Raw genomic sequence first — 57,012 nt, forward strand, 5'->3', positions numbered from 1 at the left:
GCGCGATCTGGCCCGGCTCAAACTGGCCGCCGTCATAGTCGGACAAGATCCGGCCGATGACGCTCGTCAGTCGCGCAATGCGATGACGGTCGCGGAGATGTGTGATTGGTATATCACGGAAGCCCGCGCCGGAAACATTCTCGGCCGGAAGAACCTTCCCATTAAGTCTTCATCGCTCGACATGGACGATAGTCGTATTCGGACCCACATCATTCCCTTGCTCGGAAAGCGCGTGGTCAAGCATCTGAAGATCGCAGATGTCGAGCAGATGCAGACAGACGTGAAGAACGGAAAGACCGCGAAGCCGCGAACCGGAGGACGTGGCGGCAAAGCGACCGGTGGCCCCGGTGTTGCCGGGCGGTGCGTTGGCACTCTTCAGGCGATTATCGCGCATGCCAAGCACAAGGGCCTGCTGGAGGTTCACCCGACGCATGGCGCAAGAAAGCTTGCCGGGAAAAAGAAGACGCGGCGGCTTAGCGTCACGGAACTCGAATTGCTCGGGAAGGCGATTGCCTACGCCGAGATCAATGGCGAGAATCCGGTTGCGCTCGGCGTGTTGCGAACCTTGCTGCTGACTGGATATCGCCGACAGGAAGCGCAGGCTATGCATCACGACTGGCTACATGCAGATCGTGGATATGTGGCCTTTCCGGACACGAAAGGCGGCGCGCAAATTCGCGCCATCGGGCCTGCCGCGATCCGAGTACTCGTCGCGCAAGCCGGCATTGCCGGCAATCCCCACATGTTTCCATCGGCAGTGGGAAGCGGGCCCTTCACCGCCGTTAGCGAATGCCTCAAACGGGTTTGCGGTCTTGCGGGAATAAAGGGCGTCACTCCGCATACGCTTCGGCACACGTTCGGCAGCGTCGCCGGCGATCTTGGTTTTTCCGAACTTACGATCCGCGCCATGCTCGGCCATGCGTCGCAGAATGTCACGCAAGACTATGTCCACATCGACGAAGCTCTGAAGTTGGCTGTGCAGCGGACGTCGAACGAAATCGATCGCCTGCTCCGTCGCGGCGCAGCAATGCTTCGAACCACTGATCTGGCAGCGTAAACGCCACGCTGAAAAGGAGCAGGTCCGCCGCCGACTCCTCGAATGAGATAAATGCCCTTACTCATTGGTCACCCCTCTCGTTGTAAACGAGATGCGCCAGGATCACAGCCATTGGCCACTAGCCATCCGTCAGTGTTCAGACTGGAATCCGGCAAGATCGGTCAGCATTTGGAAGAACTTCGCGGATAGAGAACTGGCCCACCAGGACGCGACTCGCGGTGAAGAATGATCGCCGAAAGGGAACAGAGTTCGGTCGTCCGGCATTCATTCCATAACCCGCAATCGGAATTGCTTTGCCGCATCATACGAAAGGAGCAAGAGCCATGAACGGCGACATGAAAAAGCATGGATCGAGCTACGGCCGGTTTGCGGCGATGATCGCGACGTCGACCATTGTCATGTTCGGCCTGATGTATCTGAACAGCTACGCACTCGATCATATTTACTACAGCCAGACGAGAACCTGGATGGCGGTCTATATGGGCGCCGTGATGGCCATCATCATGCTTGGCTTCATGTGGTCGATGTACAATAACCGCCGAATGAATGCGATCATCGTGGCCGCCAGCCTGATCGTCTTCGCAACCTCGTTATGGCTCGTTCGCAGCCAGCAAACCGTCGACGATGTTTCCTACATGAAGGCGATGATCCCGCATCATTCGATCGCCATCATGACCAGCGAACGGGCGAAGATTCGCGATCCCAGGGTCCGCAAGCTCGCCGATGGCATCATCGAGGCGCAGGTTCGGGAAATTGATAAGATGAAGGCATTGATAGTGGATCTCGAGCGGCATCCGATTGCCGCAGACGCGCCGTTGCTGCCCGATTACAGGGAGCGATAGATCCAGCGCAAAATCATCTGGTCCGGCGGCAAATCTCGCATCTTTTGCGAGACCGGATGATGCCGGCACAGCTGGGTAAAATGCCGAGCAGCCATCAACCGCCATTCGTACCGCAGGGATGCGCCATCCCCATTATTTCATCTCCGAGCTTGTTCGCGCCAGATTCGCGTCCGAGATTATGTATCGCAACTATATGACTGCAAGTGCCAGCGCGGCTCCAACGTTCCCAGCAACGAGCGCGAGCGGAGGGCAGCGAAATCGCAGCACAATCAGCAATCCGACGCCCACTATTAGAGCATCGGCGAAAGATTTTACGCCGGACGTCCAGAGCGGGTCATAAAGCGCGGCCGCCAGAATGCCGACGACGACCGCATTGACCCCCATGATCGCGGCCTGCGCGCGAGCATTTTTTGCGATCGCCGCGCGAAACGGCAACGCGCCCGCGACGAGCAACAGCCCTGGCAGAAAAATTGCGACGATGGCGATCAGTCCGCCTGCGAGTGGCGCATCCGGTGAGCCGACGGCTCCGAGATAGGCCGACAGTGCGAACAATGGTCCTGGCAGAGCCTGCGCCGCGCCATAACCGGTCAGGAAAGCCGTATCGTCCACGAAACCCGGGACCAGTTCAGCGTGGAGCAACGGCAGAACGACGTGACCGCCCCCAAATACGAGCGCCCCGGCGCGATAGAAAATACCCGCAAGCTCGAAGAGCGAGCCGCCCCGCCCGGCAACCGGGAGAAGGAGAAGAATAGTGGCAGCCCCCGTCAGCATCAGGAAACTGGCTCTGCGCGTCGGAATCCACCCGCCATTCCCTATGCTGGACCGGACTTTCGGCGTGCAAACAAGCAGCCCGGAAAGAGCGCCAAGCGCAATGAATCCGATCTGCGTCACAGGCGACGCCAGAACCAGCATCCCCGCCGCCGCGGCCAAAGCGATGGTTCGGCGAGACCAATCGGGCACAAGGGTCCGCGCCATCCCGAAAAGCGCCTGAGCCACAATGGCAACTGCGGCAAGTTTCAGGCCGTGCAGCACTGCAGTCGCCATGTCGCCTTCGAGATGGCCGGCCATCGCGGCAAAGCCAAACATCAGCGCTGCCGAAGGAAATGTAAATGCCGTCCATGCGGCAAGCCCGCCCAACGGACCTGCGCGCATCAGGCCGAGCGCAAACCCCGCCTGGCTCGAAGCGGGGCCAGGAAGGAACTGACAGAGCGCCAGCAACTCGGCAAAACCGCTGTCGTCGATCCAGCGACGACGGATGACAAGCTCGTCACGAAAATAGCCCAGATGTGCAATCGGCCCACCAATCGACGTCACCCCGAGCTTCAGGAAGGCCGCAAATACTTCGCGGGCACTGCCAGCGCGAACAGATGGCCGCTCGTTGCCCGATATATCATCCATGCCTCCAACTAGTCTCACTGTCTTCTCAACTCAATTGGCCGGTACACAAACCGCTCCGCGGATTGGTGCTAGCGGCAATGTAAAGCGGCCCATCAAGCACCTCCATGCACCACAGGACGCGCAGCGTGCGATCCGCCTGGTCCGCTCGCGCGCCGACGAACTCAAGATCGGTCCCCATAAGATTGGTGTCATAGGCTTCTCAGCCGGCGGGTATGTGGTCGCCCAGACCAGCAATATATTAGAAGCAGCCTATGAGCCGGTCGACGAAACAGACACAGGGAGCAGCCGGCCTGATTTTGCCATCGCGATGTTCCCCGGCCACCTTTGCCGAGCCAGGTTTCTTTGAAAAAAGGAGCACGCCGCTGCGCTCGACGAGCGGACAAGGACGCTCGTCATTTCGTTGCGACATCGACGATTGGCAGCCTTCTCTTTTAACTAGCTGGGAAACCGTGAAGTTGTATAGACGACCTATGAGTCCTTCGCCCACTCGGAAGCCCAAAGTTTCAATGCCCAAGCCCCGAGAGGCAATGCCTTCCCTCGACCATGCCGGTGATGAATCGACACCACGCTACGTTGTTATCAAGCAGAGTATTTCCGACGCCGTTCGCGATGGTCGCCTCCAACCAGGCGACCGTGTTCCCTCGGAAGCAGAACTAGTTCAACAATTCGACGTTTCGCGCATGACGGCGAATCGTGCTCTCCGCGAGCTACAGGCTGCCGGAGTTGTCGTGCGGCGCGCTGGAAGTGGCTCGTTCATCGCGGAGCCGAGGCCGATCGGCCAGATGATCGAAATCCGCAACATCGCCGAGGAAATCCGCGAGCGAGGTCATGCCTATCGTGCCCGCGTGATCCAGAACCGGGAAGAGCGCGCCAATGTCGACACGGCGGCGCTGCTCGAAGTTTCGGTAGGGACCAAATTATTCCATTCGATCATCGTCCATCACGAGGCCGAATTCCCGATTCAGATCGAGGAGCGTTTCGTCCTCGCGTCGATCGCGCCCGATTATGGCACGCTCGACTTCACACGGATGACACCGAACGAATATCTGACGTGCATCGCGCCGCTCGAACGGGTCGAGCACCGTGTCTGTGCGACGATGCCCGACGAACGAATGCGCGGCATGTTAGGGCTGTCCGCGAGCGAACCGGTACTCCAGATGACGCGCCGGACATGGAGCCGGTCGCGTCTCGTGTCGCATGCCTGGCTGACACACCCCGGCACCCGGTTCGAACTGTCGGCCGCCTTCTCGATCGACGATTGACGCCGATCAGCTGGTTCGAGCGACAACCACAGGTTTGCGACGGCGTAGCCAGCGGAAATCGGCGCGACTGAAGCTTTTGAACAGCAGGTAGAAGCCGGTTCCGGAAAGCCAGAGTACGCCGAAGGCGACGAAGATGATCAGCGGATGATTGAAGCTCTTCCGGTTGATATAATCCATATTGTGGAGCATCCAGAAGAAGTCCCATGTCCGCCAGGTATCGCCACGCATCACCAGGAAACGGGCGGTGTCGAGCGAAACATAGGCACTGCTGTTTTCGGCGTCCGCGAAATCGACGCGCCACATCGCGCCTTCATGGTCGCGCGATTCAAGATTGGGTTTGGCGAGCACACTTACGTTGCGGATCGGCGCCTCGTTCATCATCGCCGCGACATCGCGGGCGACCTGCTCGTCGACCCGAATATCCTCGCCGCTCGTCGCATCGACAAGGCGTGTGCCCCCGGCGGCGCGGACCTCATAGACCGGCCGCGCACCGAGATCGCGCAGAACCACGCCAGTGACGGGTTCGCCGCGCGGTAGGGCGGCGACATCGAAATATTCGCCGGCGGGCAGCGCGTGCGCGTGCGACATGCCGCCGCCGTGCCCTCCGACCTTGTCCTTGTCGAGCAGCGCCATCACCGAACCGCTGAGCGCCCAGAGCAGGAACTGCAGACCGAGGATCAGCCCCACCCATTTATGGATACGCCGGAAAAAGAGCGGGGTCAGCCGGATGCGTTTCATGCCTGCTTCCTTTTGCGGCGTTTGAAAGACCAGATCAGCAGCCAAGCGCCGGAGAGCGCCATCGCAAAGGCGCTCCAGGTCGCGACGCGGAGCAGCGGATTGTTGACGTCGGTCCGCTCGTCATAGTCCATAATATGCAGCATCCACGCGAAGTCGAAAACGCGCCACAGCGCGTGGCGGCGCGAGATGAGCTCACCCGTCGCCGGCGACAGATAGAGCGTCGGCCGGTTCCAGCCTTCGAACTCGACCTGCCAATACGGTGGCTTGCGCGCCTGCATTTCCTGAGGTGCCTCGGTCAAAAGTCGCACCGAGACGATCTTGCCGTCACCCGTGTAGATGCGCCGTGCCTGTTCGCGGACCTGGGACTCGGTCAGGGCAGGCAGCGGCGCACCCGAACGCGCGTCGAACAGGCGCGCGCCTTCAGGGGTCTCGGCGCGCCAGACCGGTTGGCCGAAAAAGCGCTGGAGACGGATTTCGGACACCCCCGGCGCGGCCGCGACGACCTTCGACGGCGCTGCGAGGCCATCGAGGTCGAAGGGCTGGGCCACCGGGGAGCGCACCAGATGATCGCCGTGGATGGTGTCGATGTGAACGACCACCATGTAGAAGCCGGTCAACGTCCAGAGCAAAGCCTGGACACCCACGACCAGCGCCAGCCATTTATGCGTTCGCCGAACGAGCAGCGGCCAACGTATCGCCATCTCCTGGTTCCTCAGAAGGCGGTGCGGAAACCGACATAGAAGCGCCGTCCGAGCAGATCGTAGGTCATCGTGTCGGTGTTCGCATCGGTGAAGCTCTGGATATAGGGCGCCTTGCGATCGAAGACATTGTCGACGCCGACCTGGAAGCGCGTCTTCTCGTCAATCTCGAAGGCGACCTGGAGATTGTGGTAGAAGACGTTCGGCGTGCTGTAGCCGATTTCGCCGGGCGCCGCATTGAAGTCGGTCGCCTTGCCGATCCATTGGGTCGACCAGGTGGCGCTGACGCCATCCTTCTCGGCGGTCAGCACGCCATAGCCGCGCCATTTGGGATAGCCGCCATTGCCGCCGCCGATGAAGCCGTCGAAATCGATCGGGTCGCCGCCGGGGAACGGCAGAACGACATATTTGTTGAGATAAGTCAGGTTGACGTCGAGCGAGATGTTCACGCTGCCGATGCCGCCCGCATAGACGAGCCCCAGATCGAGGCCATTCATCTCCTCGCGCCCTGTATTGATCGGCTGCGCGGATAGGAAGGTCACTTCGCCCGTCAGCGGGCTGCGCGTGAAATCGTCGCAGAAAGGGTGCGACAGATTCTGGCTCGCATAACATATCGACAGCTTGGTCGATCCGGGGATGGCGCGAATCGCATCCTTGATCTTGATGTCGAACCAGTCGGCCGTCAGCGACAGACCGGGAACCAGCCCTTTGGGCGAGATCACCGTGCCGACGGTCCAGGTCGTCGAGCTTTCGGGTTTCAGATTCTCGTTGCCGCCGACCGTGGTGAGGATCGTCGTGCCGAGCTGCACATAGTTGGCGGGAACACCCGACGCCTGGCAATTGGCGATCAGCGTCGCATTACCGCTCGTCGAATAGCGCGAACAGGGATCGGTGGTGGTCAGATTGCCTTCCGATACGCCGCCGTAAAGTTCGGGCACGTTGGGAATGCGGAAGCCGGTGCCATAGGTCCCGCGCAGGCGGAAGCTGTCGCTGATCATCCAGTCGAGGCTGGCCTTGTAATTCCAGTCGCTGCCGAACAGATTATAGTCCGAATAGCGCACCGCGCCGTCCAGCGTCAGCGCCTCGAAGAAAGGCTTGCCCGCGAGTATCGGCACGGACAGCTCGAGATAGGCTTCCTTCGCCGTGGTCGAACCCGAAATCGGATCCTGCTGGTTCGTGTTGGCAATACCGAGCACGGTCAGCGGATCGGGATCGCGCCAGCCCTTTTCCTTGCGATAGACGACCCCTGTCGCAAAGGAGACGGGGCCAGCTGGAAGGTTGAACAGGCTGCCGTTGAGATCGGCGGTGACCGTCGCCAGTTCGTTGCCGCCGCGATCGCGCGAGGTGAAAAGGATATAGTCGAGAACCTCGGGGGTCAGGTCGCCGGCGCCCAGATAGTCAGCGCAGGGGATCGCAGCTCCAACCGTCACGCTGCACTTGCTCGGGTCGATCGAGTTGCGAATGCGTTCGAGGTTGGCGATGTTGGTCGATCCGTCGATCGCCGTGTTGCGTCCGAATGCCCCCGCGACTTCCCACGCCCAATCGTTGGACAATTTTCCGCGCAGGCCGAACGTACCCTGCCAGGTATCAGTTTCCTGGAAGAATTGACGCGGCCCTGGTTCGGCAAGCCGGCGCTGGATGAGCACGATGTCCTGCCCGGTTGGGTTGGTCGGATTACTCGCCGAAATGGACAGGTTGCGGAGCGTGCCCGGCGTCGCAATCTGATTGGATTTGCGGAATGTATAGAGAAACTCGCCGAAAGCCTCGATGCTGTCGCTGAGGTCATAGTCGACGAAGAAGGCCGTGCTGATGCGTTCGACGGGGCTGACCGCGTTGAGGAAGGGCGCCGAATTGAAATTATGCTTCGCCGCGCTGTACGGCTCGAAGAAGTCGCCATCGCCGCCGGGAGTTTGATTGAAGTTGATTTGTTGCCCGTTGGGCAACACGGCGCGGCCGCCGATCGTCGAGGCACTGTTGACGCACGATAGCGAACCTGGCGTGACCTCAGCGAGCGAACAGGGCGCGCGCGTCGCCATATTGACCGCGCTGGTCTTCTGATACGTCGCGGCGATCATGACACCACCACGATCATTGCGGATGCCCCAGATCAGGTCGGCGGAAAAATCGGAACCGTCGCCCTCGCCCGTGATGCCATAGCGCGCGCTCAGGCCAAGACCTTCATAATCGGTCCGGGTGACCAGGTTGACAACACCCGCCATCGCGTCCGCGCCATAAATTGCCGACGCGCCGTCCTTCAGCACGTCGGTACGTGCCAGCGCTACGACCGGGATCATGTTCAGGTCCGGCGACGAGTTCGCGCCGGTGCCGCCTGCCACGAGACGGCGACCATTAAGCAGCACGAGCGTGCGCTTGATGCCAAGCCCGCGCAAGTTCACCTGCGCCGTGCCATAGCCGTTGCTTGTCCAATAGGCCGAGGTCTGGTTGCCCGCAAAGCCTGCATTGGCGGGAAGGCGCTGCAATACCGTTTCGATGTTGACGATCCCGGTATTCTCGATCTGCTCAGCCGAGACGACCGTGGCGGGTCCGACGCCCGCGAGGTCCTGGCGGCGGATGCGTGAACCCGTCACGACGATGTCCGAACCATTCGGCGCGTCGGTGGCCAGGGGCGGCTGCCCTGACGATTCGTCCTGCGCAAGTGCCGGCGTTGCCAAGACCGCGACTGCCGCGACGCTGGCGAGCAAAAATGTTCTGATCATCATAGCGAAACCCCCTGTTGGTTGGCCGATTTCCCTCAGAGAGCATTAAATGTATATACAGGTCAACAGGAATTTATCGAAATATATCAATTAGTTAAATGCCAAATTCGGCGCGCATCATACTTGTCTAATACGCATGCCGACGCCTCACCCCTCATCGATTTTGAAATTTTTTTGCAGGGTCCGGCCCATTCGCGCAAGGAGCCGACCGCCTTCCCCTTCGACTTGCTCATGAAATGACAGGGGACGCAGATCGAAGCCATTCGGGGCCGCTCACAAGCGACTGCTCAGTGCGAAAGTATCTGTTCAAGGAATGTCTGTGCGCGTTCGCTTTTGGGAGCCGCAAAAAAGTCGGACGGCCTCGCGTCCTCGACAATTTGCCCCTGGTCCATGAAAAGAATGCGATCGGCTGCCTCGCGCGCGAATCCCATCTCGTGCGTCACGCACACCATCGTCCGCCCCTCGCCGGCCAGCGCTGTCATCACATCGAGCACCTCCTTGATCATCTCGGGATCGAGCGCCGATGTCGGTTCGTCGAAGAGGAGAATCCGGGGCTCCATCGCCAGCGCACGCGCGATGGCTACTCGCTGCTGCTGCCCGCCCGAAAGCTGCCCGGGATATTTGCTCGCCTGATCTGCGATCCGGACCTTGTCCAGATAGGACATGGCCCGCGCCTCGGCATCCTCGACCGCGACGCCGCCGACGAGGACGGGCGCGAGGGTGCAATTTTCGAGCACCGTCTTGTGCGGAAACAGATTAAACTGCTGAAAAACCATGCCGACCGCACGGAGCGCCGCGGCAGCATCGCGGGACACCCGGTTTATCCTGACGCCCTCTATCAGCACCTCTCCGGCGTCCGGCGCTTCGAGCATGTTCATGCAGCGGATCAGGGTCGACTTACCGGAGCCCGAGGGACCGCAAATCACAACGCGTTGGCGCGGCGCGATATCGAGGTCGATCGAACGAAGCGCGTGATAGCCGCCGTAATATTTTTCGAGCTGCCGCAGACTGACAGCCGCCGGAATCGAAGCGTCCGTCATGACGCCCGCTTTCCGCTCCGCATCATCCGCACCCGCCCGAAGGCCGCATCGAGATCGGCGATTAGATCGTCGGGCGCCTCCAGCCCTGCATGAATACGAATCAGCGCACCTTCGGCCTCGCCATTCGGAAAGTCGCGGATCGGCGCCGGCCACGCGGGGACCGCAAGGCTTTCGAAACCGCCCCAGCTCGACCCAAGCTGGAATAGCGAGAACTTGTTGAAGAATGCGCTGGTCTCCGGCGGGGAGAGACGATCGAGCTGGACGCCGAACAATCCCGACGCCCCCGCAAAGTCCCGCTTCCAGATCGCGTGGCCCGGATCGGCGGGGTGAGCCGGATAGCGAACCGCGACCACCTCGGGCTGACACAGAAACCAGTCGATCAGGGTCGACGCGGTGCGCTGGTGGCGCTCGAGACGCGCGTCGAGCGTCCGGATGCCCCGGTGGACCAGATAGCAATTGTCGGGGCTCGCGCAATTGCCCCAGCGCGCCGCCGCATCCTTGAGGTGGCGATAGATGGCCTCGCTGCCCGCGGTCATCGTGCCGAGCAGGCAATCGGAGTGCCCCGAGAGATATTTGGTCGCCGACGCGAGCGAGACATCGACGCCATGAGCCAGCGGCTTGAAGAAGAGCGGCGTCGCCCAGGTGTTGTCGACCGCCGTCAAAATGCCACGGCCGCGCGCGACCGCCGCGATCGCCGGCACGTCGATCATGTCGAATGTCTGCGAGCCCGGGGTCTCCATATAGATGAGGCGGGTGTTGCTGCGGCACAGGTCAGCTATCTCCGCCCCGATATCGGGCCGGAAATATTCGACCTCGACCCCGAAACGCGCGAGCACATCGGTCAGGAATTTTCGGGTCGGCCCATAGACGCAGTCGGCGACGAGCAGATGATCGCCCGCGCCCGCAAACGCCGTGAGGGTGAGCGCGATCGCGCTTGTTCCCGAGGAGGTGATGACCGTCGCATAGCCGGCCTCGAGCTCGGCGACGGCCTCAGCGAGCGCAAAGGTCGTGCGCGTGCCATACAGGCCGTAGATGACCTCGTCATAAAGCCCCCGGTGGCGATCCATATAGGCTTCGACGCTGTCGTAGATGATCGTCGAGGCGCGATCGACGGGAGGATTGATGAGACCCCGCTGATCGCTCGCGCGCGGGCCGGCGTGAACGGCGCGGGTTGGATCCTGCCAGGCGCCCCCGGCGGGTTCAGCCCGCTCGCGGGGCGATGCTGGGTCTTGTTCATGCATAGGATAATTTCCGTTCGATCTTCATGCTGAGCCGGGACAGGGAGAAGCAGAGGAGGAAGAAGATGGTCCCGGTGAAAAGATAGGCTTCGGCGAAATAGGGTCGCCATTGCGCCTCGACGTAGGAAAGGCGCGTCGTCTGCAACACATCGAAGACGCCGACGATCAGGACGAGGGTGGTATTCTTCACCTCGCTGATCGAGGTGTTGACCAGACCCGGCACGCTGACCTTGAGCGCCTGCGGCAACAGGACGTGCCGCCGCGCCTGCCATTTGCTCAGGCCGAGCGCCTGCGCGGCCTCGCCCTGCCCGGCCGATACCGCGAGCAGGCCGCCCCGGATGACCTCGGCCATATAGGCGGCGGTGAAGAAGAGGAGCGCGATCTGGACACGCGGCAGGCTGTCGATCGAAAGATAGGCGGGAACGAACAGCGGGAACATCACCGCGGCGAGAAACAGCACGCCGATCAGCGGGGTTCCGCGAACGAGCTCGATGAAGGCGGTGCTCGCCCAGCGAAGCGTGCGCCGCGACGACCTGCGACCGAATGCGAGGACAATCGCCAGCGGAAATGCGCCGACCACCGCGATGCTGGCGAGCAGAAGCGTGACCGGAAGGCCGCTCCATTTTTCCATGGGCACATGCACGAGCCCCGCGAACCCGCCTCGCAACAAGAGCACAGCGACCAGAATAGCGCCGACCCAGACCAGCCCGAGGCGACGGCCCCAAAAGCGCGGGACGAAGGACAGCGCGAGGGACAGCAGCAGTACCGCCGCTGCTGCGGCGGCGCGCCACTGCTCGGCTTCGGGATAGGTGCCGAACAGGATGAGCCGCGCATTTTCCCGCAGGAAGGGCCAGCACGCGCCGCTGGCCAACCGGCATTCGATCGCCCCGCCGGCGAAGGTCGCATCGAGCAACAGCCACGACAGCCCCTTGCCGATGGCCAGAGCCGCCAGAACAAAAATGGCGAGCGTCAGGACAGACTGCCCTCCGCCCCCGAACAGATTGCGCCGCATCCATGCGGGCCAGTCGGCCATCCGGCGCAAGGGGAAGGGTTCAAGACGGGGTGCCTCGGCACTCCGGCCCGGCTGTCCGGCGACACTCCAGCCCAGACGGCGGGCATAGCGGCCGGTGACGAAGGACAAGGAAAGCGAAAGTAGGAGGAAGGTCGCCACAATCAGACCGACGCCCTCGATGGCCTGCCCCGTCTGGCTGATGACGGTATCGACGACCGAAACAAATTCGGGATATCCGATCGCGACCCCCAGGGAGCTGTTCTTGATCGTGTTGAGATGCCAGCTCGTCATCGGCGGTATGGCGATGCGCAGCGCTTGCGGCATCACGATCCGTCCCATTGTTTGCGCGGGCGACAGGCCGAGCGCTTTGGCGGCCTCGCTCTGCCCTGCGGGAACGGCGAGGATCGCGCCGCGGAATATCTCGGCCAGATAGGCCGAGGCATAGACCGAAAGGCTGGCGACCAGCGTCAGAAACTCCGTGGAGAGCGACAATCCGCCGACGGTTCCGAAGCGCCCCGCCCGCGGCAGATCGATCCCGCCCCACAGCAAGAGCGGCACCAGGGAGATGCCGGCGAAGGCCAGCGCAGTGCGCGTGCGAACGGCTCCTCGCCGCACGGCACCCAGCAGGATCGCACAGGCGACGATCGCGATGAGAAAGACCGGCCGTCCCGGATCGGCCAAGGAGAGCGCGGGGAGGTGCAATCCCCGATTATCGAGGTCGAACGGTCCGACGGCGCCCGGGCCGGGTCCGGGCAGACCGAACAGCAGCGCGGCGTACCAGACGAACATCTGGAGCAGCAGCGGAATATTGCGAACCAGCTCGATATAAAGGCCGGAGAGCCTCGCAAGCAGCCAGTTGGACGACAGGCGCGCCATGCAGACCGCGAGGCCGAGCAAGGTCGAGAAGATGATGCCGAGCGCCGATATCAGGAGCGTGTTGAGAAGACCCACCGCCAGCGCCGCGGCATAGGAATCGCCCGGCGCGTAAGCAATCAGCGTTTCGCCAATCGCGAAACCCGCCCGGTCGAACAGGAAACCGAACCCCGTCCGGATGTTTCGGTCCGCGAGATTGTCCGCCAATGTCGCAAACAGGCCGTAGGCGACCACAAGCCCGCCCGCGATCAGCAGCCAGGGTAACGCAGCGATGGCAAGCCGCCTGTGTTTATGAGTCATCGCATCGGCAACGGGTAGATCAGCCCGCCGTCCCGATAGAGCTTATTCTGTCCGCGTTCGACGCCGAGCGGCGTAATGTGCCGGTCGAAGATTTCGCCATAATTGCCGGTCGCCTCGATTGCCCGGTACGCCCAGTCATCGTCAAGGCCGAGCGACTTGCCGAATCCGGGCAAGCCGCCGAGCATCTTGCGCACTTCAGGGTCGCGCGAGGCCATCCGCATGCGCGCGGCATTCGCGCGGGTGACCCCCATTTCCTCGGCAGCGAAGAGCGCGTTCAGCACCCATTTGTTGATCTCGTACCATTGCTCGTCGTCGCTGCGCACGACTGGGCCGACCGGTTCTTTGGTGAGCCGCTCGGGCAGCACCACATAATCGTCGGGATGCGCGGTGTCGGCCAGGCGGATCACCGTCAGCGTGAAGGCATCGGTGGTCATTGCGTCGCACCGCCCGGCAAAGAAGGCGAGCTTGGCTTCCTCGGGATTCTCGAACACGACGGACTGGAAACGCAGCCCCTTGCGCTCGAAATATTCGGCGGTGTTGAGTTCGGAGGTCGTCCCCTTGGTGATGCAGATCGATGCGCCATCGAGATCCGTCGGAAGCCGCACACCCGATCGCCGGGGCACCAGGAAGCTCTGCCCGTCATAATACATGGTGCCGACGAAATTCACCCCGAGGTCGGTGTCGCGCGTCAGCGTCCATGTCGTCGTCCGCGACAGGACGTCGGCCTCGCCCGTCTGCACGATCGTGAAGCGCTTGTTCGAGGCGACCGGCATGAACCGGACCTTGCGGGCATCGCCGAGGACCGCAGCGGCGAGCGCCCGGCAGTAATCGACGAAGAAGCCCTGCCAGCGTCCGCGTTTGTCGAGATAGGACATGCCGAGCTGCCCCGTATGAATTGCGCAATTGAGCGTTCCGCGCGCGCGAATCCGCGCAAGCGTCGATCCCTTCGCCGCGGCGATTTCATGCCCACCGGTGCCGGCGGGCTCGCGGCCGCAGCCGCCGAGTAACAGGGCGCCTGCGGCGAGCAGCGCCGGTAACCAGCGGCGCGATGCGTGCGACCTATTCATAAACGAGGCTTTCAATGCTAGCGCCATAAGAAATAGCTATAGGGAGCGATGTCCGATGAACCTGCGTCACCTCGAAGCCTTCAGGGCCGTGATGCTCTCGGGATCGGTCACCCAGGCCGCGCAGTCGCTCAACCTGTCGCAACCCGCGGTGAGCAAGATGCTTGCCGAGCTCGAGCATCAGCTGGGCTTTCAGCTCTTCCTGCGTTCGCGCGGCAGCGCGCTCACCGTGACGCCCGAAGCCGACGCCTTTTTCTACGAAGTCGAGCGGAGCTTCTCGGGCATTGCGGCCCTGAAGCGGGTAGCGGAAGACATCCGCAACATGGCGACCGGCACGCTCCGGATCGCCGCCCTTCCGGCGCTCGCGGTCAGTTTCCTGCCGCGTGTGATCGCGGCCTTTCGCGAGACACATCCCGGCGTCACCGTTCAGCTCCAGACCCGCAGTTCCTCGACGGTGCGGCAATGGATGGCGAACCAGCAGTTCGACATCGGGCTCGCGACGCCGGCGCGCGAATTGCCCGGCATAAGGATGGAGCGCTTCCTGCGCTGCCCCGGCGCCTGCGTTCTCCCTGCCGGCCACCGCTTGGCCGTCAAGGACGTCATCCGGCCGGCCGATCTCGAGGGCGAGCCCTTCATTTCGCTCGCGCTCGAGGACGGCGTGCGTCACCGCATCGACCGCATTTTCGAGGACGCGGGCGTCCACCGCGAGATGGTCATCGAAACCCAATATGCGATGACCATCTGCGCGCTTGTCATGCAGGGGGTCGGATGTTCGATTCTCAACCCCGTGACCGCAGCGGATTATGCCGAGCGGGGCCTTACGGTCCGTGATTTCGCGCCGGAGGTCCATTTCGAATATATGCTCTTCACGCCGAAGTTGAAGCCGATGTCCCAAGTCGCTGCGGCCTTTATAGCGGTGCTCGAATCCCACCGCGACGCGATGTTCGGCTCCGACGCCAGCTGAAGACACAGGTCGCCGCACGGCCCTCACGGCCACCGATCAAAAGGAGGCGGTCGCGCGGACGTACCAGAAGCCCCCATTGAACCCGGTCGGCGCGAAGCGGAGATATCGGATCCCGTTGTTGATCTGGGATTGCCGCGCCTCGACGTCAGGATAATTGTCGAAGATATTCTCGCCGCCGACCGCAAGCTTGAGCATGTCGCTGACCTTGTAGGACAGCTCGAGATCGACCAATAGTTCGGCACCGCCCGTCTGGTCGGCAGCCGGGGCCGCGCCATAGTCGGTCCATTTGCCGTAATAATTTGCACGTGCGACGAAGCCGAAGCGCTCACCCGCGTAGGTGAAGGACGCATTGCCCTTCCACTTCGGAACGAAGCCCTCGAGCTCGAGCAGACGCTCGCGGTCCGCAGTGATCACCGGCGAGGCCTTGATGACATCGGTTTTGGTATAATTGCCGTTGAGACCGAGCGTGGCCTTGCCGCCGCCGAGGTCGAAGCCCACGGTGAGCACCGCGTCGACGCCCTGGGTACGGCTGTCGAAGGAGTTGGTGAAGAAGCTCACCTGCTGGAAGGAGTCTCCGCCGGGAATGCCGAGGGCAGCGAGCTGCGCGCGCTGCGCCGGGGTGAGGTTGAAGTTGCCCGAAACGGCGATCCGGTCTTCGACCTTGATGTTGAAATAGTCGATGGTGAGGGTGACCCGATTGGAAGGTTTCACCACGATGCCACCGGCCAGGTTGAACGAATTCTCGGGCTTGAGCGGCGTCGCGCCGAAAAATTGTGCCACCGGATTATTGGGTGCGATGATGCCCGCAGTAAGCGGCGCTCCGGTCACCGAGTCGATGTTGGTCTGGACCTGCGACGCGTTTGACTGGCCGGGAGTCGGCGCGCGGAACCCCGTGTTGACCGAACCGCGCACCGCGAAGACATCCGAAAAATCATATCGCCCGTTGACCTTCCAGGTGAACTTCGAGCCGAAGTCCGAGTAATTCTCGTAGCGGCCGGCAAGGCCGAACTGGAGCGCGTCGGTGAGATTGCCTTCGAGCGACGTATAGGCGGCCCAGTTGCTGCGCGCGAACTCGCCCGCCTGGATGGGACTGAAGCCCGGGAAGCCGTTCGAGCCGACCGGCAGTCCGACGCGGTTTCCGGTATCGGGATCGATGACCGACGCGAAAGGACCAACCTGCCATGATGCGATGTCGCCGGCCGTGATCTCATATGTCTCGCGCCGATACTCGAGACCGCCTGCAAGCGTCAGCGGATCGGAGGTGCCGATCGCGATGGGGTAAGTGAGATCGAGATTGAAAGCGAGTTCGCGCTGCTCGAGCTGCCCCGGCTTGAAGGAGGTCGGCGACGCGAGGCCAAGCGACGGATTGACCGTATTTTCGATCCGGTAGGAAGCATGGTTCTGACCATAGGAAGCGCTGAGGTCATAGGTCAGGCCCGAGGAGAATTCGCCCTTGAGGCCGGCCGCCAGCGCCGCATCGGTCACCGTGGCACCGAAATCCGGGGTAAAACCGCCGGGAAACAGCTGGCGGAAGCTGAACCGCTGTCCTCCGGGCGTACCCGTGAGCGGAATCGAGGTGGAAATGAAGCTGGCATTGGGGTTGCGGTAGAAGAAGGCCGTCGTGCCGCGGCTCCAGCTGTAGTTGCCGAAGGTGTAGAACTCCATCTCGTCCGACAGTTCGATGCCCGCGTTGACGAAGATGCGCGCCGCCTCGGATTCGGGATTGCCCCAGCGCTGCGCCGGGACCGGGACGTCCTGAACGCCGGCATCGATGAGCGCCTGGGCGTCGGGACGCTGGATGCCGCGCGACGTCGTGCTGGCGTTCACATATTCGCCGCTGATGTTGACAAAACCCGCGTCGGTGAAGGGAAGCCCGACATTGCCCTGGACGAGGAAATCCTCGCCGTCGCCCTTGTAGAATTGGCCGTAGCGGGCGATCAGCAGCCCGCCCTCGCGGTCGCGGCGCAGACCGAAATTGAGCACGCCCGCGATCGCATCCGATCCATAGAGCGCCGACGCGCCGTCGCGCAGAACCTCGAGCTGGCCGATCGCGATCGACGGGATCGCCGAAAGATCGGGTCCCTGCGATCCCCGGATATAGGGAACATTGGTGAACTGGACCGTCGCGCCGCGATGGCGCCGCTTGCCGTTCACGAGCACCAGCGTCTGGTCCGGCGGCAGGCCGCGGAGCGAGAAAGGCCGGGTGAAGACGGCGCCGTCGTTGCTGACGAGGCGCTGGACGTTGAGCGACGGGACCTCGGTGCGGAGGAGGTCGTTCATGTCGGCCGTGCCCTTTTCGAGCAATTCGGCGCCGGAGATGATGTCGATCGGTTGGGCGGAATCAGCCGCCTTGAGATCGTTTCGCCGCGTGCCCGTCACGATAATTTCGCCCTGCGTCGTGCCCGGCTTCGATGCCTCTTCGGCGGTATCTTGTGCGAAAGCGGCGACGGCCGACGTGGCGGCCAGAACGGCAATTATCGAGCCACTGGTGCGAAGCAATTTCCTCATGGTCCCCTCCCATTTACGAAAGCTCTCGGCTTCGCCACCGAGCTATCTTTGTGACCGTGGCATGACCAGAAATAATCACGACTCATCGCTAAAAACGAGATGGTTATTCCATATAGTTATATCTCTCGCTCCGTGCCGCACGGCGGCGCGCCGCGCCCAACCCGCGGCCTCGCCGGTCCATTCTCCCGGACGGGCTCCGGCGCGAACAGCATGATCTGCGGGTGCCGCCCGCCATTGCGGCGAACAGGCGGCCGGTCCCGCGGGTGATTACCAGTCCCGGCGGGCGCTTCATGCCGGCTGTCCTTGGGTGGTCGGCCGACAAGCCTCATCGGCAAATGATCTCTTACTTTTTATCCATATCGTGCCCGGCGTGCGGATCGGGCTCGGTTTCTACGGGCTTCGGCGCTTCCGGCGCGGCCTTCGCCCGCGGCGGAACAGCAGGTTTTGCGGCAGGTTTGGAATTCTCCGTCGGCCTTGCTGCTTCTGTCGGTGCCGCTTCAGGGGCTGTTGGCGTCTCGTCGGCAGCCGGCGTAGTCTCGACCATTGCCGGGGCCTCACCGGCAGGGACTTCGCCTTGTTTCGGCGCCGTGTCGCTCTTCTGCGCAGGCTCCGCGCCGCATCCCGCCAGTGCGACCATAAGCGCTGCGGCGCTCGCGAGGGGAGTATATCTCATCATATCAATCTCCACTTGTCGTTCCGACAGCTCATGCGGGAAATTGCGCAACCTTGCCGTCGCCAGCGAACGCCATCACTTCGAAGGCGTCGGTGCTTCCATCCGGCATTTCCATGCCCGGAGATCCGCGCGGCATGCCAGGCACGGCGATCCCGCGAATGTCGCGCGGCTTGTCGCGAAGCAGCTTCGCGACATGTGGCATCGGCACATGGCCTTCGATGGCATAGCCACCGACGATCGCGGTGTGACACGAAGCTAGCTCGTCGGGCACACCATATCGCGCCTTTACGGCAGGCATGTCGGAACGGTTCTCAACGGTCACCGCATAGCCCGCCGCGCGCGCAATATCCGCCCAGGCTTCACAGCATCCGCATTCGGGATCGCGATAGACGAGCATCTGCCGGATGTTCGCCGCATCGGCGCGGGGCTCGCGAGCCCCGCCGTCTTTGTCGCTGGTTGCCGCCGGTCCCGAGGAAGAATTGCATGCCGCAAGCGCCACCCCCGACCCGGCGGCGATCAGGCCGAGAAGGTGGCGGCGCGTCATCGGACTTTTCATGTCATTTCCTCGCGAGAATGGATTTCATCTGTTCGATTTCGGCCGCCTGCCCCGCGATGATGCCGCGGCACAGTTCGCGTATTTCGGCATCCTTGAGGGAAGCCTGTTCGCACATGAGGATCGCGCCCGAATGATGCGGGATCATCGAACGCAAGAAGGCCGTGTCGCCGATCGTCGTCTGTGTCCGGATCAGCGCGAAGCTCCCGAAGAAGGCGCCTGCCGATCCCAGCAGCAGGAGCGTATTGAGACGTTTCGACGGGAACATGCCCGGCATTGCGACGATCATCAGCACGACCATCGGCGAGACCATCATCAGCGTCATGTAGAGCATGTTGAGATTATTGTAGAAGCTCGAGAGGCGGTCGATCATGACGAACATCACCAGATACATGATGACGCCGCTGACGATCGTCTGCAGCGCGAGGCTGCGATAGGCTGGTTTCACGGCATTTCTCCTCGACGTGTCGCCACCCCGCGAAACTTCTAGAACCAGGCCCGCACCCCCATCACGAAGCTGACGCCGCTCGCATCCTCGCCCGCGGCGCGGGCAAAACGCGCAGTATCGCCGACCTTGCGCGCCCATTCGACGCCGACATAAGGCGCGAATTCCTTCACGACCTCGTAACGCAGGCGAAGCCCGAGCTCGAAATCCGAAAGCCCCGAACCAACGCCGGTCTCGGGGACATCCTGGAGCGCAAAATTGACCTCCGCCATCGGCTGGAGGATCAGTTTCTGGGTGATGCGCTGGTCGTAATAGCCTTCGAGCCGGGCGAGCAGATCACCCTTGTTCGAAAGAAACAGCGCGCCCTCGACTTCGAACCAATAGGGGGCGAGCCCCTCGAAGCCGATCGTCGCATAGGTGCGGTCGGGGCCGGGCCCAAGATCCTGCCTGATACCCGCCTGCGCGTTGAAATAGGGTCCGATCGCCCGGCTGTAGAGCGCCTGCACCTCGGCGCTCTCGATGCCTTCGCCGAACACGCCTTCGCCTTCGCTCTTGAGCGTCAGCCGGTTGATGTCGCCACCATACCAGGCCTCACCGTCCCAGCGGAAACCATCGCGCCCTTTGCGCGCCTGATATTCGGCGAGGTTGAAGCTGATGAAAGCGATGGTCTGCGCGCCATTCTCTTTCATCATGTCGTGGCGCGAATGCTCCATTTCGGCTTGGGGATAAATGCGATCGGCATACCAGTCGCCGGGAGGCGCAGGCGCGGTAGCATCGCCCGGCGGCAAATCGGTGCCGCTAGCGCTGCTCGTGGTCGCCATGCCTTCCATTCCCGCCATCGCGTCCGCAGATCCGCCCTTCGGGGTGCAATGGCCCATTTTGGCATGTTCGGGCGGGCAATCGGGATCGGACGGCTGCGGTGCGCCATGATCCATCGCACCCATGTCCGAAGCGCCCTTGCCTGGAGCTTCCGCCTCAGGCGTACAATGACCCATCGCCGCATGTTCGGGCGGGCAGCTTGAAGCCTCGGGTTCCATGTCCATGCCCTGCATGTTCCCATGGTCCATCTGCTCCATCGACCCTTCGGCGGGCGCTTCGGGCGCGGGCTGCGCTACCGGCGCTGGCGCTGGCGTTGGCGAGGGAGCGGGTGTCGGAGCGGGCGCCGCACCATGCATAGAATGATCCATCGACTGCGCTGCAGCGGGCACAGCAAATGTCAGCGGGGCGATGCCCGCGAGGAGAAGCGCGATCCGGGTCATTCGCCGTCTCCCTTCGGGCGCACGCTGACGACGCGCATCATCCCGGCATGCATGTGATAAAGAAGGTGGCAGTGGAAGGCCCAGTCGCCGAGCGCGTCGGCGGTGAAATCGAAGCTCGCGATGCCGCCCGGCTGGACAAGCACCGTATGCTTGCGCGGCGACCGGTCGCCCTTGCCCGTCACCAGCTCGAAAAAATGGCCGTGGAGGTGGATCGGGTGGCTCATCATCGAATCGTTGATGAGGTTGATCCGCACGCGCTCTCCCTCGATGAAGGGGATGGGCTCGTGATAGTCGGACATCTTGATGCCGTCGAACGACCACATGAAGCGTTCCATATTGCCGGTCAGATGGATGTCGAGCGAGCGCGAGGCGGCGCGGGTATCGGGGTTGCGCTCGAGCGCGACAAGGTCATGGTAGGTCAGCACCTTGTGCCCGACATTCTCCAGTCCCTGCCCCGGCTCGCCCATGCGATCCATCGGCATCGGCGAGATCGTCTGAACGCTGGGATCGCGCTTGACCTGCGGCGCGACACTGAAGTCGCGCATGCTGTGCTGCATGCCTCCGCCAGATCCATGATCCATGCCCGCCATCGCGCCGCTTTCCCCCGCTGGCGTACAATGGCCCATCTTGGCATGTTCGGGAGGACAAGAAGGGTCGCTCGCCGGCATGGGCATGGCGCCCATATCGCCGCCCGAATGGTCCATACCCGCCATCGCGCCGCCCGACATGTCGCCCATGCCCATGTCCTTCATGGTCGCGAGCGGCCGTTCGCGGAGCGGCGGCACCTCGGCGACCATGCCAGCGCGCGGTGCGAGCGTCGCGCGTCCCATGCCCGAGCGGTCATTGGCCTCGGCAACGAGCGTATAAGCACGGTCCTCGACCGGGGTCACGATGACGTCATAGGTTTCGGCGACCGCGATCTGGAACTCGTCGATTTCGGTCGGCACGACATTGAGCCCATCAGCCTGGACGACGGTCATCCTGAGGCCCGGGATACGGACGTTGAAGATCGTCATCGCCGACGCATTGACGATGCGCAGGCGTACCCGCTCGCCGGGGCTGAAGAGCGCGGTCCAGTTGTCGCGCGGACCATGGCCGTTGACGAGGAAGGTGTAGGTCGAACCATTGACGTCGGCGACGTCGGTCGGGTCCATCCGCATCTTGCCCCAATCGATCCGCTCCTTGAGCGGTTGATCCTTGCCGGCAAGCAGGCCCGCCAGCGTCTGGCGCTGCATGTTGAAATGGCCGGGATTGACCTTGAGCTTGCGGAAGATCGCCTCGGGCGACAATTGACTGTGGTCGGACAGGACGACGACATGCTCGCGGTCGTAGCCGATCGGGTCGGCGCCCGCGGGATCGATGACGATCGGGCCATAATGGCCGAGCTGTTCCTGAAGCCCCGAATGGCTGTGATACCAATAGGTCCCCGATTGAACGACCGGGAATTCATAGACAAACTTCGAGCGCGGCTTGATCCCGGGGAAGCTGACGCCGGGCACGCCGTCCATCTGGAACGGCAGGATCAGGCCGTGCCAGTGAATCGAGCTGTCCTCGTCGAGATCGTTGACGACGGTGAGGCGCGCGTTTTGTCCCTCCTTCAGCCGGACGAGCGGCGCGGGCACGGTGCCGTTGATCCCGATCGCGCGACTGACCTTGCCGTCGATGCGCATCGTCTGGCGCGCGATGCGCAGCGTTATGTCATTGCCGGATACGGTCGGAAGCGGCGCGGTGATGCCGGACGACACCGGCTGGGCCCAGGCCGGGAACCATGCGGCCATCGCCGCAGCAGCCCCTCCACCCAAAGCTCCACTGACGAACCGACGCCTTTCCATCTGCATATTCTTTCCGACCGTTACTGACTGTTCCTAAAGCTATACGCAGGCGGCACGCCTGCCCCTCAATAAAAATGCCGGACGATGAGGAGATGCCGCCTGAACGAGCGGTCGAACCCTCAACCCTCGGCGCTCGCAGATGTTCCCGCGAGCAATTCCCGGAGCCTGGTCCGCGCTCGATAGAGGCGCGTTTCGACTGTTTTCTCGCTGACCCGCAAAATGACCGCTGTTTCGGCCTGGCTGACCTCGTCGACACCGCGGAGGAGCAACACTTCGCGCAAATTCTGCGGCAGCTGATCGATCGCCCCGCGAACCCTGGCGAGCTCTCGCCTGTCGGTCGCCGCGGAATCGGGCCCAGGACCATCGCTTGCTACGTGATGCGCATTTTCGAGCGGGAGCGCGCGGGAGAAAAAGGCGCGCACCTTTCGCCGTCGTGCCCAGTCGCGACATTTGTTGAGCGCGATACGGGCGATCCATGTGCGGAAGGGGCGTTCGCCATCATAGCGATCGAGCGCCGAAAAGCCGGAGACGAACGTCTCCTGCGTCAAATCCATCGCCTCGTCGGCATCGCCGATCTGCTTTACGATGAGCCGGTAGACGCCCGTTTTGTAACGGCGCAGCAACTCGCGATAGGCGTCTTCGCGGTGCGCGCGCGCAAAGGCCGCCAGATCCTGGTCGCTACATTGCGATAGGTCGGCGCTCACCGCGCATCGGCGGTCAGCGCCTTGACCACGCTTTTGTCGAACATTTCCGCTTGATCGGGGTTGAGAACCCCGCGCATCGCGAAGAGATGCTGGAGCGTTTCCTTCTGCAATGTCCCCATCACCTCATGCGTCTCGTCGATCGCCTCGGTGACGCGCGGTCCATAGCCATGCTCGGCTTCGATCGCCTGCGCGAGCCGGACATTGGCGGCGCGCATCTCGAGTTCGAGCGCCTGGCGGCGACCGGCGAAGTCGGCTTCGATCCGCTCGAGTTTCTTTTCCTGCTCCGGGGTCAGGTCGAGTTGGCCGTGGAGAAGCGCATGAAGTTCGGTTTCGCTGGCTTTGGGCGCATCGGCTACCAGACGGCCGATGAACACGCCGGCAATCGCCGCGGCGAAGGCAATGAGCCCCAAGAGAAGAAGACGGCGCGACGGCATCGCTACTGTACATCCAGCAAGGTGGAAGGCACCAATGCGCTAGGCGGGCCGAATGGGGTCAGGGGGCTTGCCGCGACCGCCGGCTGGGAAATCGCACTCCCCGCAAAGACACCGCCGCCGAGCGAGACAAAGGCCGCGAGCGCCATCAGGCGGCGCATCGCTACCGCTTCGCGCCGGCGGATCGCCAATGCGCCCATGATGCGATCATCGAGCGCATCGAGCGCTGCGGGCAGATCGATCCTGTTCAAAATGCGAAGCTCCTTATCCATCGATCGTCTCTTCAAACCTTTCCATCATTGTACATACGCGCCGAAGCGCCTCACCCCTCACACCAGAATATTATTCCGGAATATTTGAGGGCCATGCCGATATCCTGCGTATTAGCAGGACAGACACGCATTTGGAGGTGTTCATGTTCAAGTCTCTTCTCCCCTCTGCAGCGGCGGCTTTCGCTCTGCTTCTCATGCCGGCCACGGCAAGCGCGCACACCAAGCTCGTCAGCTCGACGCCCGCCGCCAATTCGACCGTTTCGAAGGTCACGTCGGTCAATCTTCAGTTCAACGAAAAGATCGTCGCCTCGACCCTCAAGACCGAGCTGGTCATGACCGGCATGCCCGGCATGGCCAATCATGCCCCGATGAAGGTGCCTTACTCGTCGATGATGGGCAAAGAGGGCAAGTCGGCGATGCTGATGCTCAAGCGGCCGCTGACAGCCGGAACCTACAAGGTCACATGGTCGGCGGCGGGCGCTGATACCCACCGCATGGGCAGCGAATTCAGCTTCACCGTAAAGTAAAAGACGGTGGGGGACCCCGTTCTGATCGGCATCAGGTTCGCACTTTATGCGGACCTGATGCTCATCGCCGGCCTTGCTGCGTTCCCGCTTTTTGCGCTGACACGGAGCGAACGCCTTGCGCCGCAGTCGATGATGGCCTCGATCTGGCGCGCAGAGCGATGGCTCTGCGCCGCCGGACTGCTTCTCTCCATCTTGGGGATGGGCGTGCTCGCGGCTTCGATGCAGGGTGTGGGGCTCCTCTCCCTGGAACTCCAGCCTTTTTGGGACCTTGTTCGCGAGACCGAGGTCGGCACAGCCTGGGTCTACCGGAGCGCAGCGCTGCTGCTCGCGCTGGGAGTCGCGATCTGGATGGTCCGCTGGCCGACAACTTCGGCCGCCGTACTCGCGGCCGCGGGCTCGGTGGCCGTCGCGAGTCTGGTCTGGTCCGGCCACGCCGGCGCGACCGAAGGCGCCGCAGGCACCGTGCACCGGATCAGCGACATCTTGCACCTGATTGCAGCGGCGGTCTGGATCGGCGCGATCGGCGCCTTCCTGATCCTGATCTCACCACGTCGTGTCCGCGAATGGCCGGGCGGACTCCAAATTGCGGCGCGGAGCCTCGATCAATTCTCGCGCGTCGGTACGATCTGCGTCCTCGTCATCGCCGCCACCGGCCTCGTCAACAGCCAGATGATCGTCGGCGCCGAGAATCTCGGCCGTTCCCTCGGCTCGCCCTATGGACAATTGCTTCTCGCCAAGCTTGCGCTGTTCGGACTGATGCTGGCGCTCGCGGCGGCGAACCGCTGGCGGCTGACCCCGGCGCTCGCGGCCGCCGTCCCGGGGACCGATACCGACAATGTCGACGCCGACCCCGACCTCGCGATTGCAGCCATGCGCAGAAGCCTCATCATCGAAGCGTCGGCCGCGCTCGCCATACTCGCGCTGGTTGCCTGGTTCGGTACGCTCGAACCCTTCGTCACCGCCGATCCGGTTTGACCCCAAGCACCGCCTCTTGGTCGGGTTCGATCATGCTCGGGACCGGCTGGGCGCTCATTGACGCGCGCATCGGGAGCAGCCGTCCCCATAACCATGTGGCGCACCAGATCAGCCTCGCCATCGAACGCGACCTCGAAATTTCCGGTGATGCCGACCTGATAGTTCCCGCCGGACACGCCATTGCGATAGCGTCGCATGTCCGGCACCGCCTCGGGCCGCCGGGCGCCCTCGTGCGGTCATTTTATCTCGACCCGCTTTTTCGTGCCGGCACCCGGCTGTCCGCCGGATCGGCGCCTGTCCTGTTGACGCCGATAGAGACAGCCGGACTAGGTGACATCGCAAGCGGCGCGGACGCGAAGCGCTGGGCGTCCGACTATCTCGACCGCTCGCAGGCGCGTCCGGTGGATGCCCGCCTGTCCGAAGTGCTCGCGGCCCCTGACGATTTGTCGACCGCGCGCGCCTTGGCCGACGTCGCCTGCCTTTCGCCCTCGCGCCTCCGCGAAATCGTCAGCCGCGACTTCGGCGTGCCTCCGGCCAAATTGCTGCAATGGCTCCAGCTTCAACGCGCCGTGCGGACGCTGGTCGGCGGCGGAGGTCTTGCCGACGCCGCGGCGGCGGGAGGCTTCGCCGATCAGTCGCACTTCACGCGCCGCTGCGCTCAATGGCTAGGCGTGACGCCTTCGGCCGGCCTTAGTGCCTTCGCGTTCGAAATCGTGCCCTGAGCCGGATGCGCCTCGCACCGCGTCGCCCCGGCGAAACATTCAAGACTGCCGCGCCTGTTTGCCCTTAAGCGTCTCGTCGAGACCGGCGATTGCGGCCGCAATCCGGCGGCAAGCCAAAGCGTCGAAAGGAGACGGCCATGCCCGACCCGAAACCCGTAGCAAGATCCTACACGCCAGCGGCAGGATATCACTTCCTGACGCCCTTTTATGATTTCGGCGTCGCGGTGACAACGCGCGAGCGCGTGTGGCGCGACCGTCTCGTTCGCCATATGGCGCTCGGCGAGGGTGACGTCATTCTCGATATCGGCTCGGGTACGGGAAATCTTGCGCTGGCGATCGCTCGCCATAGCCGGGACGTCCGCTATCTTGGTTTCGACCCCGACGAGGCAGCGACGCGAATTGCCCGAACGAAGACCGCGCAGATTGTTCCACCGCCGGAGTTTCGAGTTGGCTTTTTCGCGGCTTCGGCGATCGATGACTGGCCCCCGCCTGCCAAGATTGCGATCTGCCTCGTCCTTCATCAGGTCGGGCTTGAGGAAAAGGCACGTCTGCTACGCGAGGCCCGGCAGGTGCTCGCGCCGGGCGGCAAACTCTATGTTGCCGACTATGGGGAACAGCGCAGCCGCCTCATGCGGTTGTTGTTCCGCCTCACGATCCAGCAGCTCGACGGCGTCCAGGACACCCAGCCCAACGCCGATGGATTGCTCCCGGTGCTGATGAGAGAGGCAGGCTTTTGCGATGTTCGCGAGCTTGAGACGTTCCGCACGCCAACCGGTGCGATCGGGATCATCGAGGCCCGAAAGCCCGGGACCTGACGGCACGGGGCAAAGAAAATCCAAGGGATAACCGCTCTTCTTGCGTATCGATAGAAGCGGCTCCATTCTGGAACCGCCAGGAACGACGCCAACGGCGAACTCGACCGGTGGCGTTTGGACCGCCCCGCCGCGAGGCGGGCATCCGACACATACGGGAGCGGCGGCGATGCACGATCATCAGGGCGCAGAAAAAGGCAGCGGGAGCACGACTGATCCGGTCTGCGGCATGATGGTCGATCCGGCCACCACACCTCATATCGCGACGCATAGCGGCAAGCATCACTATTTCTGCAGCGCAGGCTGCCTCGCCAAATTCGAGGCCGATCCCGATCTTTATGCCGCAAAACGCGAGCCGGCCGCAGCCGATGCACCCGAAGGCGCCATCTGGACCTGCCCGATGCATCCCGAGATCCAGCGCGCCGGCCCCGGAAGCTGCCCGATCTGCGGCATGGCACTCGAGCCCGTCATGCCGACAGCATCGGGCGGCCCCAGCGAAGAATATCGCGATATGCGGCGGCGCTTCTGGATCGGGCTCCTTCTCGCACTCCCGGTGGTTGCGCTCGAAATGGGCGGCCATCTGACAGGCCTCCACCAATATGTCGGCCGCCAGACGAACAACTGGGTCCAGATGCTGCTCGCGACCCCCGTCGTTCTATGGGCGGGCTGGCCCTTCTTCGAGCGCGCCTGGCTCTCGATCCGCAACAAGAGCCTCAACATGTTCACCCTCATTGCGATGGGGACGGGCGTTGCCTGGGGCTACAGCATGATCGCGGCGATTCTCCCGCAAATCTTCCCGGCAGCCTTCCGCGCCGCCGATGGCTCGGTCGCGGTCTATTTCGAGGCCGCCGCGGTCATCACGGTGCTGGTGCTACTCGGGCAGGTGCTCGAACTCAGGGCCCGCGAGACGACGAGCGGCGCGATCCGCGCGCTCCTTGACCTGACACCGAAGCTCGCCCGGCGCGTCCGCAGCGATGGAAGCGACGAGGAGGTAGCGCTCGAGGAAGTCGCGGTCGGCGACATGCTGCGCATCCGTCCGGGCGAAAAAGTCCCCGTCGATGGCATCGTCGTAGAAGGCCGCGGCACGGTCGACGAATCGATGGTCACGGGCGAATCGATGCCGGTGACCAAGGCGGCCGGCGCGGCGCTGATCGGCGGAACGATCAACCAGACGGGCGGCCTGCTCATGCGCAGCGAGAAGGTCGGGCGCGACACGATGCTCGCGCGGATCGTACAAATGGTCGCCGACGCGCAGCGCAGCCGGGCGCCGATCCAGCGTCTCGCCGATACCGTTTCGGGCTGGTTCGTGCCCGGCGTCATCGTCGTCGCCATTGTCGCTTTCGTTGTTTGGTCGCTTCTGGGGCCCGCGCCCGCCATGGCCTATGGCCTTATCGCCGCCGTCTCGGTGCTCATCATCGCCTGTCCCTGCGCGCTCGGCCTCGCGACGCCAATGTCAATCATGGTCGGCGTGGGGCGCGGCGCCGAAGCCGGCGTGCTGATCAAAAATGCCGAGGCGCTTGAGCGGATGGAGAAGGTCGACACGCTCGTCGTCGATAAGACCGGGACGCTGACCGAAGGCAGACCCTCGGTCGTCGCCATCGAAGTCGCCGGCGGCTTCGAGGAGCAGGATCTGCTCCGGATTGCCGCGAGCCTCGAGCGCAGCAGCGAACATCCATTGGCGGCCGCGATCGTCAAGGCCGCCGAGGACCGGGGCCTCGCGCTGGTCGAGCCATCGGGGGTCGACCAGCCGGTCGGCAAGGGTATCGTCGGGATCGTCGACGACAAGGCGATAGTCCTCGGCAATGCGAGCTTTCTTGAAGAATATGACGTCGATCTGGGCGCGCTCACCGAGGCAGCCGACCGCCTTCGCACAGACGGCGCGACGGCGATTTACATCGCGGTCAATGGCAAGGCGGCCGGGGTCATCGCCATCGCCGACCCCGTCAAGGAAACGACGGGCGACGCGCTCGCTGCGCTGCGCGAAGCCGGAATCAAGGTCATCATGCTCACCGGCGACAATCGCGTCACCGCCGAGGCGATCGCGCGGCGCCTCGGCATCGACGACGTCGAGGCCGATGTCCTCCCCGACCAGAAGAGCGCGGTCGTGCAGCGGCTGCGCGAAGAGGGCCGGATCGTCGCCATGGCCGGCGACGGGGTCAACGACGCCCCCGCGCTCGCCGCCGCCGACGTCGGCATCGCGATGGGCTCGGGAACCGATGTCGCCATCGAAAGCGCGGGTGTGACGCTACTGCGCGGCGACCTTCTGGGCATCGTGCGGGCGCGGCATCTCAGCCATGCGACGATGGCGAACATCCGTCAGAATCTCTTCTTCGCTTTCGCCTATAATGTCGCCGGGATTCCCGTCGCTGCGGGCGTGCTCTATCCGATTTTCGGACTATTGCTCTCGCCGGTCATTGCCGCCGCTGCAATGGCACTCTCGTCCGTCAGCGTCATTGCCAATTCTTTGCGGCTGCGCTTTGCCAGAATCTGATCGAAACCACGGGAGGCACTCGTGAAGTGTCGGCACAACAAGGGGAAATGATATGAGACGACTGACGATTACAGCAATCGCATTGGCCATGCTGGTGGCCGTCCCGGCTCAGGCGACCGAGCCTGCGGATTTTCAGGGCGCGGCGGCAGCGCTCGCGCAGTATAAATCGGCGATGGAGAAACTGGACCTGACCGGCGTCGAGGCCCTCTTTTCGCCAGACGCCCAGATATTCGAATCCGGCGGCGTTGAAGGGAATTTCGCCCACTATCGCGACCATCACCTGGGTCCCGAACTCAAGGAATTCAAATCCTTCACCTTCCGCAATTACAAGATTTCGGTTCGCGGCGAAGGAAATATCGCGATCGCAACCGAGACCTACAGCTTCTCGATTGTGCTCGCGAGCGGCGAGACCATCGAACGGGATGGCGTCGCTACGAGTGTCCTCAAACAGGACAACGGAAAGTGGCAGATCTTCAATCTCCACAGCTCCTCACGCAAGCCGAAGGTGCGACCGGCGGGTGGCAGCTGAGCGGGCAAAAAAGGGGCTAGTCCTCACGATCTCTCCGAACCCACACCTAGCAGGACGCATGAGCCCGAGCGGGTGTGGGCACCCTGAAATGGCTCGTCGCGGCAAGTACGGAAACGCCTGCCTCGTCTGTGACAAGGGCAAAGCTGTTGGGGTGCGTATCATCTGTTGAACAGCCGCCGCATTGCGTTCGGCTGCAAAGCTCAAGGCCTGTTATGCGGGAGATAGATAATGGAGCGATTTCGAACTTTCGATTTCCGAAAGCATATGCCGAGCGTGACGTTCACGCTGCTGGCGGTGGCCCTGATAGCGGGCGCGGGTGCGATCACCGTCTATCTCGGCCTATATAATATAGCGGCCGATGCCCCCCATAACCGGCTGACTTACAGCGTCATCGAAACATTCAGGGAGAAGTCCATCGCAGCGCGATCCGGATCGATCGCGGTGCCGGCAGATTTGGCGGCTCCGGCGCGGATCGCGTCGGGCGCAGGTCTCTATACCGAGATGTGCAGCGGCTGCCATCTCGCGCCCGGGATGGAAAAGACCGAAATGAGTCAAGGGCTGTATCCGCAAGCGCCCGTCTTGTTCAAAGGTTCGGAACGTTCGGCTGCGGAGCAATTCTGGATCATCAAGCATGGCATCAAGATGACCGCCATGCCGGCCTGGGGGAAAACGCATGATGATCGTCTCATCTGGGATATGGTCGCGTTTGTCCGAAAACTCCCTGGCCTGTCGCCGGCACAATATCAGGCTATTACGCAGAATGCGCCAATGGACCATGACGCGATGATGAAGGGCATGACAGAGGCGGAAGGCGCGAGTCAGAAACCAAGCGGAGCGGGCGAACACGCAGGGCACTGAGGTCGTCGACAATTATGCAGCGCCGGGCGTGAACGGGCTCGTTTCGACCTTCCATTCCCGCCCACCTTGCCGGTGGGACGGAAGGTTTCGCCTTTCGCTAAGGGCCGAATCGAGCGAACTGTCTTGGCCGGCAAGCCGCAGGTGGAAAACAGCAATTCGGAATGGATCAAGCGGGGGCTATAAACATGAAGCGCGACCTTGTTCGCGAACTGATCGAGCGCTGGCGCGGCGATTCCGGCTCGACCTATCAAAGCTGGTTCCTGTGGGAGGAGCGACTGAAGAATTTTCGGTCGATCAGAAGAGGCATCTCGCAGGTCGTCGCCGAAATTGAGGCCGGCACCTTCGGAGCGGCATATCGGGGCTCGTCATTGGAGATCATTGTTCATTCAATCGCCGAGCAACGACAGATTTTCAAAGGTGCGGATCATGCTTTCTTGTGGAAGCCCAAACTCCGAATCCCGGACATCTACGAGAACGCCGACAATCAACGAGCTTTTGGCAGACTTCTTCACCATTGCTCCTGTTGCGATACCGCCGAGGAGGTCGTCGCCGGGATCCTCGCAATCGATAGACAGAAGATCAAGGGGTTGGGTCCTGCGGTGGCCAACATTCTCTATTTTCTGCATCCCACTCTTGTGCCTCCGTTCAATACGGCAATCGTAAAGGGCTACAACGCGCTAACGGGTGCGAATGTGAAGCTTGGCAGTTGGGAGCATTTTCTCGCGATGCGCGCGGGCATTCTGGATCTCAACGATCGCTACCGGGATCTTCTTTCCAACGATTTGGGGGCGATAGGAGGGCTGCTGTTCGATATCGGATCGGGACGGTTTCCAGCCCCACCGCTCAGCGGTTCGAGCGAAAATGCGCGCGATTGGATGGCCTTGCTGAATGAAACGCGCTCACAGTCCGACAAGTTCGATAAGGGGCTTGCAAATCAGAAAGAGACCGACCGGACGCATAGCGAAGTCCAATCCTGGCTTCGGGACCTCGGGCTTGCACTTGGATATGACGTCTGGGTAGCGGCAAATGACCGGGGGCGCCTTCATGAGGGTGTGCCGCTCGGGTCTCGATGCCTCGATAGCTTGCCGCATGCCATCGCAACCGCTCAAGGAAGCGATGCCATAAGACTGATCGACATCTTATGGCTCGAGCAATCGACGGCTACGGTCGCGGCGGCATTCGAAGTGGAGCATTCGACATCCATTTATTCCGGAATTGTCCGCATGCTTGATCTCGCGCTGAGCAGCGAGAATCTTCATTTGTCGACGCCACTTTTCCTGGTTGCACCCGATGCGCGAGAAGCCGATGTCCGCGCTCAGCTCCGACGCCCGGCTTTCAGCCGGATCGGTGATCTCGACATTTCCTACCTGCCCTACGCCGAGCTCGAACAGAACAGGGTCGCCATTGCCCGCTTCGGTACGGGCCTGAAGGCGATCAAGGCGATCTCCCATCCATTGCCGTGAGGCAGCCGACGACGCGTAGGCCTCCGAAAGCAGTTGGTCTTTGCATCCTCGCGGCGTCACAGGGAAAGCCGGGCATCGAAATCGCGCGCGCTACCGACGTTCAGGATGGGACTAGCCCGTATCTGTTCGTGCCATCTTACTGCCCGGCTCATCGTGCCATCAGCAGGGCCGTTCAAGTAACGGCGCCGGTGAGAACAGGGACATATCATGTCCTGCGTTCAGAGGAAGTATTCCCCCCGGGCGCAAGCGCCCAGGGGGACCGACGACCGTAGGGGAGTCGCCGGGGGACCTCGCAGGACGAGGAACCTCAGAAAAAGTAGCGCAGCTGCAGTCCATACTGGCGCGGCTCGCCGTAGATGTAGAGCGGAAGAGTAGGGTTCGAGACACCCGTCGCGTCCGTCCCGATCGTACTATAGCTCACATAGCGCTCGTTGGTGAGATTTCGGCCATAAAGCGCAATTTCCCACGCTTCGCTCGCCGGCTGCCATGTGACACGCCCATTTATAAGGGTCGTGGCGTTTCCGGAAAAAAGCGGATTGTTGCTGGGCTTGAAAAAGACGCTGTCGCGCCAGGAGATATCGGTCCGTAATGTCAGCATTCCGCCGCCCAGGGAGGCCTTATATTCTCCGCCGAAAGTGATGTTCCACTTCGGCGCGTTCGGCAGCCGCTTGCCCTTGAGGCTTGCGCCGACGTCGTCAAAATAGACATCGTAGCGCGCATCGAGATAAGCGATCGTGGATGTAAGCGTCAGGCGATCGAACGGCCGTGCCATCAGTTCCGCTTCAACGCCCTTGATCGTCGCCTTGCCGGCGTTGGTGGTACTGGCAACGCCATTATTATACTCGACCACCTGAAGATTGGTGTAATCATAATAGAAGGCGGAAAAATTAGCTCGAAGCCGGCGATCGAGGAGCGTCGACTTCAGGCCGACTTCGTAGCTCCAGACATACTCCGGGAGGAAAGGCCGCCCGTCTCCCAGCTGGAATCCACCCGATTTGAACCCGCGGGTTGCCGACGCATAAGCCATGACGTCATCGGCAAGGTCGTAATCGATCCCAATTTTCGGAGTCCAGGCGGTCCAGGATGATTTGGGCTGACCGGCATCGACCTGATTTCCGTTCAGCAGGACACGATATCCGAAATCCTTTTTTTCGTATGAGTATCGAAGCCCTCCGGTCAATCGCAGGCGGTCGATGAGTTCGTAGCTTGTTTGTCCGAAGAGCGCGAATGCATTCGTCGTATTGTTTTCCGGGATCGCGAGCCGACGACCCGGTTCGATGATCCGTATTTCGTCGTTGCCCTTTTCATTCAGATAGAATGCTCCGACGATCCAGCGCAGCTTGTCCGCATCGTTGTTGAGAAGTTGGAACTCTTGCGTGAAACTGCGGGAACGTTCGTAAAATTCGATATCGCGGAGGAAGAGGTCAGTCGAGTCAACGTCGAGCGCCTGGACGACCTTGCTCTTGCGCAGCGCCGTAATCGAGCGGAGCGTGACCGGGCCGCCGTCCCAGTTCATGGTCGAGGACACGCCCCAGGCATCGACATCGTAACGCGGCAGGCGGTCGAGTGCGGCCTCTTTGTCATTGGCCGGGATCGTCGCCCCCGCATCGACGAAGCCTTGCGGATAAAAGGGCCGAACAGACCGCGCGCCGGTCTCGCGATCACGGCTGGCATCCGCCCGCAACACGATCTCAAGACGGTCGCTCGCGTCAATCGCAAGCGTCAGTCGTCCAGCGAGATTATCTTCGTTTTGGTATCGCCGTCCCGAGACGACGTCGCGGTAGATGCCGTCGCGCTGGTTGGCAAGCAAGGTGAGGCGGCCTCGGACGCCCGCTCCAAGCGGTCCAGAAATCGTGCCGCTCAGCGAGCGCTTCTCGTAATTTCCGACGGTGAGCCCCAGCGCGCCAGTCAAATCCTCCGTAGGCATTTTGGAAATGATGTTGAGTGTGCCGCCGGCGGAGTTGCGACCGAAGAGAACGCCTTGCGGTCCGCGCAGCACCTCGATGCGTTCGACGTCGAACAAATCCTGATAGCTTGTGGTCGGGCGCGAGATGTAGACGCCGTCATAATGGACTGTCGTGCTGGGGTCGGTCGCAACGCCGAACGCCGAGGTGCCAATTCCACGAATATTGATGATCGCCATGGAATCGTTGGTGATCGACACGCCCGGCACAAAAAATTGGAGGTCTTCGACGTTTGATATGCCCGTTGCCGTAAGCGCCTCGCCGGTCATCGCTGTCACCGAGACGGGAACGGACTGCAGATTTTCCTCGCGCTTCTCCGCCGTTACGATGATCTCGGCGAGGCCGTCCGACTGGGCTTCCTGAGCCTGCGCGGGAAACGCGACCGCCACCGCAATCGCCGCCATCGAGCTTCGCTGCATTGCGCGCTTCGTCGACGAATAACAGTATAATTTGTTCATTATGCTTCCCCTGTTTCGAAGAACTGCCCTTTCGCGCAGCCCAAATGAGTTTCGGGGAAGTCGAGGACAAAAACATGCATGCCCGGAAACCGCTGCTTACGGCTTCCGAGTTCAAGCACCCAACATCCCCTACTGACATTGATTACGCACCAGAACGACTCATCCCTCAAAAATGGTTCGGGCGACGTAAAACCATTGGAATTGGGCTCCCCGATTTGTTCAGATCGCCAGGATGAAGTTGATCCGGAACGCCCAAAGGCTCCTGCCTTCATCCAGAAGCGGCGCTTTTCGCTTCTGCCCCTCGTCGGAGCCTTGGTCGGCGCCGTGCACGTGACGCAATCGCTCGCTTGACCCTATGGTCAGGTCTTCCCCGTGGAAGCCTATTTGTTCGCTCTGATGCCGGTCCTAGCCGCGGAGATTCGATGGCGCCTGACCCAGGCACTTCGGACGGCCGTCGCAACTCCGGACGCGGCAGCGGCGAGACCTGCGGCTGCGATCCGCGCTAGCCTTCTGCTCGATGTCGCAGCCGGAATTACCATCCCATCGCTTGTAGCCGGGATGCTGGAACCATTTGCGACCGATTGACACCAGTTGGGAGGTGAGACCGGCCGTCAGCACCATCCGCCGCCAAGGCCAGTCGGGCTAGACCTGCTCGAACGCCGCTATGATCGGGCAGTGGAGCGTGTCGGCGGCAGCGCATTGGCGCGACAGGCCCATGAGCGCGCGCCGCGCCGCATCGAGTTCGGCGATCGTCTTTTCGATCGCCGCGATGCGCGCATCGGCCAGTTCGCGCGCTCGCGCGCGATCGCTCGACGCGTCGAGTTCGAGCAGTTCGGCGATCTCGGTGAGCGTAAATCCCGCTGCTTGTGCCGATTTGATGAAGCGCAGACGGCGCAGAACCGCCTCGTCGTAACGCCGGACTCGGCCTTCCGACGGGGCGCTGGCCGACTGAGGCGGAACGGGCAACAGGCCGCGGCGTTGGTAATAGCGGATCGTCTCGACATTGACGCCGCCCTGCCGGGCAAGCTGGCCGATGGTCATGTCACGCAAGGCCTTGACTCCGTACTATGGTACGGAGCCTATATAGCGGGAAGCGATCGGGAATCAAGAAAGGCGAATCGATGAATATGCAGGTTCAGCGCGCGAACGAAAGCGCGCCAGCGCACACTGGTGCGGCGGTTTCGGGCAAGCCGCGGGCGGCCATCTATCGCATGGTGATGGAGCAGCATATCTGCCCCTATGGCCTGAAGGCGCTGCATCTGTTGCGCAGCCGCGGCTATGACGTCGAGGATGTCTGGCTGACGACCCGCGAGGAAACCGACGCATTCAAGGCGAAACATGGCGTCGCGACGACGCCGCAGACCTTCATCGAAGGCGAGCGGATCGGCGGTCTTGACGATCTGAGGCGCCATCTCGGTCTGAAAGTCCGCGATCCTAAGGCGCTTACCTATAAGCCCGTCATCGCGCTCTTCTCTATCACCGCGCTGATGGCGCTGGCCGCCAGCCAAGCGGTGTCGGGCACGCCCTTCACAATCCGTGCCGCCGAATGGTTTATCGGGTTCAGCATGGCGTTGCTTGCCTTCCTCAAGCTCCGCGACATCGAGAGCTTCTCGAGCATGTTCCTGAACTATGACTTGCTCGCCAAACGCTGGGTACCCTATGCTACCATCTATCCCTTTGCGGAGGGTCTTGCCGGCATCCTGATGATTTCTGGCGCGCTGAACTGGATATCGATTCCGGTGGCGCTGTTCATCGGGATCATCGGCGCCGTGTCGGTGTTCAAGGCGGTGTATATCGACAAGCGCGAACTCAAATGCGCCTGCGTCGGCGGCGACAGCAATGTGCCGCTGGGTTTCATCTCACTGACCGAAAATCTGATGATGATCGCCATGGCGCTGTGGATGCTGGTCGCGCCCGCCGCCATGACAATGGGCCATTCTTAACGGGTCCGGCGTAACCACGACGGGACAGTCGGCGAACAAGTGAGCGGGATCTCCACCCCGGTTTAGATTGACGCCAAGTTTGACAAGGATCATGCTTCGACCGTGAAACGCTGGCTCACCTTTCTACTTCTTGTCGGAGCCTTACTCGGCCTTCTGGCGCAGGAGACCGCATTCGCCTCGGCGCCCGCGCTCCCGTCGGCCGAGACGGCGTTCGCGGCGGCGATGAGCGACGAATGCGCGGAGATGATGGGGATTAAGAAATCCCAGAAGAGCGCTCCGTGCAAGGGCCTCACGCTCGACTGCATCGCCAAGATGGGCTGCGCGCTACCGCCCGCCGTCGTCTCTCCGGCTACCCCCCTTGCCGAAAAGACATTTGTCGCCGGCTCTTTCGATCCGCTTCCTGTCCGGCGCCTCGCCGGAAGAACATTCGGCCCCGAACCCGACCCGCCCCTATTTCTTGCCTGAATTGCCGACGCGCACCGGCTCGTCCCGGCGCGCGGTTTCACGCTTTTCAATCAAGGAATTCAACATGAAACCGTTTTTTGCCGTTGCCGCGCTCGCGGCAGCAACGCTTGCCGCTCCCGTCCTCGCCCAAGAACCGTCCGGCGGCCATCATGAATGGCAGACCCGCCAGGTGCCAGGGCCGAACAAGTCCAATACCACCTCGCGAGTCCGCGTCTGGGTCAAGGACAAGCCGGGACAGATGGCGCATTGCGACTGCGACATGATGAAGGTGAGTCCGGCGGACTGCATGAAGAATATGTCCGGCGACCAAAGGATGCCCCCGCAAGGGTAACGGTCTTTCTTCCCCGGCGTACAGACGCCGGGGAGGCTTTCGCCCAGTCCACAGCAGGGGGACATCATGCGCCCATATTTTACGGCAGCCTTGCTTGCGCTGCCCTCGGCTCTTCACGCCGAGCCGATGACGCTCGATTCGGCGCTCAGCCGAGCAGCATCGGAGGCACCCGAACTGCAAAGCCGCGAAGCGGGCGTCGACGCCGCCCAATCGGCGGCGATCGCCGCCGACCGGCTGCCCGACCCGAAACTCAATATCGTCCTCCAGGATTTCCCGGTGACCGGACCCGACGCGGGCCGGTTCAATCGCGACGATTTCACGATGCAGGTCATCGGCGTCAGCCAGGATTTTCCGAACCCCGCCAAACGCCGCGCGCGCGCGACCCGCGCGCAGGCCGACATTGGAATCGCCCGCGCCGACGAAGCGGTCACCGCGCAGGACATCAGGCTCGCGACCGCGCTCGCCTGGGTCGATCTCTATTATGCCAAGAAGGAGCTGAAGGAACTCGACCTGCTCGATAGCGGCCTCGAGGACCTTCAATCGACCGTGACGGCGCGGCTTGCCAGCGGTGCGGCGCGCCCGGCGCAGGCGCTCGAACCCGATCAGCTTCGCGCCGCGATCAACGATCGCCGCAGCGCGCTCGCCGCCGAGATCGCCCGCGCCCGCGCGCAGCTCGCCCGCTTCACCGGCGACCCCGCCGCCGACACGCTCGGCGACTTGCCGCCGCAGTCGATCGACGAACAAGGATTGCGCGCCGGCATCGACGCCCTGCCAAAGCTCAGAGCACTCGATGCCCGCGCCCTCGCCGCCGACGCCGAGACCGGTCTCGCACGCGCCGACAAGCGACCCGACTGGAGCGTCAACGCGGCCTATGGGCGCCGCGAGCCCAATTACGGTGATCTCGTCACGGTCGGGGTCACCGTCGACCTGCCCTTCTTCTCGAAAAAGCGGCAGGACCCCAAGATCGCCGCGCGCGCCAGCGAGGCGATGCGCGCCCGGCTCGACCGCGAGGCTGCCAAGCGCGACATCGCGGCAGCGCTCGACGCCGATCTCGCCGATCACCGCATGCATCATGAGCAGCTCGCCAATGCACGTACGCGGCTCGTGCCGCTCGCGAAGAAGCGCGCCGAGCTCGATCTTGCAAGCTACGCCGCCGGAAAGCTCGACCTCGGGACCGCGCTCCTGTCGACTCTCGCGCTTGCCGAGGCCGAAGTCGATGCGCTGGCGCGCGAAGCCGAGGTCGCGCGCGACGCGATCCGGATCAATTATATTTATGGGGAGGCAGGTCGATGACCGATGCAACATCAGCGGCGCGCTGGCGCGTCGCAATCCTGGCCACGGTGCTGATCGCGGGCGGCGGCGGTTATTGGTTGGGACAGAGCGGCAAGAGCGATGCACCAACCGAGACGGCAAGCGGCGGGCGCAAGATCCTCTACTATTATGATCCGATGTTCCCGAACCAGAAGTTCGACAAGCCCGGCAAGTCGCCCTTCATGGACATGCAGCTCGAGCCCAAATATGCCGACGAGGGTGGCGGCGCGGCGCCCGGCGTGTCGATTGACCCGTCGGCGCGTCAGAGCCTCGGCATAAGAGTGGTCGCGGCCGAAATGGGGAGCCTTGCCGCAACCTTCGACGTCAACGGCAGTATCGATTTCAACCAGCGCGATGTCGCGATCGTCCAGGCGCGCTCGGGCGGCTTCGTCGAACGCGTCTATCGCCTCGCGCCTGGCGATGTCATCGGCGCCGGTGCGCCGATCGCCGAATTGCAATTGCCTGAATGGGGCAGCGCCCAGAGCGAATATCTGAGCGTCAAGAAGCTCGGCAAACCTGAACTCACGGCGGCCGCGCGGCAGCGGCTGCGGCTGATGGGCATGCCCGAAGGCGTGATCGCCGAGGTCGACCGGAGCGGACGGACCGGCGGCAGACTGACGGTGCGCGCGCCGATCGGCGGCGTGGTCCAGACGCTCAATGCCCGTGCAGGCGTGACTCTCGCCTCGGGGCAGACACTTGCCGAAATCTCGGGACTTGGAACGGTGTGGCTCAATGCCGCGCTCCCCGAAGCGCAGGCCGGACTGGTGAAGATCGGCCAACCTGCCACCGCGAACCTCACCGCCTTTCCCGGCGAGGCTTTTACCGGGCGGGTCGTCGCGATCCTGCCGACCGCAGCGGCGGACAGCCGGACGCTGACAGTGCGCATCGAGCTCGCCAACCGCGGCGGTCGCCTACGCCCCGGCATGTTCGCCGTCGTCGCGCTCGGCGGGGACGCCAAGCCAACGCTGCTGGTGCCAAGCGAAGCGGTGATCCGCACCGGCACGCGCAGCATCGTGATGCTCGAGAAGGGCGACGGACGCTACCATCCCGCCGAAGTGGTCGCCGGACGCGAAGGCGGCGGCAAGACCGAGATATTGCGAGGGCTCGCCCCCGGCGAGAAGGTCGTCGCGTCGGGCCAGTTCCTGCTCGATTCCGAGGCGAGCCTGACCGGTCTCACGGTTCGTCCGCTGGAGCCAGCGCAATGATCGCACGCATTATTCGCGCCTCGGTCGCGGCGCGCGGGCTTGTCGTCGCTTCGGCGCTGATCCTGACCTTGCTCGGGATCGCCGCGGTGCGCACGACTCCGGTCGACGCCCTGCCCGACCTGTCGGACGTCCAGGTCATCGTCCGCACCAGCTATGCGGGACAGGCACCGCGGATCGTCGAGGACCAGGTCACCTATCCGATCACGACGACGATGCTCTCGGTGCCGGGCGCGCGCGTGGTGCGCGGCTACAGCTTCGTCGGCGACAGCTTCGTCTATGTCCTGTTCGACGACGGCACCGATCCCTATTGGGCGCGCAGCCGCGTGCTCGAATATCTGAGCCAGGTGCAAAGCCGTCTCCCCGAGGGCGCGCGCGCGAGCATCGGTCCCGACGCGACCGGGGTTGGCTGGATCTATGAATATGCGCTCGTCGACAAAAGCGGCCGCCACGATCTTGCCGAACTCCGCAGTCTTCAGGACTGGTTCCTCCGCTTCGAGCTTAAATCGGTTCCCGGCGTCGCCGAGGTCGCGAGCATCGGCGGCATGGTGCGCCAGTATCAGATCATCGTCGATCCGCAGAAGCTCGCCGCGTTCGGGGTGACTGCAACCGACGTCGCCGACGCCCTCAAGCGCGCCAACCAGGAAAGCGGCGGCGGCTCCCTAGAACTCGCTGAGGCTGAATATATCGTCCGCGCGAGCGGCTATCTGGAGTCGCTCGACGACTTCCGCGCCGTCCCGATCCGCACCGCCGCGGGCGGACTCCCGGTAACGGTCGGCGATGTCGCGACGGTGCAGATCGGTCCCGACACAAGGCGGGGCATCGCCGAACTCAACGGCGAGGGCGAAGTCGCGGGCGGCGTGATCGTCATGCGCGAGGGCAAGAATGCCCGCGAAGTCATCGACGGCGTGCGCACCAAGCTCGCCGAGCTCAAGCGCAGCCTGCCGCCCGGGGTCGAGATCATCACCACTTATGACCGCTCGGGGTTGATCGACCGCGCGGTCGACAATCTTACCTCGAAGCTCGTCGAAGAGTTCATCATCGTCGGGCTCGTCTGCGCGCTCTTCCTCTGGCACGCGCGCTCGGCACTGGTCGCGATCCTGACGCTGCCGCTCGGCATCCTCATCGCCTTCATCGTGATGCGGCTGCAGGGACTCAACGCCAATATATTGTCGCTCGGCGGCATCGCCATCGCGGTCGGTGCGATGGTCGACGCTGCGGTGGTGATGATCGAAAATGCCCATAAGCATCTCGAACATTGGGAGCGCGATCATCCGGGCGAGGAACTGAAAGGCGCCGAACGCTGGCGCGTCATCACCGACGCCGCCGCCGAGGTTGGGCCCGCCCTCTTCCTCAGCCTCCTCATCATCACCTTCTCCTTCCTCCCCATCTTCACGCTCGAAGGCCAGGAGGGACGGCTCTTCTCGCCGCTCGCCTTCACCAAAACCTATGCGATGGCGGCCGCCGCGATCCTCTCGATCACGCTCATCCCGGTGCTGATGGGCTGGCTGATCCGCGGTAAGATACCCGCCGAACAGAGTAATCCGGTCAACCGCTGGCTGACCCGCATCTATCGCCCGGCACTCGACTGGGTGCTCGAACGGCCGAAAAAAGCGCTCGTGATCGCCGGCCTCGTCTTCGCCACCAGCCTGTGGCCGATGACCCAGATCGGCGGCGAGTTCATGCCGCAGATGCACGAAGGCGACCTCCTTTACATGCCCTCGGCGCTACCCGGCATCTCGGCCGCAAGGGCATCGAGCCTGCTCCAGCAGACGGACCGACTGATCAAGACCGTGCCCGAGGTCGAGAGCGTGTTCGGCAAGGCGGGGCGGGCCGACAGCGCGACCGACCCCGCGCCGCTCGAGATGTTCGAGACGACGATCCGCTTCAAGCCGAAGGACCGTTGGCGCCCCGGCATGACCGAGGAGAAATTGATCGAGGAGCTCGACGCGCGGGTCCGGGTTCCGGGGCTCGCCAATTTCTGGATTCCCCCGATCCGCAATCGCATCGACATGCTTGCGACCGGGATCAAGAGCCCGGTCGGCATCAAGGTCGCGGGCTCGGATCTTGCCGGGATCGATCGCACCGCCAAGCGCATCGAAGCGGTCGTCAAGACCGTACCCGGCGTAGCGTCGGCGCTGGCCGAGCGGCTGACTGGTGGGCGCTATATCGATGTCGACATCGATCGCGCCGCCGCAGCACGCTACGGCCTCAATGTCGCCGACGTGCAAGCGATCGTCTCGGGCGCGATCGGCGGCGAGACGATCGGCCAGACGGTCGAGGGGCTCGCCCGCTATCCGATCAGCGTCCGCTACCCGCGCGAGCTGCGCGACAGTATCGGCGAGCTCGCGAGCCTTCCGGTCCTGACGCCGTCGCGCCAGCAGATCACGCTCGGCACGGTGGCCAGAGTCAAGGTCAGCGACGGGCCGCCGATGCTGCGCAGCGAGAATGGCCGCCCGGTGACCTGGATCTACGTCGACAGCCGCGGCCGCGATTTGCAGGGCCTCGTGCAGGACATCCAGCGGGCGATCGCGCGCGATGTCGATCTGCCGCCCGGCGTCAGCGTTTCCTACACCGGGCAGTTCGAGTTCCTCGTTCGTGCGACCGAGCGGATGAAGGTCGTCGTGCCGGTCACGCTCGCGATCATCTTCCTGCTGCTCTACCTGACCTTCCGCCGCTGGGACGAGGCGCTGCTCATCATGGCGACCCTGCCCTTTGCGCTCACCGGCGGGCTCTGGCTCCTCTATCTGCTTGGCTATAACCAGTCGGTCGCGAGCGCGGTCGGGTTCATCGCGCTTGCGGGCGTTGCCGCCGAGTTCGGGGTCGTCATGCTCATCTATCTCAAGCATGCGCTCGCCGATCGCAGCGACGGCCACATATTGGCCGCGGTTCGCGAAGGCGCGCTGCTCCGCGTCCGCCCGAAGGCGATGACCGTTGCGGTTATCCTCGCGGGCCTGTTCCCGATCCTCGTCGGGACCGGCACCGGCTCCGAAGTGATGAGCCGCATCGCCGCGCCGATGATCGGCGGCATGCTCACCGCGCCGCTGCTGTCGATGCTTATCATTCCCGCCGCCTATCTGCTGATGCGAAGGCGTGCGGCTCATCCCGTCCAACCCGAAGGAGAAACGACATGAATAAACTCACTGCGATTACGCTCAGCCTTGCGCTCGGCGCTGGACTTGTCGCCTGCGGCAAGCAAGGCGAAGCACCGAAGACGGAAGAAAAGGCCGCGATGGCCGATGACACAGGGACCATGGCGGCCCCGGCCGAAACGAAGCATGGCAAGGGCACGGCGACCGTGACCGCGATCGATACGGCAAAAGGCCAGGTCACGCTCGATCATGGCGCGATCGCCGAACTCGAATGGCCGCCGATGACGATGGGTTTTGCGGCGAAACCCGAGCTGCTGAAGGACATCAAGGTCGGCGACAAGGTCGCGTTCGAGCTCAATTGGGACGGCAAGGCCGGGACGATCACCAAGCTCGACAAGGCGCCGTAACGCGCCGCCATTGCGCGCGGTGGCCCTAGTTGCCGCGCGCAATGGCTGCTTTGGGGCGCTGGCGGAAGACGGCTGTACTCGAACCTAGTCGGACAGCGCCTCCAGAAGCGGGCAGCCCCCGGCATCGCCGGCGCCGCACGCCTCGACAAGATCGCCCAAGACAGCGGCCATCCGGTCGAGGTCGGCGCGCTTGGCGAGGACGTCGGCAAGCTGGCTCTCGGCCATATGGCGCGCCTGATCGCAGCTATGGCCGCCGCCTTCGGCAAGAAGGAGCAAAGTCCGGACCGTATCGAGGGGAAACCCCAGTTCGCGCGCGCGGCGCACAAATGCAAGGCGCCGCACACCAGCTGAATCATAACGGCGAAATCGCCCGTACCGGACCGGCGCGGGCAGAATGCCGATGCGCTCATAATAGCGGATCGTCTCGATATTGCAGCCGGTAAGCCGAGAAAGCTCGCCGATGGGGATGGTGCTTGAGGGGGCCATTGCGATTCCGCTTGCATCTGTAGTCACTACAGATGGTAGACTTGCCGCTACCGCGAAACAAGGAGTTTGAATTTGGCTGGAGATGCAAGGCGTCCAAAAGGATTTGGGGCCATTTCGCTGGCGCTTGGCGGGATCGCATCGGGCTTTCTCGCAGCCACCTGCTGCGCCCTCCCCATGCTGCTGGCCTCGGCGGGGCTCGGGTCCGCCTGGCTCGTCGGCATAGCGGTCCCGGCCGCGCCCTACCGGCTCTGGTTCGTCGCATTCGGCGCAATTTCGCTCGTCGCCGGTGGCGTCCTGCTGGCGCGCCAGCAGATGCGCGCGGCGCGCTGCGGCGCCGATGGCCTGTGCGTGCCCGCGTCGCTGCGCTTTGTGACCCTGATCGGACTGCTCCTCGCCGCCGTCCTCCTCTGGCTCGGCTATCGCTATGCTTGATCCCTCGCCGGTCCTGCAATCGACGCTGACGTGTCCGCTCTGCGGTCAAATCGCCGACGAAATCATGCCCACCGATGCGTGTCAGTATTTCTACGACTGCAAGGGATGCGGCGCGCTGCTCAAGCCGCTGCCAGGAGACTGCTGTGTCTTCTGTTCCTATGGCACGGTACCCTGCCCGCCAATACAGGTTGACGGCGGCAAGGGCAGTTGCTGCGGCTGAGCCGCAAGCCGCCGACAGTCCCGATAGCGCGGCGGCTAGGCATTTCCGGCGGCGATGGCCTCGATGACCCGGCAATCCGACACCGGCCCGCCATCGCAGAGCTGGACGATACGGGCAAGTTCAGCACGGAGCCGCGCCATCCGTTCCAGCTTTTCATCGACATCGAGCAGGTGACGCGCCGCAACTGCGCGGATTTCGGCGCAGTCCTGCCCCGGCCCCAAGGCCAGCGCCGTCAACGACCGGATTTCATCGATCGAAAAGCCGAGGCCGCGGGCATTGCGGATGAATGCGAGGCGCCCGACATCCTCATCCCCGTAGGTGCGCCGGCCAGAGGCTGTGCGCGCTGCGCAAGGCAGCAATCCGATATCCTCATAGAAGCGGATCGTGTTTACCTTGGTGCCGGTGCGTTTCGCCAGGCCGCCGATCGGCAGCCGCGTGTCGCGCGCCATCTCCCTTCCTCTCAGTCTCGTTTCGATTTCAGCTTGCTTCTACAGTTACTGTAGAATGTAGAACAGGGGAATGAGCAACGACAGCAATTGCGGCTGCACGGGCGACACCGTCAGGGCCGAACGCGATCCCGCCTATCGAAGGGCCTTGTGGATCGTCGTAATTCTCAATCTCGGCTTCGGCGCGATCGAGATCGTCGGCGGGTTCATCGCCAACAGCCAGGCGCTGAAAGCCGACTCGCTCGACTTTATCGGCGACGGCACGATCACGTTGGCCGGCCTCGTCGCGATAGGCTGGACTGCGCTCGCCCGCACGCGTATCGCCTTAGCCCAAGGCCTGTTCCTGCTGTCGCTTGGCATAGGGGTCATCGGCGTCGCGCTGTGGCGTGCCCTGACCGCGGTTCCGCCCGAAGCCGAGCTGATGGGCGGCATCGGCGCCGCCGCCCTCCTCGTCAACCTCACCTCGGCCGCGGTCCTCTCGCGGTTCCGCGAAGGCGACGCCAATGTCCGGGCGGTGTGGCTGTTCAGCCGCAACGACGCGATCGCCAATGTGGCGGTGATCATCGCCGCCGGCCTCGTCGCATGGACCGGGCAAGCCTGGCCCGACCTTGCAGTCGCCGCCATCATTGCCACGCTTTTCCTGCATTCGGCCTATGAGATTCTACGCAGCGCGCGGACCGAATTGCGCGAACTGTCGACTGTGCCCGGACAATAGGGCCAATGCCCCCCGCCCGCCGCTTTCTCTCTCTGCTGATCGCGCTCGCTGCAATCTGCGGCCTCGTCGTGCCGACGGCACAGGCCCGCACTGATGCCGGCGAAGTCCAGACCATCTGGCGCCTGCTGGACTATGTTGCGGTCGACTATGGTGGAGCGGTCTCGAATGGCGCGGTGACGAGCACGGTCGAATATGCCGAGATGACCGAGTTTTCCGCCACCGTTCGCAAGGGGATCGAAGCGCTTCCGGTATCCCCGGCGCGGGCTCGCCTTGTCAGTGAAGCGGGACAACTCCAGACGGCGATCGCATCGAAGGCGGACCCCGGCAAGGTGGCTGGCCAGGCGCGCGGACTCGCGGCGGACCTCCTCGCCGCCTACCCTGTGCCCCTCGCGCCGCGCAACGCTCCAGATCCCCGGCGCGGAGCCCAAGTCTATCTGGAAAATTGCGCCAGCTGTCACGGCGCGCGCGGCGATGGCAATGGACCTCAGGCCAAGGGGCTCGACCCGGCACCTATCGATTTCACCGACGCCGGACGCGCTCGCAAGCGCAGTCTGTTCGCGCTCTATCAGGTGATAGGACAGGGGCTCGAAGGCACGTCCATGCCCAGTTTTGCCCATTTGCCCTCCGACGACCGCTGGGCGGTAGCAGCCTATGCCGGTGGATTTGCCTTTCGCGACGTCGCAGCCGGCCGGCGTGTCTGGAACCAGACCCCTGCGGCGCGCGAACTGGTCCCCGACCTGCAAGCCTTCACGAGTCTCAGCCCGGAAGTGCTTGGTCGTGGGCTGGGATCGGAGCAGGCCGACGCGCTTACCGCCTATTTGCGCTCAGATCCCCAAGCATTGACAACCGCTTCGCCCGCGACGCTTGCGGTTGCCCGTGACAAATTGGCGCAAAGCCTTGCCGCGTACCGCAAGGGAAATCGGAGCGAGGCAGAGCGTCTCGCGCTGTCCGCCTATCTCGACGGTTTCGAACCGATTGAGCCGATCCTGACGACGCGCGATTCCGCCCTTATGGCGCAAATCGAATCCGCGATGTCCGATTATCGCGTGTCCATCGCGCGAGGTGTGCCGGTCGATGCGGTCGCGGGTAAAGCCGCCGCAGTCGAAACCCTTTTCGCCGATGCCGAAGCTGCACTGTCTCCCGATGCAGCCAGCGACGCATCGACCTTTGTCGGGGCGCTTACCATCTTGCTGCGCGAGGGTCTCGAAGCGCTTCTGATCATCGTGGCGATGATCGCTTTCTTACGAAAGGCCGAACGGCCTGAGGTCCTACCCTATGTCCATGGCGGCTGGATCGCAGCCCTGGCAGCCGGCGGCGCAACCTGGGCAGTCGCGACCTATGCAATCTCGATCAGCGGAGCGAACCGCGAGTTGACAGAGGGATTTGGCTCGCTTTTCGCCGCAGTCGTTCTCGTCTGGGTCGGCATCTGGATGCACGGAAAGTCACATGCGGAGAGCTGGCAGCGCTATATTCGCGAAGCGATGGGCAAAGCGCTTTCACGTCGCTCGGCCTGGTTCCTGTTCGGGCTCGCTTTCCTCGTGGTCTATCGGGAAGTCTTTGAGACCATCCTGTTTTTCGCAGCTCTCGCCGCGCAAGGAAGCCGCAGCGCGATCGCCGCCGGAGCCGGAACCGCAGTGGTGATCCTGGCAGCAATCGCATGGGTCATGCTTCGTTACAGCCGGGTCCTGCCGATCGGAAGATTTTTCGCTTACAGCTCTTCGCTCATCGCTATCCTCGCGGTTGTCCTGGCCGGCAAGGGCGCGGGCGCGCTACAGGAAGCCGGCCTCCTCGGCATCACCCCGCTAGCTCATTTTCCCCGCTTCCCGGCGATGGGGATATTTCCTTCGCTCGAACCGTTGTTGCTCCAGCTTCTCGCGCTTGCAATCCTCTGGATCGGCTATCGTTACAACAGTCGGCAACATCGCCGCATCGAGACAGCGCCCGGTCGATGAGGGGAATCATCACGGGGTCGGCGCACTCCTCCTTGGCCGTAAGACGGCTTCCGAAAAGAGCCTCCGAGCCAGAGTGCTTACCCGGCGCCCGTTACGCACACGAGTTAGGCCTGCTATTGCGACCCGATGCCCGAAACGTCCAACTGGAACGGCCGACTTAGCCTCGGCGACTATCATGCTCTCTGGTCGGGTTCGGTTGGCGATGCCGCCGCGCACCGCCATTTTGCGGCGCAGGCAGTGTTTTGTGCCGAGCCGCTTACCGTGGTCGATGCTGATGGCGCGCGCCTGTCGGGGCGTTGCTTGCTCATCGAACCCGATACCGTGCACCGGCTGCTCCCCGCGCCCACGGCTGAATTATGGTTCGTCGAGCCGACAGTGGTCTTCGGTCCGCCGGTAGATCTGAAAGACCGGCTGATCTGCTCCGATCCGATTCATGTCGCGCTGCCGGGACAGCGGTCCTTCTGGAAAAACTGGCTCACGCGAGGCGCCCGACCCCCGCTCGATCCGCGCATCACCCGCGCCGCCGCCTCGATTGACCGCCTGATCCCCATGGGCTCTGTCCGTCTCGCGGCTGTGGCGGAGGAGAGCCGCCTTTCGCTCGGCCGCTTCCGGCATCTCTTTGCCGCCGAGATCGGCATGCCCTTCCAGCGCTTTGTGCTCTGGCGAAGGTTGATTATCGCCTTCGACGAATTGGGAATGCGCCGCAGCGCGACCGAGGCCGCACACATGGCAGGGTTCAGCGACAGCGCGCATTTCGCCCGCACGATCAAGGCGATGTTCGGTATCCGGGCAAGCGACCTTTTCATCGAATCATAGCCTCTCCGTTCAAGCCGGTGCGTGATCGCGCCTGGTAGAGGCGCATCATGTCAGACGCACACAGAGACTTCGTCCCGGCACTCGGCAAGAGCGGATCGCTCGACCGCTACGATGCCGCCATAGCCCTCATGACCAGAGAGAAAAGATGGCGAAGCGACTTGCTGCGCTTCGCCGAACCGCGGCCGGGCGAGCGGATCGTCGATATCGGGTGCGGCACGGGAACCTTTGCGATCGCCCTCAAGCAGGCGGCGCCGGAGAGCATCGTTCTGGCGGTCGATCCCGACCCCGCCGTGCTGGAAATCGCGCGCGCCAAGGCTGAGGTTGCCGATGCCGAGATTCGATGGTTCGAGGCTATGGGCGACGAGCTGGACGGCATCGACGCACTCCGGCAATGCGACAAGATCGTATCGAGCCTGGTCCTTCACCAGTGCCCGATGGCCGTTAAGGAAGCGATTGCCGCGCAGATGTTCAGGCTCCTGAGGCCGGGCGGGACCCTTTTCATAGCCGACTATGGCGAGCAGCGCTCGCTGCTGATGCGCATGCTTTTTCGACAGATCCAGCTGCTCGACGGGTTCGAATATACCGAACCCAACGCTAAGGGCTGCGTCCCGGTGATCCTTAAAGCCGCGGGTTTCGAGGCGGTCGAAGAGATGAGAGTCATCCCGACGCCGACCGGCTCGATTTCAATCTATGGGGCGAAGCGGTAGTTTCTCGCCCGGCCCGCGCGGTCGCGGCTAGCCGCGCCAGTGACGCCCGCGGTGATGGTGGTGCATCCGGCGCTTCTGATAGCGCCGCTCGTAGCGGTCCCGCCGTTCATAGCGGCGATCATGGCCGCGGTAGTAGGGATCGTAGCCACGATAGCCACGATCATAGCCATAATTGGGCACGCCGTGGCGTGAGGAACGATAGTCGCGGTCATGACCACGTGGCGCGTCATGTCCGCGGCTATATCCCCCGCGATCGCCATGGTGCTGGGCAAGCGCTGTTCCGGGGAGCGCGAAGGCGAGCATCGCGGCCGCGATCGTCATCAGTTTTCGCATGTCAGTCTCTCCTTTTCGTGGCGTTCAAAATCCCCCTTCATGTTTGAATGCGCTGTGAATATTGGCTCCGATGCTGCCGATCGGACGGTGACCCGGCGTCTCCATGCGACAGGCCGATGGCGGGAGAGACAGTATCGCGCCGCATGGTGGGCACCCGTCCCGCGTGGACGAAGCGGGACGGGTGCGGGCCCTCATTTGCCCTTTGCCGCTACCGCGGCCTGGACTCGGGCCTCGACCTGTTCGGGGCTCGGCTGGACGAGCATCTCGCCATTGACGAAGAAGGTCGGCGTGCCCCGGACGCCGACCGCACGCGCGTCGGCGATGTCCTGCTCCATCCAGGCCATCGCATCGGTTGTCGGCATCGCGCGCGCCTTCGCGACATTGAGGCCGGCCTTCTCGGCGGCCGCCCAGGCACCGTCCATCTTGCCGTCGTGCCATTCGGGCTGCGCTTCGAGCAGGGCGGCCGTCACCGGCTCGAGCTTGCCCTGGACGCGGGCGGCTTCGAGGATCACGATCGCCTCGGCCGAGCCGGGGTGCAGCGGCAGGTAGCGCATAACGAGACGCACATCCTTGGGATATTTGGCAACGATGCCCTTCACCGTGGGATAGAAGGCGCGGCAGGCCTCGCACGACGGGTCGAAAAATTCGACGATGGTGACCGGGGCATTTTTCGGTCCGATGATCGGCGAATGCGGGCGAATGAGGCTGTCGACGGGCCCCGCCACGACCTTCTTCGTGGGTTCGCCCTCGGCGGTTCCGCTGTAGAGCATCGCGCCGCCGGTGAAAGCGAGTGCGGAAACGACAAGCGTGGCCACCACTCCGATGCGTTTGTTCATGATTTCAGTCTCCTTTGGAAGTTGAGCAAGAGGGTGAGGATGAGCGCGAACGCGGTCAGCGACGGGAGGGGCAGCGGCACGCCTCCGATTGCCATGCTCTCTCCCGAGCATGATGGACCGCCGGTGCAGGGGACGATCGGGGCCGGAATGACGCCGACGTAGAGCAGGCTATGATAGAAAGCGACGAGACCACCGCCCGCAGCCAGCGCCAGCCCATAAGGAACGATGGCGCGGTCCGACCTGAACGCCGCGATGCCGAGAATGATCGCAAGCGGGAACATGAAGCTACGCTGGAACCAGCAGAGGTCGCACGGCGCCTGGCCCATGACCTCGCCGACGAAGAGGACGGCCAGGCTCGACAGGAGGGCGATTGCCCAGGCCGCGCCGAGCGGACGCCATTTGTGCGGCGCGAGCAGCGGAAAGCTCGTCATCGCCGGCCACCTTTGAACTTGGACTTGGGCCGTCGCGGCGGCGGTGGCGGCTTGCTGTATTTGGACTTGAGGTAGCTGAGCAGGATGCCGTCGATCGACGCGATCATTCGCTGGAAGCTGGTCTTGATGCCGGGAAGCCGGAGCCAGGCAAAGGGCCCGCGGCAACGATAGCGGTGAACGAACTTCGTCCCGCTCGCCGTCGGCGTCAGGATATAACTCTCCTCGAACTGGAGGATGAAGCTCGGCTTGACGTCGAGTATCAGCTCCTCGCCCGGGCGCGCGGAGAGCACCGCCGCGGAGACTTCGAGAAACTTGGGCTTGTGCGGATCCATGCGCATCGAATAGCGGATCGCGATCGGGTCCTCGGCAAGCTGCTCGATCCGGACATAGGGATTCCAGATCCGGTGGTTCTCGAAATCGCCGAGGACCGCCCATATCTGCTCCGGACTATAGGGGAGGTCATGCTCCCGCTCGAACTCCATCAGCTTAACTCCTCTATCGATCGGCCGCCGGGCTTTGCCCCGCGCCGATGTCGGTGACGCCCGCAGGCGATGGGTCGGCGTGCGCGCCGCCCGTCGTGAACCAGCGGCGCAAGCGCGGGACCATCCGGCGTTCGAAGCCCGCCGCGAGGCTGAAGGACGCCGGCACGATCAGCAGTGTCAGCATCGTCGACAGGATGAGCCCGCCGATCACCGTGACCGCCATCGGCGCGCGCCATGCGCCGTCGCCGGTGAGCGACAGCGCGGTCGGGATCATGCCCGCGACCATCGCGACCGTGGTCATCAGGATCGGCTGCGCGCGCTTGTGTCCGGCGTCGACAATCGCCTCGTCGCGCGGCACCCCCGACGCCATTTCCTCGATCGCGAAGTCGACGAGAAGGATGCTGTTCTTGCCGACGATACCGAGCAGCATCAGCACGCCGATGAACACGGGAAGCGAGAGCGGATAGCCCGTCAGCAGCAACGCGACCGCCCCGCCGAGCGGGGCGAGCAGAAGCGAGCCCATGTTGACGAAGGGCGGGATGATCTTGCGATAGAGTAGGATCAGCACAGCGAGCACGAGAAAAATCCCCGATACGACCGCGATCGCGAAGTTGCGCAGCATCTCGGCCTGCCACTTGGCGCTCCCGAGTACCAGCCGCGTGACCCCGGCGGGCAGCGCCTTGAGCGCCGGCAGCGCCTCGACCTTGTCCATCGCCTGACCGGTCACGAGACCCGGAGCCAGGTCGGCCCCGATGGTGAGCTGGCGCACTTGGTTGGTCCGATTGATCTGGGTCGGGCCGGCGCCGAAGCCGATCTCGGCCACAACCGAGAGCGGCACCGTTCCCCCGTTCCGGGTCGGAACAGGCATATTGCGCAGCGTATCGAGCCGCTCGCGCGCGGTTTCCGCAAGCGCGACGCGAACGGGGATTTGCCGGTCGGACAGCGAGAATTTCGCGCTATTCTGGTCGATCTCGCCCAATGTCGCGACGCGGATCGACTGGCTGAGCGCCTGCGTCGTCACGCCGAGCTGCGCCGCGAGCGCGAAGCGCGGGCGAATGACGATCTCGGGGCGCTGAAGATTGCCCTCGACACGCGGCGACCGGATTTCCTTCACGCGGGCCATCTCGGCAAGCAGCCGGTTGCCGACATCTTCGAGCTTCTTCGGGTCGTCGCTGCCGAGCGTGATCGAGATGTCGCGGCTGCTGCCGCCGCCGCCGCCATGCTGCGACTGGAAGTTGATTCGGGCATCGGGAACCTGCGCTAGCCGCGGCGCGCGGTCCTTTTCGAACTCGGTCGAGGTCAGCTCGCGGTCCTTGCGCAATTTCAGATAGACCGTCGCCGTGCCGACATCGATCCGCGACAGGGCGGATTCGACGAGCGGGTCGCGCTTCATGAGATCGGTCACCTCGTCGGCCACTGCCTCGGTCTGTTCGAGCGTTGCGCCCGGGGCGAGCTGGATGGCCACGCGGCTCGTGTCGGAATCGATCGACGGCTGGAAGGTCATCGGGAGCAGCGAGAAGCTGAAAATGGTCGCAAAGAGCGCCAGCACACCGATGCCGACCACCCAGACGCGATGGTCCTTGATGTAACCGAGCCATTTCCAGCGCCCGCCGCGCGCACGCGCGGCAGCGGCCCCGCTGGTGTCGAGGCTCCAGCGCAAGATGCGCATATAGGTGTCGATCAGCGGGCCCTCGCCATGCTTTTGCGGACCCTGCGCAGAGAGAAAATAGGCGGCGAGCATGGGTGTGATCATGCGCGCGACCGCGAGGCTCATCAGCACCGCGGCCACGACCGTCAGTCCGAAATTCTTGAAATATTGCCCGGCGACGCCCGGCATCAGCCCGACCGGCAGGAACACCGCGACGATCGTCATGGTTGTCGCGAGCACCGCGAGGCCGATCTCGTCGGCCGCATCGATCGAGGCCTGATAGGCCGATTTGCCCATCCGCATGTGGCGCACGATATTCTCGATCTCGACGATCGCATCGTCGACCAGCACGCCGGCAACGAGGCTGAGCGCGAGCAAGGTCATCATGTTGAGCGAGAAGCCCATGAGGTCCATGAACAGGAAGGTCGGGACCGCCGACAGCGGGATGGCGAGCGCCGAGATCAACGTCGCCCGCCAGTCGCGCAAGAAAAGGAAGACGACGACGACCGCGAGGATCGCGCCCTCGACCATCGCATTGATCGCCGAATGATATTGGCCTTTGGTATATTCGATATCGCTGAACAGCTCGGTGAATTTGACCTTGGGGTTTTCCTTCTCGAGTTTTCGCAGCTCCTCGACCGCAGCGTCATAGACGGTCACATCCGAGGCGCCCTTGGCGCGCTCGAAGCCGAAGGTCAGCACCTGCCGCCCGTCCTGCTTCGAGACCGAGCGCTGCTCGGCGTAGAGATCCTTGACCTCGGCGATATCGGCGAGGCGCACGGTCCGGTTCGTCCCGACCGAGATTAGCGTCTCGCCGAGCGCGTTGGCGCTGCTCGCGTTCCCGAGGATACGCACCGCCTGCTCGGAGCCCGCGACCTCCATCCGGCCGCCGGCCGCATTGACATTGAGCTGGACGAGCTGGGTGTTCACCGCGGCGGCGGTAAGGCCGTAGGCGCGCATGCGTTCGGGGTTGAGGATGACGCGGATTTCGCGGCTGACGCCGCCCCGGCGATAGGCGTCGCCCATGCCGGGGACCGCGATCAGCCGCTTCGCGACGACATTGTCGACATACCAGCTCAATTCCTCGAGCGTCATATCGGTGGCCGAAGCCGACCAATAGGCAAGCGTGTTGCCCGAGGTAGAGAGGCGGATAACCTGCGGTTCGAGGATGCCGTTCGGCAGGTTGCTGCGGATCTGGGTGATCTTGTCGCGAATGTCAGTCACCGCCCGGTCGATCGGCGTGCCGATCGCGAACTGGACGAAGGTCTGCGACTGGCCTTCGGTAACCGTCGAATTGAGCTCGTCGATCCCCTCGATCGTCCGCACCGCCGCCTCGACACGCTGCGTGACCTGCGTTTCGAGTTCGGTGGGCGCGGCGCCCGGCTGGGCGATGATGACGATGGCGCCCGGAAAATCGATGTCGGGATCGCTCTGGACCCCCATCATGAGGAAGGAGACGATGCCCGCCACCGTCAGACCGAAGAACATGACGAGCGGCGGGATCGGGTTCCGGATGGACCAGGCCGAGATATTCTTGAAGTTCATCCTCTCTCCCCCTTCCGGTTCGATCCCACCGCGACTGTGCGCCCTCAGCCCATGCTGCGATCGCGATAGGCGAGCAGGCGAAGCGCGTTGGCGACGACGACGAGGGTCGAGCCTTCGTGCGCCGCGACCGCCGCACCGATTCCGAGTCCGAAGATCGTCGCCGGCACGAGGACCACGACGACGCCGAGGCTGACCACCAGATTCTGGCGGATGATGCGGCGCGTCTGGCGGCTAAGTCCGATCGCGAACGGCAGATGAGCGAGGTCATCGGCCATCAGCGCGACGTCGGCGGTTTCGAGGGCAACATCGGACCCCGCGGCGCCCATCGCGATCCCGACGGTGGCGCTCGCCATCGCCGGTGCGTCATTGACGCCGTCACCGACCATGGCGACCGGCTGCTGCGCCTTGAGGTCGCGAATGGCGTCGACCTTCTGATCGGGCATCAGGTCGCCCCAGGCCTCGTCGATCCCGACCTCGGCGGCAATCGATTCCGCGACCTTCTGGTGATCGCCCGAAATCATGATCATCCGGCCGATGCCGAGCTCGCGCAGTTTGGCGATCGCGGTGCGCGCCGCTTCGCGCGGCGTGTCCATCAGACCGATCGCGCCAAGATCGCGGTCGCCCATACGAACGACCATCGTCGTGCGGCCCTGCTCGCGGAGGCCGGCGATCGCAGCCGCCACTTCGCCGCCGATCGGCGCGATGCCGTCGGCACCGAACATTTCGGCCTTGCCGATCAGGACGGTTTCGCCCTCGACCTTTGCCGTGACGCCGCGACCCGTCAGGCTGTTAAGGTCGTCCGCCACCGGTACGCGCGTCGACGTCAGCATGGCCTCGCCATCGCGCGCGATGGCAGCGGCAAGCGGATGATCGCTCAGCCGCTCGACCGCCACCGCGATCCGCAGCAGTTCCTCCTTCGGCACGCCGCTGGCCGGCAGGACGTCGGTGATGCGCGGCTTTCCTTCGGTGAGCGTTCCCGTCTTGTCGAACGCCAGCGCGGTCAGCGAGCCGAGATTTTCGAGCGGGCCACCGCCTTTGACCAGCACGCCGCCGCGCGCCGCACGCGCAACGCCCGACAGGACGGCACTCGGCGTCGCGATCGCGAGCGCGCACGGGCTTGCCGCGACAAGGACCGCCATGGCGCGATAGAAGCTGTCGCGGAACGGCTCGTCGACAACGACCCAGGCGAAGAGCAGGACGAACACAAGCGCGAGCACGCTCGGCACGAAGATGCGCTCGAACTTGTCGGTGAAGCGCTGGGTCGGCGATTTCTGCGTTTCCGCCTCGCTCACCATCTTCACGACCTTAGCGAGCGTGGTATCGGCCGCAAGACGGGTTACCGCGATCTCGATCGCGCCATAGCCGTTGATGGTGCCCGCGAAGACGCGATATTTTGCGTCGAGTGCATCGGGCTTTGCCGCGGCCTGCGCACGATCGGCCACCGGTTCCTTGTCGACGGGGACGCTCTCGCCGGTCACCGGAGCCTGATCTATCGCCGTGCGGCCAACGACGACGAAGCCGTCGGCGGCAAGACGCTCGTTGGGCTTGACGATGACGGTGTCGCCAATCGCCAGCTGCTCGACCGGGACTTCGCGAGCCGTCCCGTCGGCATCCTTCACCGTCGCGGTCTGCGGCGCCAGCTCCGCAAGCGCCTCGATTGCGCGCTTGGCGCGGCCCATGGCATAATGTTCGAGCGCATGGCCGAGGCTGAAGAGGAAGAGGAGCAGCGCGCCTTCGGCCCACGCACCAAGCGCGGCAGCGCCGGCCGCGGCGACGAGCATCAGCGTGTCGATCTCGAAGCGCTTGAGCTTCAGATTCTCGATGGCCTCGCGGACAGTGAACCAGCCACCGAAGCCATAAGCGGCAATATAGAATGCGAGCGGCACCCACTCCGGCGCCGCGGCGAGCTTCTCGATCGCAAAGCCGATGCCGAGGACGAGACCGCACAGCAGCGCGAAGATCAGCTCGGTCCGCTCGCCGAAGATGCCGCCATGATCATGGCCATGGTCGTGGCTATCCTCGCCCGTATGGCCATGTTTGTGATCTGGCCCATGCGCGTGATCCGGACCATGGTCATGGCCATCATCGCCATGTTGGTGGGCGGCTTGTGCCGGGGCAGCCGCGGCGACGGCAGTCGATTTCTGAGTGACGCCCATATCCGAGAGTGTCTTTCTGATCATTTCGATGGAGGTCTCCGAGCGCTGGAACTCGGCGCGCAGCGTACCGGCGGCGCCGACTTCGGCCTCGATCACGCCCGGCATTTCGCGAAGCTTCAGTCCGATCGTCCGCGCGCGACGGGCGTGGCCGACGCCTTCGAGGTCATCCCAGAAGAGATGCTGATACTGGCCGGTGAGCTCGGCACCGGCGCTGCGCGCGAGCTGCCGCACGCGTTCGAGCGGGAGAATATCCGGACGGTAATGGATGCAGAGCTGTGGCGGCGAACCGTCGCTTGAGCGGACAACATGGACCTTGTCGACGCCTTCGCGTCCTTCGAGTTCGCTCGTCAGGCGCGCGACGCAGCGGTCGGCGGTAT

The 57,012-nt window shown here is 63.4% G+C and carries 53 protein-coding genes (2 of these 53 cut by a window edge); 26 read left to right on the top strand and 27 right to left on the bottom strand.

Annotation, left to right across the window (positions count from 1 at the left end; translation table 11 throughout):
- Positions 1–1,057 carry the 3' portion of a tyrosine-type recombinase/integrase gene (locus tag L0963_RS09225; RefSeq protein ID WP_186401279.1) on the top strand. Its footprint begins 212 nt before the window's first position, so only the last 1,057 of its 1,269 coding nucleotides appear in the window; its start codon lies off the left edge, out of view; its stop codon occupies positions 1,055–1,057.
- Positions 1,058–1,380: 323 nt separating this feature from the next.
- On the top strand, positions 1,381–1,899 hold the full coding sequence (locus L0963_RS09230; protein ID WP_003046339.1) for a DUF305 domain-containing protein: 519 nt from the start codon (positions 1,381–1,383) through the stop codon (positions 1,897–1,899).
- Between the two features lie 189 nt (positions 1,900–2,088).
- Here the strand turns inward: L0963_RS09230 and chrA are convergent, their stop codons facing one another.
- Entirely contained in the window at positions 2,089–3,297 is a 1,209-nt protein-coding gene (gene chrA / locus L0963_RS09235; protein WP_234179275.1) for a chromate efflux transporter, read from the bottom strand.
- Between chrA and L0963_RS19890 the strand changes: the two genes are divergently transcribed.
- The gene (locus L0963_RS19890) at positions 3,296–3,643 is read left to right on the top strand and encodes an alpha/beta hydrolase (RefSeq protein ID WP_156001166.1); all 348 of its coding nucleotides are present in this window, start codon (positions 3,296–3,298) and stop codon (positions 3,641–3,643) included. The genes chrA and L0963_RS19890 overlap by 2 nt on opposite strands.
- A gap of 181 nt (positions 3,644–3,824) precedes the next feature.
- On the top strand, positions 3,825–4,559 hold the full coding sequence (gene hutC / locus L0963_RS09240; protein ID WP_051066410.1) for a histidine utilization repressor: 735 nt from the start codon (positions 3,825–3,827) through the stop codon (positions 4,557–4,559).
- Between the two features lie 6 nt (positions 4,560–4,565).
- On the opposite strand, the gene L0963_RS09245 is transcribed toward hutC, so the two are convergent.
- From L0963_RS09245 to L0963_RS09275, 7 genes are all read right to left on the bottom strand, one after another.
- Positions 4,566–5,297, bottom strand: a complete 732-nt coding sequence (locus tag L0963_RS09245; RefSeq protein ID WP_003046347.1) for a PepSY domain-containing protein — start codon at positions 5,295–5,297, stop codon at positions 4,566–4,568.
- On the bottom strand, positions 5,294–5,998 hold the full coding sequence (locus tag L0963_RS09250; RefSeq protein WP_003046351.1) for a PepSY domain-containing protein: 705 nt from the start codon (positions 5,996–5,998) through the stop codon (positions 5,294–5,296). Before L0963_RS09250 ends, L0963_RS09245 begins: the two co-directional genes overlap by 4 nt.
- A gap of 11 nt (positions 5,999–6,009) precedes the next feature.
- Entirely contained in the window at positions 6,010–8,715 is a 2,706-nt protein-coding gene (locus L0963_RS09255; protein ID WP_003046355.1) for a TonB-dependent receptor domain-containing protein, read from the bottom strand.
- 284 nt (positions 8,716–8,999) lie between these two features.
- Positions 9,000–9,752: an amino acid ABC transporter ATP-binding protein gene (locus L0963_RS09260; RefSeq protein ID WP_003046358.1), complete on the bottom strand. Its 753-nt coding sequence runs from the start codon at positions 9,750–9,752 to the stop codon at positions 9,000–9,002.
- A complete protein-coding gene (gene metC, locus L0963_RS09265; RefSeq protein WP_003046361.1) occupies positions 9,749–10,993 on the bottom strand; it encodes a cystathionine beta-lyase in 1,245 nt (414 codons plus the stop codon). Before metC ends, L0963_RS09260 begins: the two co-directional genes overlap by 4 nt.
- A complete protein-coding gene (locus tag L0963_RS09270) occupies positions 10,986–13,175 on the bottom strand; it encodes an ABC transporter permease subunit (RefSeq protein ID WP_234179277.1) in 2,190 nt (729 codons plus the stop codon). Before L0963_RS09270 ends, metC begins: the two co-directional genes overlap by 8 nt.
- Positions 13,172–14,242: an amino acid ABC transporter substrate-binding protein gene (locus tag L0963_RS09275; RefSeq protein ID WP_003046368.1), complete on the bottom strand. Its 1,071-nt coding sequence runs from the start codon at positions 14,240–14,242 to the stop codon at positions 13,172–13,174. Before L0963_RS09275 ends, L0963_RS09270 begins: the two co-directional genes overlap by 4 nt.
- Positions 14,243–14,297: 55 nt before the next feature.
- Here L0963_RS09275 and L0963_RS09280 point away from each other — a divergent pair, with 55 nt between their 5' ends.
- The gene (locus L0963_RS09280; protein WP_234179279.1) at positions 14,298–15,203 is read left to right on the top strand and encodes a LysR substrate-binding domain-containing protein; all 906 of its coding nucleotides are present in this window, start codon (positions 14,298–14,300) and stop codon (positions 15,201–15,203) included.
- 36 nt (positions 15,204–15,239) lie between these two features.
- On the opposite strand, the gene L0963_RS09285 is transcribed toward L0963_RS09280, so the two are convergent.
- The 9 genes from L0963_RS09285 to L0963_RS09325 form a co-directional block, all read right to left on the bottom strand.
- Positions 15,240–17,711 (bottom strand): TonB-dependent receptor plug domain-containing protein, encoded by a 2,472-nt coding sequence (locus L0963_RS09285; RefSeq protein WP_234179280.1) that lies wholly within the window; start codon positions 17,709–17,711, stop codon positions 15,240–15,242.
- A gap of 343 nt (positions 17,712–18,054) precedes the next feature.
- The gene (locus tag L0963_RS09290; RefSeq protein WP_234179281.1) at positions 18,055–18,348 is read right to left on the bottom strand and encodes a hypothetical protein; all 294 of its coding nucleotides are present in this window, start codon (positions 18,346–18,348) and stop codon (positions 18,055–18,057) included.
- A gap of 67 nt (positions 18,349–18,415) precedes the next feature.
- A complete protein-coding gene (locus L0963_RS09295; protein ID WP_058802324.1) occupies positions 18,416–18,940 on the bottom strand; it encodes a DUF411 domain-containing protein in 525 nt (174 codons plus the stop codon).
- A 1-nt stretch (position 18,941) separates the two neighbouring features.
- The gene (locus tag L0963_RS09300; RefSeq protein ID WP_234179369.1) at positions 18,942–19,331 is read right to left on the bottom strand and encodes a DUF305 domain-containing protein; all 390 of its coding nucleotides are present in this window, start codon (positions 19,329–19,331) and stop codon (positions 18,942–18,944) included.
- A 92-nt stretch (positions 19,332–19,423) separates the two neighbouring features.
- Positions 19,424–20,641: a copper resistance protein B gene (locus tag L0963_RS09305; protein ID WP_234179282.1), complete on the bottom strand. Its 1,218-nt coding sequence runs from the start codon at positions 20,639–20,641 to the stop codon at positions 19,424–19,426.
- Complete coding sequence (locus tag L0963_RS09310) at positions 20,638–22,473, bottom strand: copper resistance system multicopper oxidase (RefSeq protein ID WP_374046507.1); 1,836 nt, start codon at positions 22,471–22,473, stop codon at positions 20,638–20,640. Before L0963_RS09310 ends, L0963_RS09305 begins: the two co-directional genes overlap by 4 nt.
- Positions 22,474–22,592: 119 nt before the next feature.
- A complete protein-coding gene (locus tag L0963_RS09315) occupies positions 22,593–23,177 on the bottom strand; it encodes an RNA polymerase sigma factor (RefSeq protein WP_003046398.1) in 585 nt (194 codons plus the stop codon).
- Positions 23,174–23,611, bottom strand: a complete 438-nt coding sequence (locus tag L0963_RS09320) for a periplasmic heavy metal sensor (protein WP_003046401.1) — start codon at positions 23,609–23,611, stop codon at positions 23,174–23,176. The genes L0963_RS09315 and L0963_RS09320 overlap by 4 nt, the downstream gene beginning before the upstream one ends.
- Before the next feature lie 2 nt (positions 23,612–23,613).
- Positions 23,614–23,859 (bottom strand): hypothetical protein, encoded by a 246-nt coding sequence (locus L0963_RS09325; RefSeq protein WP_137870392.1) that lies wholly within the window; start codon positions 23,857–23,859, stop codon positions 23,614–23,616.
- Positions 23,860–24,023: 164 nt separating this feature from the next.
- Between L0963_RS09325 and copC the strand changes: the two genes are divergently transcribed.
- From copC to L0963_RS09365, 8 genes are all read left to right on the top strand, one after another.
- Positions 24,024–24,407, top strand: a complete 384-nt coding sequence (copC, locus tag L0963_RS09330) for a copper homeostasis periplasmic binding protein CopC (protein ID WP_011542702.1) — start codon at positions 24,024–24,026, stop codon at positions 24,405–24,407.
- Positions 24,408–24,413: 6 nt separating this feature from the next.
- Positions 24,414–25,382, top strand: coding sequence for a copper homeostasis membrane protein CopD (gene copD, locus L0963_RS09335; RefSeq protein ID WP_003046408.1), 969 nt, complete (start codon positions 24,414–24,416; stop codon positions 25,380–25,382).
- Between the two features lie 32 nt (positions 25,383–25,414).
- Positions 25,415–26,104, top strand: a complete 690-nt coding sequence (locus L0963_RS09340) for a helix-turn-helix domain-containing protein (protein ID WP_003046411.1) — start codon at positions 25,415–25,417, stop codon at positions 26,102–26,104.
- Between the two features lie 137 nt (positions 26,105–26,241).
- Positions 26,242–26,919, top strand: coding sequence for a class I SAM-dependent methyltransferase (locus L0963_RS09345; RefSeq protein ID WP_003046415.1), 678 nt, complete (start codon positions 26,242–26,244; stop codon positions 26,917–26,919).
- A 166-nt stretch (positions 26,920–27,085) separates the two neighbouring features.
- On the top strand, positions 27,086–29,407 hold the full coding sequence (locus L0963_RS09350) for a heavy metal translocating P-type ATPase (protein WP_267960595.1): 2,322 nt from the start codon (positions 27,086–27,088) through the stop codon (positions 29,405–29,407).
- Between the two features lie 52 nt (positions 29,408–29,459).
- A complete protein-coding gene (locus L0963_RS09355; RefSeq protein WP_037553291.1) occupies positions 29,460–29,936 on the top strand; it encodes a YybH family protein in 477 nt (158 codons plus the stop codon).
- Between the two features lie 264 nt (positions 29,937–30,200).
- Positions 30,201–30,794: a c-type cytochrome gene (locus L0963_RS09360; protein ID WP_223181176.1), complete on the top strand. Its 594-nt coding sequence runs from the start codon at positions 30,201–30,203 to the stop codon at positions 30,792–30,794.
- A 185-nt stretch (positions 30,795–30,979) separates the two neighbouring features.
- On the top strand, positions 30,980–32,257 hold the full coding sequence (locus L0963_RS09365) for a hypothetical protein (RefSeq protein WP_037553287.1): 1,278 nt from the start codon (positions 30,980–30,982) through the stop codon (positions 32,255–32,257).
- 307 nt (positions 32,258–32,564) lie between these two features.
- On the opposite strand, the gene L0963_RS09370 is transcribed toward L0963_RS09365, so the two are convergent.
- Both L0963_RS09370 and L0963_RS09375 read right to left on the bottom strand, forming a co-directional pair.
- A complete protein-coding gene (locus tag L0963_RS09370; RefSeq protein WP_234179283.1) occupies positions 32,565–34,679 on the bottom strand; it encodes a TonB-dependent receptor in 2,115 nt (704 codons plus the stop codon).
- 642 nt (positions 34,680–35,321) lie between these two features.
- The gene (locus tag L0963_RS09375) at positions 35,322–35,720 is read right to left on the bottom strand and encodes a MerR family transcriptional regulator (RefSeq protein WP_003046425.1); all 399 of its coding nucleotides are present in this window, start codon (positions 35,718–35,720) and stop codon (positions 35,322–35,324) included.
- Positions 35,721–35,800: 80 nt separating this feature from the next.
- On the opposite strand from L0963_RS09375, the gene L0963_RS09380 reads away from it, so the two are divergent.
- The 7 genes from L0963_RS09380 (at position 35,801) to L0963_RS09410 (ending at position 43,430) form a co-directional block, all read left to right on the top strand.
- Entirely contained in the window at positions 35,801–36,622 is an 822-nt protein-coding gene (locus tag L0963_RS09380; protein ID WP_326490185.1) for a MauE/DoxX family redox-associated membrane protein, read from the top strand.
- A gap of 102 nt (positions 36,623–36,724) precedes the next feature.
- Positions 36,725–37,087 (top strand): hypothetical protein, encoded by a 363-nt coding sequence (locus L0963_RS09385; RefSeq protein WP_003046437.1) that lies wholly within the window; start codon positions 36,725–36,727, stop codon positions 37,085–37,087.
- Positions 37,088–37,151: 64 nt separating this feature from the next.
- Positions 37,152–37,418, top strand: a complete 267-nt coding sequence (locus tag L0963_RS09390; RefSeq protein WP_003046439.1) for a hypothetical protein — start codon at positions 37,152–37,154, stop codon at positions 37,416–37,418.
- A gap of 66 nt (positions 37,419–37,484) precedes the next feature.
- Positions 37,485–38,711, top strand: coding sequence for a TolC family protein (locus tag L0963_RS09395; protein WP_003046442.1), 1,227 nt, complete (start codon positions 37,485–37,487; stop codon positions 38,709–38,711).
- Positions 38,708–39,934 (top strand): efflux RND transporter periplasmic adaptor subunit, encoded by a 1,227-nt coding sequence (locus L0963_RS09400; protein ID WP_234179284.1) that lies wholly within the window; start codon positions 38,708–38,710, stop codon positions 39,932–39,934. The genes L0963_RS09395 and L0963_RS09400 overlap by 4 nt, the downstream gene beginning before the upstream one ends.
- Entirely contained in the window at positions 39,931–43,065 is a 3,135-nt protein-coding gene (locus tag L0963_RS09405; protein ID WP_037553279.1) for an efflux RND transporter permease subunit, read from the top strand. The genes L0963_RS09400 and L0963_RS09405 overlap by 4 nt, the downstream gene beginning before the upstream one ends.
- Positions 43,062–43,430 (top strand): copper-binding protein, encoded by a 369-nt coding sequence (locus L0963_RS09410; protein ID WP_003046451.1) that lies wholly within the window; start codon positions 43,062–43,064, stop codon positions 43,428–43,430. Before L0963_RS09405 ends, L0963_RS09410 begins: the two co-directional genes overlap by 4 nt.
- Before the next feature lie 84 nt (positions 43,431–43,514).
- Here the strand turns inward: L0963_RS09410 and L0963_RS09415 are convergent, their stop codons facing one another.
- A complete protein-coding gene (locus L0963_RS09415) occupies positions 43,515–43,916 on the bottom strand; it encodes a MerR family transcriptional regulator (protein WP_003046453.1) in 402 nt (133 codons plus the stop codon).
- Between the two features lie 174 nt (positions 43,917–44,090).
- On the opposite strand from L0963_RS09415, the gene L0963_RS09420 reads away from it, so the two are divergent.
- Together L0963_RS09420 and L0963_RS09425 are read left to right on the top strand one after the other, a co-directional pair.
- The gene (locus tag L0963_RS09420) at positions 44,091–44,348 is read left to right on the top strand and encodes a hypothetical protein (RefSeq protein WP_003046455.1); all 258 of its coding nucleotides are present in this window, start codon (positions 44,091–44,093) and stop codon (positions 44,346–44,348) included.
- On the top strand, positions 44,341–44,568 hold the full coding sequence (locus L0963_RS09425; protein ID WP_081611194.1) for a GDCCVxC domain-containing (seleno)protein: 228 nt from the start codon (positions 44,341–44,343) through the stop codon (positions 44,566–44,568). Before L0963_RS09420 ends, L0963_RS09425 begins: the two co-directional genes overlap by 8 nt.
- 35 nt (positions 44,569–44,603) lie before the next feature.
- Here the strand turns inward: L0963_RS09425 and L0963_RS09430 are convergent, their stop codons facing one another.
- Positions 44,604–45,017, bottom strand: coding sequence for a MerR family transcriptional regulator (locus L0963_RS09430; RefSeq protein ID WP_003046458.1), 414 nt, complete (start codon positions 45,015–45,017; stop codon positions 44,604–44,606).
- A gap of 70 nt (positions 45,018–45,087) precedes the next feature.
- Here L0963_RS09430 and L0963_RS09435 point away from each other — a divergent pair, with 70 nt between their 5' ends.
- The 4 genes from L0963_RS09435 (at position 45,088) to L0963_RS09450 (ending at position 49,204) form a co-directional block, all read left to right on the top strand.
- Positions 45,088–45,729, top strand: coding sequence for a cation transporter (locus tag L0963_RS09435; RefSeq protein WP_037553278.1), 642 nt, complete (start codon positions 45,088–45,090; stop codon positions 45,727–45,729).
- Positions 45,730–45,734: 5 nt separating this feature from the next.
- On the top strand, positions 45,735–47,681 hold the full coding sequence (locus L0963_RS09440) for a cytochrome c/FTR1 family iron permease (protein WP_003046463.1): 1,947 nt from the start codon (positions 45,735–45,737) through the stop codon (positions 47,679–47,681).
- Positions 47,682–47,807: 126 nt separating this feature from the next.
- Positions 47,808–48,497, top strand: a complete 690-nt coding sequence (locus L0963_RS09445) for a helix-turn-helix transcriptional regulator (protein WP_003046466.1) — start codon at positions 47,808–47,810, stop codon at positions 48,495–48,497.
- Between the two features lie 47 nt (positions 48,498–48,544).
- Positions 48,545–49,204: a class I SAM-dependent methyltransferase gene (locus tag L0963_RS09450; RefSeq protein WP_037553277.1), complete on the top strand. Its 660-nt coding sequence runs from the start codon at positions 48,545–48,547 to the stop codon at positions 49,202–49,204.
- Positions 49,205–49,231: 27 nt separating this feature from the next.
- Here L0963_RS09450 and L0963_RS09455 read toward each other — a convergent pair whose 3' ends face one another.
- The 6 genes from L0963_RS09455 to L0963_RS09480 all read right to left on the bottom strand — a co-directional run.
- The gene (locus tag L0963_RS09455; protein ID WP_003046472.1) at positions 49,232–49,537 is read right to left on the bottom strand and encodes a hypothetical protein; all 306 of its coding nucleotides are present in this window, start codon (positions 49,535–49,537) and stop codon (positions 49,232–49,234) included.
- 191 nt (positions 49,538–49,728) lie between these two features.
- On the bottom strand, positions 49,729–50,373 hold the full coding sequence (locus L0963_RS09460; protein WP_003046475.1) for a DsbA family protein: 645 nt from the start codon (positions 50,371–50,373) through the stop codon (positions 49,729–49,731).
- Complete coding sequence (locus tag L0963_RS09465) at positions 50,370–50,804, bottom strand: disulfide bond formation protein B (protein ID WP_003046478.1); 435 nt, start codon at positions 50,802–50,804, stop codon at positions 50,370–50,372. The genes L0963_RS09460 and L0963_RS09465 overlap by 4 nt, the downstream gene beginning before the upstream one ends.
- Positions 50,801–51,286: an SRPBCC family protein gene (locus L0963_RS09470; RefSeq protein WP_003046480.1), complete on the bottom strand. Its 486-nt coding sequence runs from the start codon at positions 51,284–51,286 to the stop codon at positions 50,801–50,803. Before L0963_RS09470 ends, L0963_RS09465 begins: the two co-directional genes overlap by 4 nt.
- 13 nt (positions 51,287–51,299) lie before the next feature.
- Complete coding sequence (locus L0963_RS09475) at positions 51,300–54,479, bottom strand: efflux RND transporter permease subunit (RefSeq protein ID WP_003046483.1); 3,180 nt, start codon at positions 54,477–54,479, stop codon at positions 51,300–51,302.
- Between the two features lie 44 nt (positions 54,480–54,523).
- On the bottom strand, positions 54,524–57,012 hold the 3' portion of the coding sequence (locus L0963_RS09480) for a heavy metal translocating P-type ATPase (protein ID WP_003046486.1). It continues 52 nt past the right edge of the window; the window shows 2,489 of its 2,541 coding nt (coding positions 53–2,541); the start codon falls outside the window, past its right edge; it ends in the stop codon at positions 54,524–54,526.

It is taken from the genome of Sphingopyxis sp. NFH-91 (assembly GCF_021401285.1).
In the GTDB taxonomy this organism is placed as follows: domain Bacteria; phylum Pseudomonadota; class Alphaproteobacteria; order Sphingomonadales; family Sphingomonadaceae; genus Sphingopyxis; species Sphingopyxis terrae_A.

Excerpts from the sequence above, each read along its gene's own strand:
- L0963_RS09230 (WP_003046339.1), top strand. The coding sequence starts at position 1,381 with ATGAACGGCGACATGAAAAAGCATGGATCGAGCTACGGCCGGTTTGCG.
- L0963_RS19890 (WP_156001166.1), top strand. The coding sequence starts at position 3,296 with ATGCCTCCAACTAGTCTCACTGTCTTCTCAACTCAATTGGCCGGTACA.
- chrA (WP_234179275.1), bottom strand. The coding sequence starts at position 3,297 with ATGGATGATATATCGGGCAACGAGCGGCCATCTGTTCGCGCTGGCAGT.
- hutC (WP_051066410.1), top strand. The coding sequence starts at position 3,825 with ATGCCTTCCCTCGACCATGCCGGTGATGAATCGACACCACGCTACGTT.
- L0963_RS09245 (WP_003046347.1), bottom strand. The coding sequence starts at position 5,297 with ATGAAACGCATCCGGCTGACCCCGCTCTTTTTCCGGCGTATCCATAAA.
- L0963_RS09250 (WP_003046351.1), bottom strand. The coding sequence starts at position 5,998 with ATGGCGATACGTTGGCCGCTGCTCGTTCGGCGAACGCATAAATGGCTG.
- L0963_RS09255 (WP_003046355.1), bottom strand. The coding sequence starts at position 8,715 with ATGATGATCAGAACATTTTTGCTCGCCAGCGTCGCGGCAGTCGCGGTC.
- L0963_RS09260 (WP_003046358.1), bottom strand. The coding sequence starts at position 9,752 with ATGACGGACGCTTCGATTCCGGCGGCTGTCAGTCTGCGGCAGCTCGAA.
- metC (WP_003046361.1), bottom strand. The coding sequence starts at position 10,993 with ATGCATGAACAAGACCCAGCATCGCCCCGCGAGCGGGCTGAACCCGCC.
- L0963_RS09270 (WP_234179277.1), bottom strand. The coding sequence starts at position 13,175 with ATGACTCATAAACACAGGCGGCTTGCCATCGCTGCGTTACCCTGGCTG.
- L0963_RS09275 (WP_003046368.1), bottom strand. The coding sequence starts at position 14,242 with ATGAATAGGTCGCACGCATCGCGCCGCTGGTTACCGGCGCTGCTCGCC.
- L0963_RS09280 (WP_234179279.1), top strand. The coding sequence starts at position 14,298 with ATGAACCTGCGTCACCTCGAAGCCTTCAGGGCCGTGATGCTCTCGGGA.
- L0963_RS09285 (WP_234179280.1), bottom strand. The coding sequence starts at position 17,711 with ATGAGGAAATTGCTTCGCACCAGTGGCTCGATAATTGCCGTTCTGGCC.
- L0963_RS09290 (WP_234179281.1), bottom strand. The coding sequence starts at position 18,348 with ATGGTCGCACTGGCGGGATGCGGCGCGGAGCCTGCGCAGAAGAGCGAC.
- L0963_RS09295 (WP_058802324.1), bottom strand. The coding sequence starts at position 18,940 with ATGAAAAGTCCGATGACGCGCCGCCACCTTCTCGGCCTGATCGCCGCC.
- L0963_RS09300 (WP_234179369.1), bottom strand. The coding sequence starts at position 19,331 with ATGTATCTGGTGATGTTCGTCATGATCGACCGCCTCTCGAGCTTCTAC.
- L0963_RS09305 (WP_234179282.1), bottom strand. The coding sequence starts at position 20,641 with ATGACCCGGATCGCGCTTCTCCTCGCGGGCATCGCCCCGCTGACATTT.
- L0963_RS09310 (WP_374046507.1), bottom strand. The coding sequence starts at position 22,473 with ATGGAAAGGCGTCGGTTCGTCAGTGGAGCTTTGGGTGGAGGGGCTGCT.
- L0963_RS09320 (WP_003046401.1), bottom strand. The coding sequence starts at position 23,611 with ATGCCGTCGCGCCGTCTTCTTCTCTTGGGGCTCATTGCCTTCGCCGCG.
- copC (WP_011542702.1), top strand. The coding sequence starts at position 24,024 with ATGTTCAAGTCTCTTCTCCCCTCTGCAGCGGCGGCTTTCGCTCTGCTT.
- L0963_RS09340 (WP_003046411.1), top strand. The coding sequence starts at position 25,415 with ATGCTCGGGACCGGCTGGGCGCTCATTGACGCGCGCATCGGGAGCAGC.
- L0963_RS09345 (WP_003046415.1), top strand. The coding sequence starts at position 26,242 with ATGCCCGACCCGAAACCCGTAGCAAGATCCTACACGCCAGCGGCAGGA.
- L0963_RS09350 (WP_267960595.1), top strand. The coding sequence starts at position 27,086 with ATGCACGATCATCAGGGCGCAGAAAAAGGCAGCGGGAGCACGACTGAT.
- L0963_RS09355 (WP_037553291.1), top strand. The coding sequence starts at position 29,460 with ATGAGACGACTGACGATTACAGCAATCGCATTGGCCATGCTGGTGGCC.
- L0963_RS09360 (WP_223181176.1), top strand. The coding sequence starts at position 30,201 with ATGCCGAGCGTGACGTTCACGCTGCTGGCGGTGGCCCTGATAGCGGGC.
- L0963_RS09365 (WP_037553287.1), top strand. The coding sequence starts at position 30,980 with ATGAAGCGCGACCTTGTTCGCGAACTGATCGAGCGCTGGCGCGGCGAT.
- L0963_RS09370 (WP_234179283.1), bottom strand. The coding sequence starts at position 34,679 with ATGAACAAATTATACTGTTATTCGTCGACGAAGCGCGCAATGCAGCGA.
- L0963_RS09375 (WP_003046425.1), bottom strand. The coding sequence starts at position 35,720 with ATGACCATCGGCCAGCTTGCCCGGCAGGGCGGCGTCAATGTCGAGACG.
- L0963_RS09380 (WP_326490185.1), top strand. The coding sequence starts at position 35,801 with ATGAATATGCAGGTTCAGCGCGCGAACGAAAGCGCGCCAGCGCACACT.
- L0963_RS09390 (WP_003046439.1), top strand. The coding sequence starts at position 37,152 with ATGAAACCGTTTTTTGCCGTTGCCGCGCTCGCGGCAGCAACGCTTGCC.
- L0963_RS09395 (WP_003046442.1), top strand. The coding sequence starts at position 37,485 with ATGCGCCCATATTTTACGGCAGCCTTGCTTGCGCTGCCCTCGGCTCTT.
- L0963_RS09400 (WP_234179284.1), top strand. The coding sequence starts at position 38,708 with ATGACCGATGCAACATCAGCGGCGCGCTGGCGCGTCGCAATCCTGGCC.
- L0963_RS09405 (WP_037553279.1), top strand. The coding sequence starts at position 39,931 with ATGATCGCACGCATTATTCGCGCCTCGGTCGCGGCGCGCGGGCTTGTC.
- L0963_RS09410 (WP_003046451.1), top strand. The coding sequence starts at position 43,062 with ATGAATAAACTCACTGCGATTACGCTCAGCCTTGCGCTCGGCGCTGGA.
- L0963_RS09415 (WP_003046453.1), bottom strand. The coding sequence starts at position 43,916 with ATGGCCCCCTCAAGCACCATCCCCATCGGCGAGCTTTCTCGGCTTACC.
- L0963_RS09420 (WP_003046455.1), top strand. The coding sequence starts at position 44,091 with ATGCTGCTGGCCTCGGCGGGGCTCGGGTCCGCCTGGCTCGTCGGCATA.
- L0963_RS09425 (WP_081611194.1), top strand. The coding sequence starts at position 44,341 with ATGCTTGATCCCTCGCCGGTCCTGCAATCGACGCTGACGTGTCCGCTC.
- L0963_RS09430 (WP_003046458.1), bottom strand. The coding sequence starts at position 45,017 with ATGGCGCGCGACACGCGGCTGCCGATCGGCGGCCTGGCGAAACGCACC.
- L0963_RS09435 (WP_037553278.1), top strand. The coding sequence starts at position 45,088 with ATGAGCAACGACAGCAATTGCGGCTGCACGGGCGACACCGTCAGGGCC.
- L0963_RS09440 (WP_003046463.1), top strand. The coding sequence starts at position 45,735 with ATGCCCCCCGCCCGCCGCTTTCTCTCTCTGCTGATCGCGCTCGCTGCA.
- L0963_RS09445 (WP_003046466.1), top strand. The coding sequence starts at position 47,808 with ATGCCCGAAACGTCCAACTGGAACGGCCGACTTAGCCTCGGCGACTAT.
- L0963_RS09450 (WP_037553277.1), top strand. The coding sequence starts at position 48,545 with ATGTCAGACGCACACAGAGACTTCGTCCCGGCACTCGGCAAGAGCGGA.
- L0963_RS09455 (WP_003046472.1), bottom strand. The coding sequence starts at position 49,537 with ATGCGAAAACTGATGACGATCGCGGCCGCGATGCTCGCCTTCGCGCTC.
- L0963_RS09460 (WP_003046475.1), bottom strand. The coding sequence starts at position 50,373 with ATGAACAAACGCATCGGAGTGGTGGCCACGCTTGTCGTTTCCGCACTC.
- L0963_RS09465 (WP_003046478.1), bottom strand. The coding sequence starts at position 50,804 with ATGACGAGCTTTCCGCTGCTCGCGCCGCACAAATGGCGTCCGCTCGGC.
- L0963_RS09470 (WP_003046480.1), bottom strand. The coding sequence starts at position 51,286 with ATGGAGTTCGAGCGGGAGCATGACCTCCCCTATAGTCCGGAGCAGATA.
- L0963_RS09475 (WP_003046483.1), bottom strand. The coding sequence starts at position 54,479 with ATGAACTTCAAGAATATCTCGGCCTGGTCCATCCGGAACCCGATCCCG.